This window comes from Fusicatenibacter saccharivorans, assembly GCF_027667425.1.
Classification (GTDB): Bacteria; Bacillota; Clostridia; order Lachnospirales; family Lachnospiraceae; genus Fusicatenibacter; species Fusicatenibacter saccharivorans.
In genome coordinates this window covers 230,687-285,952 of record NZ_JAQEGR010000002.1, presented here as the reverse complement: position 1 = coordinate 285,952, position 55,266 = coordinate 230,687, and the positions used below count along the sequence as shown (strand labels likewise).

Below are 55,266 nucleotides of genomic sequence, written 5' to 3'. Positions count from 1 at the left end.
TGATGATTTCTGTAACGTCTTCTTTTACTCCAGGGATGGAGCTGAATTCATGAAGAACGCCCTCGATTTTAACCTGGCTTACTGCTGCTCCAGGGAGGGAAGAAAGCATAATTCTGCGAAGAGAATTACCTAATGTGATACCGTAGCCTCTTTCCAGAGGTTCAACCACAAATCTGCCGTACTTCTTGTCATCAGAAATCTCAGTAATTTCAATTTTCGGTTTGTTAAAATCAAACACTCGAAAGCCCCTCCTTTTAAATTGGTTGGCTCATTACTCATGGGAATAAAGCCTTCCGCGTATGGCGATTCTTTATTTAGAATACAGCTCGACGATCTGCACTTCGTCAACCGGAACATCGATCATTTCGCGGGTAGGACGCTCTTTTACAACACCTTTGAGTGCCTCAAGATCAGCCTCGATCCATTCCGGAGTCAGACGGCCGCCTGTAACCTCTACGATGTCTTTATATCTCTGAGAGGATTTTTTACCCTCTTTGATTTCGATGGTATCACCAGCGCTTACAAGGTAAGACGGGATATTTACCTGTTTGCCGTTAACCAGAACGTGTTTGTGGTCAACGATCTGACGTGCTTCTTTTCTGGTTCTAGCCATTCCCATACGGAACAGAACGTTGTCCAGACGGAGCTCAAGAAGGATCATCAGGTTCTCACCAGTCTGTCCTTCCATTCTGTCAGCCTTTTTGTAATAGTTAACAAAAGGTTTCTCCAGAACGCCGTAGATGAATTTTGCTTTCTGTTTTTCTCTTAACTGAAGACCATACTCAGACATTTTTCTGTTTGCTCTTTTCAGCTGTCTTGTGGACTTCTTATCAATTCCAAGATATACAGGATCCATTCCGAGGGATCTGCATCTTTTCAGGACTGGTACTCTATTTACTGCCATGTTCTTAACCTCCTAATCAGACTCTTCTACGTTTTGGTGGGCGGCATCCGTTGTGCGGAACCGGTGTTACGTCGCGGATGCTTGTAACTTCAAGACCGCATGCCTGAAGGGCACGGATTGCAGCTTCACGACCTGATCCTGGTCCTTTTACCATAACGTCAACAGTCTTTAAGCCATGAACCAGCGCTGCTTTGGTAGCAGTTTCTGCAGCCATCTGAGCTGCGTATGGAGTAGATTTTCTTGAACCTCTAAATCCCAGACCGCCGGCACTTGCCCAAGAAAGAGCATTTCCTTCTGCATCAGTCAGTGTTACGATTGTATTATTGAAGGAAGACTGGATATGTGCCTGTCCGTGTTCAACGTTTTTTCTGACACGACGTTTTGTCGTTTTCTTTGTCACTTTTGCCATTTTAAAACTAACCTACACTTTCTTAATCTTATATTGGACTACTGGTTAAATTATTTCTTCTTATTTGCAACAGTTCTCTTAGGACCTTTGCGAGTTCTTGCGTTGGTCTTTGTTTTCTGACCACGAACCGGAAGGCCTTTACGATGACGGATACCTCTGTAGCATCCGATCTCCTGCAGACGTTTGATGTTCATAGCGATTTCTCTACGAAGATCTCCTTCTACAACCTGACTCTCATCGATAACTGCGCTGAGTCTCTTTACTTCATCGTCTGTCAAATCTCTGCAGCGTGTGTCCGGATTTACTCCAGCTTCTTTTAAGATACGATCTGCACTTGTTCTACCGATTCCGTAGATATAGGTCAGACCAATCTCAACACGTTTGTCTCTTGGTAAGTCTACACCAGCTATACGAGCCATGTACTTTGTCCTCCATTTTTCTAAAACATTAATATTTTCCTAATTGGGATACAGGTATGCGTGTATCCAGCCGTGTTCGCACGACCTTTCTCCTTCTGCCACCTGACAGATCGGAGTATTAAGCAATATTATAAGGGATGTCTGCGCTCCGCGCGTCCACCCGCCGGAGGTGTCCTGGCTGCAACTTGCCAGGTGTCTCACTTTATAATATTAACAGCAGAACAACGCATTCACGCGCGTCCTCGCTGCAGCCGCACTTAAAATCTGCACAATTACGATCAAGCCTAATGACGGATTAGCCCTGGCGCTGTTTGTGCTTTGGATTCTCACAAATGATTCTGATGCTACCTTTTCTTTTGATAACTTTGCATTTCTCGCAGATCGGTTTTACAGAAGATCTAACCTTCATGATGAATCCTCCTTTCTTTGCTCCTTAGCGCCCCGTGTAGGGGAATTTTCTGTTGTAAACTTTTGGAATGCGTTTTCTTTTTGTGGGTTAGAAAAAAGTCCACGCGCAAAAGTTCGTTTTATAGTATAGCATTTTGTTCCCGGAAATGCAAGAAATTTTTTACATATTTTTTCATTTTTTTTTGCTCTTTTTCTGTGCATTTTTTCATCTCTCCCACCGGTAAGAAAAAAACAGGCCGGACAGATTTCTCTTCTCTGTCCCGCCTGTTTTTTACAGGTAACATCTTTTTTGCATCATGATCCTGAGTTCAGCGGTTTGTATTTGCTTGCGCATACGGATTCTGATTTTACTACATTTCCGCTTGCATCTTTATAATCACGATACGTTACATTACTCATCTCATCGATCTGCTCTACCCTTGGCTCAATGGTATAGTCGTTTTCTTTTGTTCCGAGAATTTTTACGGTCAGTGTATCACTGCTGTCCATATTCATCACAATTTTCACCGGATACTTATGATTATTTTCAAATTTGAAATCCGGTGAATCCCAGAATACGGTTGCATCCATTCCTGACGGCACATAATGTACCGGCATCGAATGGTTGGCTCTTTCCAACACATCAAGGTCTGTATACAAAATAGCGGAAAACAGTGTGGAGGACACCTGGCATTCGCCTCCTCCAAGTACCTGGACGACTTTGCCATCCTGATAGCCTGCTGCCTCCTGGTATCCTTTTTCTGCCGTTGTATCACCTACGACACCATTAAAAGAGAAGGTTTCTCCCGGCAGAACGATCTGCCCGTTGCAGATAGATGCCGTAAGTCCGACGTTGTGAATTCTTCCGCTCGTTCCACCTGCTGCGCTGGAGCTGTAACTTCCAAGCGTGTCTTTAAACAGATTTGCGTTCATCTTCTCGGTTGTAATCTCCGGCTCGGTAAAGGTAAACGGAATCGTGATATCCGTATTTTCTTCTGCACTCTCATACTCGGCTTTCGCACTGTCCGCATCCATTGAGGTTCCGTTTTTCGATGCCACAACGGAATATCCGTTGTCCGGATCCAGCGTCGCATTGACCGGCTCGGTATAAATCTGGCTTGCAATTCCGGCAAAATCCGGCTCCGTCAGCTGATTTTCTGCCGTCGGGCAGGAAATTACATCCTGGAAATTCATTGCTGTCACATTCGTCTGGATCTGCTGTTTTAAAGCATCCACATCCGGTCTGGTTCCGGAAATGCCTTTATGCACGATCAGGCCGGTATCTGTTACTTCATATGTAGTATCCTGCATGGAGTTGTAATCCTGAATGCCGGATGCCTGTACAATTCCTTCCACCTCATCTGGATGGGCCACAGTCGGCTGCACATCATAGGAAAGTTTCTCTGCCTTTCCCCGTTTCATCTCGACCCACTCCAGACCGCGAACCAGAAGATTTCCATGGCCTTTTTCATATGCTTTTTCAATTTCTGCGGAAGCATCCATCCCCAGCATTGGAAATACGTTCATCGTATACTGCTGACCATCCAGCTCAACGGTAACAGCTGTATCTTTATAATCTTCTTCAAACTTCTGTTCCACTGTCTGTGCAGCTTCTTTTTTGCTCATTCCCTGAATGTTTACTCCGTTAATAGAAGCATCTGCCCAGATTTTGTCATCCTCGATGATCAGACAGAAGATTCCATATGCAGCGGCAAGTAAAACAATCACTGCAACTACGCTCAATGCTGCAACAAGGCCTTTTTTCTTTCCCCTTTTTGTCATTGCACATTTTCCTTTCCTGTTATCTGTAAGGAGCAGCGATGCCATTGCTGCAGATCCGAATTTTTTTCAGACTGCAGCCTGCTGTTTCATAAAATGTTTCCCTGATTTCTGCCGGTACATGGATTTTACCGCACCGCACAGGAGATCCTTCCCGGTAAAATTTCTCCGTAAAGTTTCTCTATTGCATTGTATCACATTATTTTGAGAATTCAACCAAATATTTCAACTTCACACAGAATTCACAAACATATATTCTTCTGTCGCTTTCGAACCCTCATCTGTCATTTTCACGGTTTTCCGGCCGCTCTTTTCTCCTGTCTTTTCACTTTTTCTTTTTTTTCTGACGGTTTAAAAATTTTGTTTCAAAAGTGCACAAATTCTCCTGGTTTTTACAAAAAGTTTTCATAAAATTTTATACTTTTTTCATTGCTTTTTCTATTAAAATATTGCATAATACATCTGGAAGGTTTCAAAAGGGACTGAAAAGAAATTCAGATGCCCGCCGCCGCGGATGCTGCAGGGTTTGCAGACTGGTGCTTGCTTTGTGGCTGTCAGAAATCTGAAGGCCGGTGATCGAAATCTTTGTTCTGTAGAACGGTTACTGTTATTGGGGATGAATACAGAGAAACACATACAGAGAAAAAGCCATCCGGCATGCCGGATGGCTTTTTTTATCGTATTTCTTATTTATCTCTCCAGATAATACGTCCCTTGTCCAGATCGTATGGGGACAGCTCGATGGTTACTTTGTCTCCCGGAAGAATACGGATAAAGTTCATACGCAGCTTTCCGCTGATATGAGCCAGTACAACGTGTTTATTTTCCAGTTCTACTTTAAACATTGCGTTTGGTAATTTCTCGAGGACAGTTCCCTCTACCTCAATTACATCTGCCTTAGACATTGATTAATCCTCCTTCAACTCTTTGCAACTTTTTTCTTTTAATGCCTTACGGATATCTTCATCACGAACCGCATCCGTCATTTCGTAATCCGGCTGTACGTGAATCAGCTTCTTCTTTTTCGGCCGGTTGGCGGTACGGATTTTTCCGTCCACCAGGAATACGTATGGCTCCTGTACATCCGAAATCACATACAGCCTTCCTTTATCGTGGCCGGCCAGGCTTCTGGCAAACATTCCTTTCACAATCGGTTTCATAAATCCTCCTCCGTATGCGAAAGTGTCAGAATTTCCGGTTCTCCCTCCGTAATCAGAATCGTGTTCTCATAATGTGCGGCAAGAGAGCCGTCTTCTGTCACAACAGTCCAGTCATCATCCAGCCATCTGACTGCATAGCCTCCGGCTGTGATCATCGGCTCGATGGCGAGCGTCATGCCAGGCTGCAGACGGACGCCGCGGCTTGGCTGTGCGAAGTTCGGCACTGCCGGATCTTCGTGCAGGTGCGTTCCGATGCCGTGGCCTACCAGGTCGCGGACAACGCCGTAGCCGAAGCTCTCTGCGTATGCACCGATCGCCGCCGAAATCTCATGAAGATGATGGCCTGCTTTTGCGTATTTGATTCCTTCAAAAAAGGCCTGGCGTGTTACTTCCACCAGTTTTCTTGCCTCCGGCGAGATCTCACCGACCGCGTGTGTGCGGGCTGCGTCGGAATGGTATCCTTCATAGATAAGTCCCGCATCCAGGCTGACAATGTCGCCCTCTTTCAGAATCCGTTTTTTACTTGGGATTCCGTGAACCACTTCTTCGTTCACAGAAACGCAGATCGAAGCCGGATACCCATTATAGTTTAAAAAGTTGGGAGTGCATCCGAAGCTGCGGATCATCTCTTCTCCGAGCTTGTTGATTTCCCAGGTTGACATTCCCGGATGGATGGCGCGGCCTAATTCATCGTGTACCTTCTCCAGCAGTTCACCGGCACGGCGCATTTTTTCAATTTCCCGGGCAGTTTTAATTGATATGGACATCCTTTACGCTCCTAAAATCTTTACTATATCCTGAAATACCACGTTGATATCCTGGGTTCCGTCAACTTCCACCAGAACATTGGCTTTCTTATAGTAGTCAATCAGAGGCTGTGTCTGAGCATGGTATACAGACAGTCTCTTCTGTACGGTCTCAGGTTTATCGTCATCACGGAGAACCAGCTCGCCGCCGCAGGTATCGCATACATCTTCTACCTTTGGTGCGTTAAATTCTACATGATAGGTTGCTCCGCATCCGATGCAGGCACGGCGTCCGCCCATACGGTGAACGATATTTTCATCCGGTACTTCTACATTGATTGCGTAGTCAATTTTCTCTCCGCGTGCTTCCAGGGCTTTGGTCAGTGCCTCTGCCTGCGGAATCGTTCTTGGGAAGCCATCCAGCACGTAGCCCTTTGCTGCGTCCGGTTTGGAAATACGGTCTACAACAAGATCGCAGGTCAGCTCGTCTGGAACGAGTTCTCCCTTGTCCATGAATGCTTTCGCTTTCTTTCCAAGCTCGGTTCCCTCTTTGATATTTGCGCGGAAGATATCGCCGGTTGAAATATGAGGAATCTCATATTTTGCAGCGATCTGTTTTGCCTGTGTACCTTTTCCGGCACCAGGTGCCCCCAACATAATAATTTTCATGCGCTTTTCCTCCCATGTTTGAATTTGCAGCAATCCACTGCGTGTAATTTACCCTATTATACCATAAAATAAACCACAATAGCAAAAATTTTCTCTGTTAAAGCCTCTTTAAAAGCGCTTTAAACAAAAGAAAGGGCCTGTCTTATCCAGACAGTCCCTCTTATGCCTTAATCGTTTAAGAATCCTTTGTAATTGCGTACCAGCATCATGGATTCAATCTGTTTTAAGGTTTCCAGAATTACGCTGGCAATAATGATCAGAGAAGTACCTCCAAAGGATACATTCGCTTTGAAAAATCCATTAAAGAAAAATGGAATCACTGCAACAATGGTAAGACCTGCTGCACCGATAAAAATAATATAGCTGAGCAGATTGTTCAGATAATCTACCGTGGATTTACCCGGGCGGATGCCTGGGATAAAGCCGCCCTGTTTTTTCATGTTATCTGCAACTTCCATCGGGTTGAAGGTGATGGAGGTATAGAAATAAGCGAAGAAAATAACAAGGACAATGTAGAGAATCAGGCCCAGCGAAGCAACTGGATTGGTTTTATCAAACCAGTTGTTGGAATTCAGCATCTTGATCAGCGTTCCGCCGATGCCTTTGATATCCGACTTTCCGACAAACGACAGGATAATCGATGGGAAAGACATGATGGATGATGCAAAGATGATCGGGATAACGCCCGCTGTATTTACCTTCAGCGGAATATTGGATGACTGTCCGCCAACCATTTTTCTTCCGGCCATTTTCTTGGAATACTGTACCGGAATTCTTCTCTCAGCGCCATTCAGGATCAGTACCAGCACAACAACAGCGATGATCACAACAGCGATGATAATCCACATCAGCAGACCACGCGCGATGGTTTTGCCTTTTACGAAGGTTTCGTAAAGGGTTACCATATCCTGCGGGATTCTGGAAAGGATGTTGATTAACAGGACCATAGAAATACCATTTCCAACGCCCTTGTCGTTGATCTGTTCTCCCACCCACATAAGGAAGGCAGAACCGGCTGTCAGAGCTGCCACTACAACAATCACATTAACTGCGTTAAAAGTGGTGAGGAGTCCCTGGCGTCCAAAGCCTACTGCCATGGCAACAGACTCAAACAATGCAAGACCTACTGTCACATAACGAGTAATCGCAGTCATTTTCTTTCTTCCCTCTTCGCCGTCACGCTGCATTTCCTCAAGTCGTGGAATTGCAATGGTGAGCAGCTGAATAATGATGGAAGAAGTAATGTACGGTGTAATACTCAGAGCAAAGATGGAGAAACGGTCGAAACCGCCGCCCGTGAATGCATTCAGGAAGCTGAATGCCTCATTCGTATTATTTGCAAAATAATTCGCAAAAAAGCTTGTATTGACACCCGGTACAGGCATCTGAGAGCCTAACCGGATGACAACAAGCATCATAAGCACATAAAATATTTTGCGACGAACATCTTTGACCTTAAATGCATTGATAAAGGTCTTAAACATTAGATCACCTCGACTGTTCCACCTGCCGCTTCAATTTTTGCCTTTGCGCTCTCGCTGAAAGCATTTGCTTTTACAGTGAGTTTTTTGGTGACTTCACCGTTTCCAAGGATTTTTACGCCATCTCTCGGATTGGAAACAAGACCAGTCTCAATCATAGTTTCTACGGTTACAACAGCTCCGTCCTCATAACGATTCAGAGCATCTACATTGATTCCAACGATTTCCTTGGAGTTTCTGTTTTTGAAACCTCTCTTCGGAAGACGTCTGTATAAAGGCATCTGGCCACCTTCAAATCCCGGTCTCGGTGCTCCGGAACGTGCTTTCTGTCCTTTGTGGCCTTTACCTGCTGTTTTACCATTTCCTGAACCATGTCCACGGCCTCTGCGGAAGTTATCGTTCTGTCTGGAACCTTCAGCCGGCTGTAAATTAGATAAGTCCATTACGGTACCTCCTTATGCTTCTTCTACTTTAACCAGGTAAGAAACCTGATTAACCATGCCGCGAACTGCTGCGTTATCCGGCAGTTCTACCGTCTTGTTAACTTTTTTCAGACCCAGTGCTTCCACGGTTCTTCTGTGTTTCGGAACACATCCGATCGGGGATTTCACCAGTGTTACTTTTAATTTATCTGCCATTTTTCACATCCTCCTTAAGCAAAGATCTCGTTTGTAGATTTGCCGCGAAGTCTTGCTACTTCTTCTGGAGTCTTCAGCTCAGACAGACCAGCGATGGTAGCCAGAACTACGTTCTGCTTATTTCTGGATCCAAGGGATTTTGTACGGATGTTCTTAATACCAGCTAACTCGATTACGGCACGGGCTGGGCCACCAGCGATGACACCAGTACCTTCAGGAGCTTTCTTTAACAGAACCTCTGCGCTTCCGAATTTACCTACGTAGTCATGAGTGATACTTCCGTTCTCATTGATTGCTACGCTTACCAGTTTCTTCATAGCGTCTTCTTTACCTTTGCGGATAGCTTCCGGAATCTCGGCTGCTTTTCCAAGGCCTGCGCCTACGTGTCCATTGCCGTCGCCGACAACTACTAAAGCTGTGAAACGGAAGTTACGACCACCTTTAACAACTTTTGTAACACGCTTAATTGATACGACTTTTTCTTCCAGTTCGAACTGGCTTGCATCAATAATTGTATGCTTCATGTGTTCTTTTCCTTCCTTTCTTAGAATACCAGCCCAGCTTCTCTAGCTGCGTCTGCGAATGCCTGGATTTTTCCCTGGTAGATGAATCCGCCACGGTCAAATACAACTTCAGTAATACCTGCTTCTACAGCTTTCTTTCCAAGAACGGTTCCAAGATATGCTGCTGCATCTACATTGTTGGTTTTCTCAAGCTCTGCTTTAACATCTTTCTGAAGAGTAGAAGCAGAAACTAAAGTATTTCCAATCGTATCGTCGATAATCTGAGCATACATATGGTTATTGCTGCGGAATACACACAGACGCGGACGCTGTGCAGTACCTACGATATGATTACGTAATCTTCTATGCTTTTTCTGGCGCATCTGCGCTCTTGATACTTTACTAATCATGTTCACACTCTCCTTAATTATTTCTTACCAGTCTTACCAACTTTACGTCTGATCACTTCATCAGCATACTTGATTCCCTTGCCCTTGTATGGCTCAGGTCTTCTCTTGTCTCTGATTTCAGCGGCATACTGGCCAACTTTCTCTTTGCTGATACCGGAAACAATGATCTTGTTGCCGTCTACAGCGGAGGAGAGTCCTTCCGGATCGATCATCTCTACCGGATGAGAATATCCAAGAGACAGAACTAATTTGTTGCCCTGTTTTGCAGCTCTGTAACCTACACCGTTTACTTCCAGTGTTTTGGTATAGCCTTCGCTAACACCAATTACCATGTTGTGGATCAGAGTTCTGGTCAGACCATGAAGAGCTTTCATTTTCTTCAGATCGTTCGGTCTTGTAACTACTACATGTCCGTCTTCCAGTTTGATGGTCATTTCAGACGGGAGAGTTCTCTCTAATGTTCCTTTTGGTCCTTTTACTACAACGTGGTTGTTTTCCTGGATGTCTACTGTTACACCTGCAGGAATTGCCACTGGCAGTCTTCCAATACGTGACATACCAATTTCCTCCTATTAACTTAGATTTTCGGAGAGAGCTTTAAGCTCTCTCTGTTTTCAGTTGCCTTGTTTCGTTTCTATTACCAAACGAATGCCAGAACCTCGCCGCCGACCTGCAGCTTACGAGCTTCTTTATCGGTGATAACACCCTGGTTTGTGGAAAGAATAGCGATTCCAAGTCCGCCAAGTACTCTCGGCAGCTCATCTTTGCCAACATAGATTCTCAGACCCGGTTTGGAGATTCTCTTCAGACCGGTGATGATCTTCTCGTTTTTGTCAGCGCCATATTTCAGGGTGATGTGCATATTCTGGAATGCACCCTCATCGCTGAGTTCATATTTTGCAATGTATCCCTCGTTTACCAGGATATCAGCGATTGCGATTTTCATTTTGGATGCCGGAACATCTACTGTATCATGTTTTGCAGTGTTAGCGTTACGGATTCTTGTAAGCATATCTGCAATCGGATCACTCATACTCATTTGAATTTGCCTCCTTCTAAAATTTTACCAACTAGCTTTCTTAACGCCAGGAATCTGGCCTTTGTATGCTAATTCACGGAAGCAGATTCTGCAGATTCCGTATTTTCTTAAATATGCGTGTGGACGGCCACAAATTCTGCAACGATTGTATTCTCTTGTAGAGAATTTAGCTTTGCGCTGCTGTTTGATTTTCATTGCTGTTTTAGCCATGAATCAATTCCTCCTATTACTTTGCGAATGGCATGTTGAATAATGTCAGTAATTCACGAGCTTCTTCATCTGTGTTAGCAGTGGTAACGAAGATAATGTCCATACCTCTGACTTTATCAACTTTATCATACTCGATCTCTGGGAAAATCAGCTGCTCTTTGATACCAAGAGCATAGTTTCCTCTGCCATCGAAAGCGTTCGGATTTACGCCGCGGAAGTCACGTACACGAGGCAGTGCCAGGTTGATCAGGCGGTCTGCGAACTCGTACATTTTCTCGCCACGAAGGGTAACTTTGCATCCGATCGGCATACCCTCACGGATTTTAAAGTTTGCTACGGAATTTTTCGCTTTGGTGGTAACTGCTTTCTGTCCGGTGATAGCTTCCATATCACTGATTGCAGCGTCCAGAAGTTTAGCGTTCTCCTTAGCTTCACCAACACCCATGTTGATTACGATTTTGGAGAGCTTCGGCACTTCCATCACGTTTTTGTATCCAAATTTTTTGGTCATTGCATCAACGATCTGCTCGTTGTAAAGATCTTTCAGTCTACTCACGGTTTTGCCTCCTCTCTTCCTTAATCAATTACTGCGCCGTTCAGCTCTTTTGCTTTTGCAACGCGGGTTCTAACAGCTTTTGTTTTGCCGTTTTTCTCAACCATCTCAACTTTGATTCCAACGCGGGTCGGAACTCCTTTTACAACCAGCATTACGTTGGATGCATCGATAGGAGCTTCTTTGTTAACGATTCCGCCCTGCTGATTGCTCATAGACGGTTTCTCATGCTTTGTAATCATGTTTACGCCTTCAACAACAACACGGTTGTTCTTTACGTCAACGCTGACTACTTTGCCGGTTTTGTCTTTATCTTTGCCGGCGATTACCTTTACGGTATCGCCTTTTTTAATCTTCATTGACATAGCTGTCCTCCTATAATACTTCCGGAGCTAAGGAAACAATCTTCATGAACTGTTTCTCACGAAGCTCTCTGGCTACTGGTCCAAAAATACGGGTTCCTTTTGGAGTTTTGTCATCTTTGATAATAACTGCTGCGTTCTCATCAAATTTGATGTAAGAACCGTCTTTACGACGAGCGCCTTTTACGCTTCTTACAACAACAGCTTTTACTACGTCACCTTTTTTAACAACGCCGCCTGGTGTTGCATCTTTGACCGAAGCAACGATTACATCACCAATGTTGGCATATCTTCTTGTAGAACCGCCCATAACACGAATGCATAAGATTTCTTTTGCACCGGTGTTGTCAGCGACTTTCAGTCTAGTTTCCTGCTGAATCATGCTGGTATTCCTCCTTTAGCATTCTGATCTCTTATTTATTTCGCTTTCTCAACGATCTCCACAAGTCTCCATCTCTTATCTTTGGATAAAGGTCTTGTTTCCATAACTCGTACGGTATCACCTACATGGCACTCGTTGTTTGCATCGTGTGCTTTCAGCTTATATGTGCTTTTTACAATTTTCTTGTACAGAGGATGTTTTACATGGTCTTCGATGGCAACCACGATAGTCTTATCCATCTTATCGCTGACAACTTTGCCCACGCGAGTTTTTCTAAGATTTCTTTCTTCCACGATATTTTCCTCCTAATTACTCAGCTGCGTTTGCCTTCTGGGCAATAACAGTCTGGATTCTTGCAATATTTTTGCGAACCTCTTTGATTCGGCTTGTATTGTCAAGCTGGTTGGTTGCATTCTGGAATCTTAAATTGAAGAGTTCCTTTTTAGCAGCTACTAATTCGTCATTCAGCTCAGCTGCGCTCTTTGTATTTAAATCTTTTACAAATTCGTTAGTTTTCACTGTTATCACCGCCTTCTAAGTCTGCACGAGAAACAACTTTGCATTTACATGGTAACTTATGCATGGCAAGACGTAATGCCTCGCGGGCTGTTTCTTCCGGAACACCTGCGATTTCGAACATTACACGGCCTGGTTTTACTACTGCTACCCAGTACTCCAGAGAACCTTTTCCGGAACCCATTCGGGTTTCAGCCGGCTGTGCGGTTACTGGTTTGTCCGGGAAAATTTTGATCCAAACTTTACCACCACGTTTGATGTAACGTGTCATGGCGATACGGGCTGCCTCGATCTGGTTGGATTTGATCCAGCATGGCTCAAGGGCTACGAGACCAAATTCACCGTAGTTAATTTTGTTTCCTCTGAGGGCTTTACCCTTCATGGAACCACGGAACTGTTTACGACGTTTTACTCTCTTCGGCATTAACATAATTAATTCTCGCTCCCTTCCTTTTTAGTTCTGGTTGGAAGTACTTCGCCATTGTAGATCCATGCTTTTACGCCAACTTTACCGTAAGTGGTATCTGCTTCAGCGAATCCATAATCGATATCGGCACGCAGGGTCTGCAGCGGAATAGTTCCCTCGCTGTAGAACTCGGTACGAGCCATATCAGCTCCACCAAGACGTCCGGATACAGATGTTTTGATTCCCTTAGCGCCAGCTCTCATCGTACGCTGCATGGTAGACTTCATAGCACGACGGAAGGAAATACGGTTTTCCAGCTGTAATGCAATGTTCTCAGCAACGAGCTGTGCATCGCGGTCCGGTCTTTTTACTTCTTTGATATCTACGATAAGCTTTTTGTCAGTCAGTTTCTGAACTTCAGCTTTTACTTTCTCGATCTCTGCTCCGCCTTTACCGATAACAACGCCCGGTTTTGCGGTGTAGATGATAACTTTTACTCTGTCAGATGCTCTTTCGATTTCGATCTTGGAAACACCTGCGCTGTACAGTTTCTTCTTCAGGTATGTGCGGATGTTGTAGTCCTCTACGAGGTTATCTGCGAAATCACCCTCGGCATACCATTTGGAATCCCAGTCTTTAATAACACCGACTCTCAGGCCGTGTGGATTAACTTTCTGTCCCATGACATGTCCTCCTTATTTCTCGTCTAACACAATCGTGATGTGGCTGTTTCTCTTCAGGATTCTGTAAGCTCTGCCCTGTGCTCTCGGATGAATTCTCTTCATGGTCGGAGCCTTGTTAGCGAAGCACTCAGCTACATACAGGTTTTCTCTGGAAAGACCGTTGTTGTTCTCAGCGTTTGCGATTGCGGACTCCAGCAGTTTTTTCACTACGCTGGAGGCATATCTCGGGTTATAAGTTACAATACCAAGTGCGGTTGTTACGTCTTTACCGCGGATTGCATCTAAAACAAATCCAGCTTTCTGCGCAGACATTCTAGCGTAGGATAACTTTGCAGACGGTCTGGTATCTTTGTTAGCATTTCTTGCTCTTTTAATCTGACTTCTATGTCCTTTAGCCATTGCTAAAAAACCTCCTCTCTCAAATCATTCTACTTAGCGGACGCCGGATTTCTTCTCGTCCTTGCCGTGACCTCTGTAGGTTCTGGTTGCTACGAACTCACCGAGTTTGTGTCCAACCATATCCTCTGTAACGTATACCGGCACATGTTTTCTTCCGTCATGAACAGCGATTGTGTGTCCAACGAATGACGGGAAGATTGTAGAACGACGTGACCAGGTTTTAATGACTGTTTTATCTCCTGAAGCGTTTGCAGCGTCAACTTTCTTTAACAGGCTTTCATCTGCAAATGGTCCTTTTTTTAATGAACGAGACATCGTTTACCTCCTTATTTCGATAAAGCTTTTCCATCGCGTCTTCTTACGATGTACTTGTTAGACTGCTTGTTCTTTGCTCTGGTCTTCAGGCCAAGAGCCGGTTTTCCCCAAGGAGTAGACGGGCCCGGACGTCCGATACCGGTCTTTCCTTCTCCACCACCATGTGGATGGTCATTCGGGTTCATGACAGAACCACGTACAGTCGGGCGGATACCCATGTTACGTTTCCGTCCTGCTTTACCAATGTTGATCAGGCTGTGCTCGCCATTTCCAACAACACCGATGGATGCACGGCAGTTGATCGGAACCATTCTCATCTCTCCAGACGGAAGACGAAGGGTTGCGTATTTACCTTCTTTAGCCATCAGCTGAGCGCCATTACCAGCTGCACGAACAAGCTGTCCGCCTTTGCCTGCATGAAGCTCTACGTTGTGAACCATGGTACCAACCGGAATCTCGGACAGCGGCAGGCAGTTTCCAGGTCTTACCTCGGCAGCAGCGCCGCTCATAACCTTCATGCCAACTTTCAGTCCTTCCGGAGCCAGGATGTATGCTTTCTCGCCGTCTGCATAGCAGATCAGAGCGATGTTTGCTGTTCTGTTCGGATCGTACTCGATCGATTTAACGATTGCCGGAACATCATCTTTTCTTCTCTTGAAGTCGATGATTCTGTATTTTCTTCTGCTTCCGCCTCCGCGGTGTCTTACAGTGATTTTACCCTGGTTGTTACGACCAGCGTTTTTCTTCAGGGACACTACCAGAGATTTCTCCGGTGTGCTCTTCGTGATTTCGTTGAAATCAGAGGAGGTCATGTGTCTTCTGGAAGGTGTATATGGGTTAAAGCTTTTGATTCCCATTACTTTGTTCTCCTTTCATTTCGTATCGCACTTATGTGTGCATATTTCGAACAGCTGCTAATTAAAGTCCTTCGAAGATTTCGATGTCTTTGCTGTCCTCGGTCAGAGCAACGATTGCTTTCTTGCTCTTTGCAGTTTTTCCAACTACCATTCCACGACGTTTGTTCTTTCCGTCCATGTTCATGGTGTTTACGCTTTTTACTTTTGTTCCTTCGAACATTTTCTCAACTGCTTCTTTAATCTGAGATTTGTTTGCTTCCGGGTGAACCATAAATGTGTATTTCTTCTCGCCCATAGCGTTCATGCTCTTCTCAGTTACGATTGGTTTCAGGATTACGTCGTAATATCTGATATCTGCCATTATGCGTACACCTCCTCGATAGATGCAACACTGCTCTTGGTTGCGATGATGGTGTTGTATTTCAGCATGTCGAATACATTGATGGTATTAACAGATGCAGTCTGAACGCCGGCAATATTTCTTGCGGAAAGTGCTACGTTTTCGCTGTCATCTCCGATGATTACCAGTGCGTTGTTTACTTTGAGGTTATCAAGCACTTTCTTCATCTCTTTTGTTTTAACCTCTGCAAGTTTCAGCTCATCAAGAACGATGAATTTGTTCTCCTGAACTTTGCTTGTCAGAACGGATTTTAATGCAGCTCTTTTCTCTTTCTTGTTCATTTTGAAAGAGTAATCTCTTGGTACTGGAGCGAATACAACTCCGCCGCCTGTCCACTGAGGAGCTCTTGTTGAACCCTGTCTTGCGTGACCTGTTCCTTTCTGTCTCCACGGTTTTCTTCCGCCACCGCTTACTTCGGAACGGGTTTTAGCTTTCTGAGTTCCCTGACGATTATTTGCAAGCTGAAGCACTACAGCCTGATGTACCAGATGCTCGTTGATTTCTACACCGAACACTGCATCATTAAGCTCCATGCTGCCAACTTCTTTGCCTTCCATATTTAATACAGATACGTTAGCCATTACGTGTGTTCCTCCTTTCAACGAACTTATTTACCGCATTTTACTGTCTCTTTGATGGTAACCATGGATTTCTTCGGTCCTGGTACAGCACCTTTGACTAACAGTAAATTGTTCTCTACGTCAACTTTTACGATTTCCAGGTTCTGTACGGTGATTTTCTTTCCACCCATCTGTCCTGGCATTCTTTTTCCTTTGAATACCTTACTCGGATCGGAGCAAGCACCATTGGAACCTGCGTGACGATGATATTTGGAACCATGAGCCATAGGTCCTCTGGACTGACCATGTCTCTTGATGGCACCCTGGAATCCTTTACCTTTGCTTGTTGCAGTAGCGTCGATTTTGTCGCCTGCGCCAAAGATATCGGCCTTGATTTCCTGTCCTAATGTATAGGTTTCGGCATCTTCAAATCTGAACTCTTTCAGATATCTCTTGCAGGAAACACCTGCTTTTGCGAACTGGCCTTTCATCGGTTTGTTCACACGGTTTTCTTTCTTCTCGCCGAAGCCTACCTGAATTGCACTGTACCCGTCGTTGTCTGCGGTTTTCACCTGTGTTACAACACACGGACCTGCCTGCAATACAGTTACCGGTACTAAAACACCGTTTTCGTCGAAGATCTGAGTCATTCCGACTTTTGTAGCTAAAATTGCTTTCTTCATTCCTTTTACCTCCTGTTTTATCTACAGCGGAACTTCCTATTATAAAGAAGTTCATTCTAGCGAACAGTTGATATAAGTGGAACACTATGACCCTTAGGGATGTTGATTCCTTCGAATGAGTGTTGCTTCTATATCATCTATTGCTTACTTAATTGATGGCCGGGGGCTGATCCCGGACTTTTTGCAGCTGATCTTATTTGTTTTTCATCTTGATGTCGATGTAAACACCAGCCGGCATTTCCAGTCTTGATAATGCATCCACTGTTTTCTGGGTAGGTGCGATGATATCAATCAGTCTCTTGTGGGTTCTCTGCTCGAACTGTTCACGGGAATCTTTGTACTTATGAACGGCACGAAGGATAGTTACTACCTCTTTCTTCGTTGGAAGCGGTACTGGTCCGCTCACCGTTGCTCCGTTCTTCTTTACAGTTTCGATAATTTTCTGTGCAGATGCATCTACTAACTGATGATCATACGCTTTCAGTGTAATTCTCATTACTTGACTTGCCATAAAAAAAGTCGCCTCCTTTTCGCACTTTTACGAGTACGACAAGCGGTGACTGTACACTTACCCGTGTGTGTCCTGATGTTTGCACACGGTCGTTTCCACTCTTACAGGTGGACTTAATTGTGGGTACAGTGACTTGTCGCCAGTTTCTTTAACTTGACATTCGCTCCACGGAAAACCCGCTGTTTCTCAGCGGCAACCTCGCGCTTCAACGCTATCAATGTCACAACAGTTGTTAGTATACAAGAAAGCACGCGAAAAATCAAGGTTTTTTTTTATTTTTTTCGATTTATCCGTTTTTATGCAAAAAGAGAAATACAGGGGTGCCGTGTTGTGCACTTTTCCTATATCTCTCTCTTTTTTGACGTTTTCCAACTATTCAGAGCCCCATCTCGATTCCGCTGCGATGCATCTCGATGTGGCTTCTTGCCATATGAACAAAAAGAAAAGAACGTCCATTCATGCAAGCATGATTCGCGTTCTTTTCGTTCGCATGGCTCTGAATAGTTACAGAATGTCGGAATAATCTAAGATTGTGATGCCGGTTGCAGGATCTTCAATGACTTTCGGGTCATCTCCGGCTGCGTGGGCCTTCTGGAGGAGTTCTTCCGCCGTGTAAACCGGCATGGCAAGTTCGATCGGTTCGGACGATTCCGGTTCCGGCTCTTCTTCCGGCTCTTCGATGGTTTCTTCAAACTCTTCGATTTCTTCCACAGTTTCCGGCTCTGCTGATTCCGTTTCTTCGGTTTCTTCTGTCACTTCTTCCGCTGTTTCTTCTGCGGCAGCTTCTTCGACGATTTCCGTTTCTTCCACGGCTTCCGGAATTTCTTCGGTTTCTTCTCCTCTTACAAGGTTCTGCAGATCGACGGTATTAAAGGACACCTGCTCCGTTTCTTCTTCTTCCAGATCCGGAATTTCAAATTCGTCCTGTTTCTCTTCTTCTGCCGTTTTCTGGTCGGCTGCTCTCAACTGTTCGATCATTTCCTGTTCTTCCCGTTTCTTTTTTTCTTCCAGAGCAGCTTTCTTTCTGCTGCGAAGCTCTTCGGACGCTTTCTCATCGTCCTCGTCTTCGTCTTCTTCCTCTTCTTCCTCATCCTCTTCTTCATCACGTTTCCATACCTCGGAAAGGATGAACAGAATGACCAGAAACAGAATGGCAAGTCCGATGATCATGATTCCCTCTCTGCTCTGCGCCGCCATCGACAGAAAGCCGATCACCGGAATCGTGATGATCACTTTGCTCACGGTTGCTCTCACGGTAATTTCCGTTGTGTCTCCACTGATCACATTTTTTACGGATGCGGTTCCGGCAGCGATGTCGAGGGACTGTATCGTATAGATATACTTTCCGGAATTGTCATCAACCAGGATTTTGTCTCCCGTCGCAACCGATGACGTATCTGTCTTCTTTGCGTACGTAACAGCGCCGCGGGAAATGTTGGTATTTCCCATCCCGTCTGAGACAAGTGTCGTGATGCCGGCAAACGGCGGAATCACCAGTGCGCCTGCTGACAGGATTGCAAGCAGAAGCAGCGTATTCACAATTACCTTCAGTAATTTTGACATATTCAATTCTCCTTGTATTCTCAGTCTTTGCCCCCTATTATAACCCCTTTTCTTCGATTATGCAAGAAAACGTTACGCATCGTGTCCCGGCCGCCCGGTTCCGCGTGTCGAATTTTTCGATTTTTTCTTGAAGATCTGTCCTGTTTCTTCTATACTATATGCATAACCAAAGGGGGAATACTTTCATATGAATACACTGATCAAAACCATCGAAGATCTTTCCCTGAACGCATGGCCGTCTCACCAGATCGAGCTGTACGACGGATGGATTCTTCGTTTTTCTTATTTTTATACACACCGGACCAACAGCGTCGAGCAGATCGGGCCGTCCACGATTCCGGTGGAGGAAAAAGTGCAGTACTGTGAGGAGATCTACCGTCGCTGGGGTACACCGGCAATTTTCAAGATCAGTCCGCTTGTCAATCCCGGCTTTGATGCAATGCTCGCCGACCGCGGCTATGTAGTCCAGCACACGACGCACGTCATGACAATGGATCTGGCGAACTTTGCCAAAAAGGATCCTGCCGTTGCCGTGACCGTCAGCAGCTTTATCCCGCCGAAATGGATTGACAGCCTCTTTGCTTTAAAGAGCACGACGAACGTGATGCACCGCATGGTCGTTCCTTCGATGTACCGCGCTATTCCAAAAGAAACCATCTGTACCTCCATCCAGGATGAAACCGGAACGATCGTTGCCACCGGCCTTGGCATCCGCGACCGCGATTACGTCGGTGTCTATGCCATCCATGTGCATCCTGCGTACCGCCACCGCCACTACGCTTCCTCGATCTGCCGCACAATCCTCTCCGAGGGAATCCGGCTCGGTGCAACGAAAGCATATCTTCAGGTTGTCGAGGGAAACACGCCTGCGATCACACTGTATGAATCGCTCGGTTTTTCCTATTTCTATACCTACTGGTTCCGCGCGAAGAACGTGGTCTGATTTTCGTCTGATTTCACATAAAAAAGCATAGCAAAACGGCATGTCAAAATTTTCTGACATGCCGTTTTGCTCTATGTTCATGCTATAAGTGCAGTAAGATTATTCAGCAAAAGGACTGCTTAAATATTTTTCAACGCCGTCCATGGCTTCGCTCTCGTCTTTTCCGTTTGCGGTCACGGTAACTTCCTCGCCATTGTCCAGACCAAGTGTCATCATACCCATAATGCTCTTCGCATTTACTTTTTTTCTGCCGCTCTCGACGTAGATTTCACTTTCGTACTGGCTCGCTACCTGTACCAGCATGGCAACTGGTCTCGCCTCCAGGCCGCTTGAAAGACGAATTGTGATTGGTTTCTTAATCATAATACTTCTCCTCCTTGTTTCCTTCGCAAATCTTCTGCAATCTCTTTTAGTTTCCTTAATCTATGATTAACTCCGGATTTACCAACAACCGGCGTTAACATCTTGCCCAGTTCCAGAAGCGATGCTTCCGGGTATTGTAAGCGGAGCCTTGCCATCTGCTCCAGCGGTTCCGGCAGAGAAGAAAAGCCTGTGGTTTCTTCGATATACCGGATATCTTCGATCTGGCGGATCGCCGCGCTGACCGTTTTGTTGATGTTGGCAGTTTCACAGTTCACCTTTCGGTTGACACTGCCGCGCATTTCTTTTAAGATCCGCACGTTTTCCAGATTCATAAGTGCGATGTTGGCTTCCATGATGCCAAGCATCTCCACAATCTGTGCGCCTTCTTTCATATAAACCACATGGTGGTTTTTCCGGAGAACGATCCGTGCATCAATTCCAAAGCTTTTCAGAAGTTCCTGCACCTGTTCTGCTCTCGGCGCATCGGGGCAGACAATTTCGAGATGGTAAAACCGGTTGGGATCGCTGATAGAACCGGACGCTAAAAATGCGCCCCGCAGAAATGCCCGTTTGCAGCACTGACGCTGTACCACAACAGCCGGAATCGGCATTGTTAACTGCCGGTCTGTCTCGTGTAACTTCACTGCCTGCAGAATCTGACAGGTTTCTTCCCTGTCATTTGCGCGGATCAGATACGTATTTTCCTTCTGATTCAGCTTAACTGCAAGCTCTGCCTCTATATTAAATGTTTTTTTCAATAAAGTAAAGTACTTTCTTGCCACATACGCATTCTCTGTCTGAATCCGTATCGTCCCGTCCTTCTCGGAAATCTGTCCGCAGAGTGACAGGATCGCCGCTGTTTCCGCAATCTGGCAGTGGCGTGCCGTCGGAAGATGTCTCGATAATTCCTCTTTTACCTCGCTTGAGAATGACATCCTTCCACCTCTAAATTCCTTTTCGGATGGCGTCTTTTTCCAGATCCCGGTGCTCAATCCGGATTCCATAGTCCTTCGCGTTGGAAAGACGCCGGTACAGCTCGTTGGCAAGGGTTACGGAACGGTGTTTTCCACCGGTACAGCCGATGCTGATAATGAGCTGATGCTTGCCCTCGGAAATATAATTCGGAATCAGAAAACGGATCATATCCTCTAATTTTTCCGCAAACACCTGCGCTGTCTCAAATCCCATCACATAATCCCGCACCGGAGCATCGTTGCCGGAGAGCGGGCGCATGCCTTCTACGTAGTAGGGATTCGGCAGGAACCGCACATCGAAAACAAGGTCCGAATCCGCCGGGATTCCGTATTTGAATCCAAATGAGAGCACGGTAATCATCAGATTTTTGAATTTCTGATCCTGCACGAAAATCTTATCGAGCTCCGCTTTCAGCTCTCTTGTGAGAAGCTGGCTCGTATCGAGAATGTAGTCCGCATCTTTTTTCAGGAACTCAAGTGCTTTGCGCTCTTTTCTAATTCCCTCATCCACCCGTCCAAGGCCTGCCAGCGGGTGCGTTCTTCTCGTCTCTTTGTATCGTTTGACCAGCACGTCATCGGACGCGTCCAGAAACAGGATCTCATAGCAGATTCCGTTGATGCTCATCCACTCCAGAACATTCTGCAGGTCCGGGAGCGCCTGGCCGCTTCGGATATCGATTCCGACTGCCACTTTCTGGATTTCTCCGGAAGTACCGTCGGCGGTAAGCTGTGCAAATTTTTCAACCAGCGGGATCGGAAGGTTATCGACGCAGAAATATTCCGCGTCCTCCAGCATTTTCAACGCTGTACTTTTTCCCGCACCGGACATGCCGGTCACAATTACAAAACGCATGTTTTTTCTCCTTTGGTGGATAACGAAAATCAGAATTCCCCGAGGAACTGGATTTCCGGCTCAAGCTGTACGCCAAACTGTTCTTTTACTTTTGCCTGGATCTGACGGATCAGTTCCATCACATCCGATGCGGTTGCACCACCTGCATTGATCAGAAAGCCGCAGTGTTTTTCCGATACTTTTGCACCGCCGACTGCATAGCCGGAAAGTCCGGCATCCATCACAAGCTTGCCTGCGAAATAGCCTTCCGGCCGCTTGAATGCGCTGCCGGCGCTCGGATACTCGAGCGGCTGTTTCTCTACCCGCTTGTTTTTCAATTCCTGCATACGGGCAAGAATTTCTTCTTTATCTCCCGGAACAAGCATAAGTTCTGCTCCAAGTACGACGTAGCCTCTGTCTTTGATGACGCTGGCACGGTAGCCGAAGCCGAGCTCTTCTTTTTCCAGTTTCCGGATCTCACCTTCTCTTGTGAGTACAGTGACATTCTGTACAATATCCTTCATCTCTCCGCCGTAGGCTCCCGCGTTCATACGGACGCCGCCGCCTAAAGTTCCAGGGATTCCGGAGGCAAACTCCATACCGGAAAGACCGGCTTCTCTTGCCGCCCGGCTGATGGATACGAGCATGCTTCCGGCTTTCGCCCGGATTCTGTTTCCTTCCACTTCGATTCCCTGAAAGTTTTTGTAAACCGAAAGAATCACACCGTGGTAGCCCTCGTCACTTACAACGAGATTGCTGCCGTTTCCGGTGACGAACCACGGGATCTCTTTTTCTTCGCAGAGAGCCACGATTTTTCTAATTTCTTCTTCTGTATGAGGAGCGACGAAATAATCTGCCGGACCGCCCACGCGGAAGGTCGTATGATTTTTCATCGGTTCTGCGGTCTGTACCGCATCTTCCCCTGCAATTGCATAAAGTTCTCTGACAATCTCTTCTTTGATCACGATTTTTACCCTTTGCCGCATCTGCGGCCGAACATTTCATTATGAATTACTACGAATTACAGATTATACTTTTTTTAGACGCGAAAGCAGCCGACATCCCTCACTTCTTCGTTCGTTCTGCCAGCCGCTGTTTTTCTTCTTCGTCTGTCCGCCTTTTTTGCAGGCTCACGGGCTATTCTACCACGAACCCTCAAAAAGTGCAACGAACTTTTTCGTTCCGGCTCTTTTTTCTATCAGATCTTCCGGATTGGTATCATTTCCTACATCAGACAGTCTTTTCCATGGATTCTCGACGGGGTGACAAGCACCATCTGATTCATGAGATTTTCTTCCGAAAGAACGACAACGCGCAGATATTCTCTCGTATGTCCCGTCCAGTAACGGACGCCGTCGATCTCGACTTCTTCTTCCATGAGCACTTCCAGCTCTTTTCCGAAGAAGCCTTCCATATATTCCTGTCTCCGTCTCTCGTCCAGTTCCAGCAGAACATGGCTGCGCTTCGTCTTCTCCTGCTCCGGAATCTGGCCTGTCATCGCTGCGGCGCGGGTGCCTTCTCTTCTCGAATACTTGAAGATGTGAGTCTCGAAGAAATGAATGTCCTCGACAAAGGCGCGCGACTCTTCAAACTCCTCCTCACTCTCCTGCGGGAAACCGACAATCACATCGGTCGTCAGCGCCGGATTTCCATATACCTTACGCAGAAGATCGCATTTGTGTTTGTATTCTTCTGCGGTATATTTCCGGTTCATCCGCTTCAGTGTTCCATTGCTTCCGCTCTGCAGCGAAAGATGGAAATGCGGGCACACCTTCGGCATTGCGGCGATCGCCTCTGCAAACTCTTCGGTGATGATGCCCGGCTCCAGGGATCCGAGACGGATTCTTCTGATGCCGTCCACTGCATCAACAGCACGGATGAGGTCGAGCAGCGTCTCTTTTTCGCCCTCCGGGAAATCGAGTCCGTAGGAGGAAAGGTGGATACCCGTCAGCACTACTTCCTGATAACCGGCCTCTGCCAGACGTTTTACTTCTTCTACCACATCACTCTGGCGGCGGCTTCTGACTCTGCCGCGCGCGTACGGGATAATACAATAAGTACAGAACTGATTGCATCCATCCTGTACTTTCAGGAATGCGCGGGTGTGCTCCGCCGTTTTGCTGATCGAGAGTGTCTCGTACTCACGGTTGTGTGTCATATCCACGAGGAAGCTCTTACCCTCCGCGTTGGATGGTTTTCCACCGTCCTCACGTTCTGCCAGAAAGTTTTCCAGAATATCCACAAGATCTTTCTTCTTATTATTTCCGATGATCAGATCAATCGCCGTATCCTCTTCGAGTTTTTCCCCAGCCGCCTGCACATAACAGCCGCAGGCCACGACAACCGCATCGGGATTCATCTTTTTCGCTTTGTGCAGCATCTGCCGCGATTTCCGGTCCGCAATGTTCGTCACGGTACACGTATTGATAATGTAAACATCCGCTCCCGGTGCAAAAGGCACGATCTCGTACCCTCTGTTTTCGAGGAGCTGCTGGATGGCTTCCAGCTCATATGCGTTCACTTTACACCCAAGATTATGCAAAGCTACCGTTTTTTTCATGCCATACTCCTTTCTTCTTCATCTTTATTATTAAAAATCACGAAGATTCCACTTTATCTTTGTATGTTTTCGCATTGACTTTTTCCCCTCCAGACGGTAAGATAAAGCTGTTAAATGAGGGTAATAAATAATGTTAACCAAATAACAGGGAGGATTACAAACATGAAAACAGTACAGATTTCTCTTAATTCTATCGACAAAGTAAAATCTTTCGTCAACGACATTTCCAAATTCGATTTTGATTTCGATCTGGTATCCGGAAGATACGTAATCGACGCAAAATCCATCATGGGAATCTTCAGCCTCGACCTTTCCAAACCGATCGACCTGAACGTCCATGCTGATGGAGATGCTCTTCAGACCGTACTTGATGTTCTTGCTCCGTACATTGTATAATTACGATAGAACATAAGGGCCGCGCACTCGCCGCGGCTCTTTTTTTGTCTTTGTTTATCATCAGGACCGGATCTTGTTTTTCAGAACCCCCAAAACAAGATCCGGCCTTTTTGTTCTTTAAAGCAAGTTTTCCTTAGCAGACCTCGATCGTCTCTGCGGTAGAAACTGCGCGTTCCATCATCTCGTCGATCACGTCGTCCAGATGGCGCTCGGAGCATTTGATGACATTCAGGTTCGGTTTTGTCACCGGATGCTTTGCAACGAAGATCGTGCAGCAGTCCTCATACGGCAGAACAGATGTCTCGTACGTACCGATTTTTTCGGAAATATCGACGATCTCCTGTTTGTCGAAACCGATCAGCGGACGGAAGACCGGCATGGTGCAGACTTCGTTGGTAACGGCGAGGGAATGCATCGTCTGGCTTGCCACCTGTCCGATACTCTCTCCGGTGATCAGGCCAAGGCATTTGTCCTGACGTGCAAACGCTTCTGCGATCTTCATCATATAACGGCGCATGATGATGGTCAGCTCGTCGTGCGGGCATTTTTCGTAGATTGCAAGCTGGATCTCGGTGAAGTTGACCACATGCAGACGGATCGGGCCGCTGTAGCGTGCAACAAGTTTTGCAAGATCCACAACCTTCTGTTTGGCTCTCTCGCTGGTGTACGGCGGAGCGTGGAAGTAAACGGCATCAATCTTAACACCGCGTTTTGCGATCATGTATCCGGCAACCGGGCTGTCGATACCGCCGGAAAGCAGCAGCATGGCCTGTCCGTTTGTGCCGACCGGCATACCGCCAGGGCCTGCGATGCTCTCGCAGTACAGATAAATCTTCTGACGCAGCTCGACGTTCAGATAGATATCCGGCTCGTGAACGTCTACTTTGAGGTTCGGGCAGACATCGAGGATGCGGCCGCCCAGCTCGCAGTTGACTTCCATTGTGTGCATCGGATAGTTTTTGTTCGCACGGCGTGCGCATACCTTAAAGGTTTTCTCCTCGCTCGGGTACAGCTCTTTCACGTAGGAAACCACTGCCTCTGCCAGATCTTCAAAGCCGGTGTCCTCTAAAATGACAACCGGGCAGATCTCGGCGATACCGAAAACTCTTGTCAGCGCATCGACAGCGCCCTCGTAATCAAAGTCTCCTTCGGTGTTGACATAGATTCGTCCCATCTCACGGGTGACCTGGAAATTTCCGTCTACCGGGGCAAGCGCGTGCTCCATCTGTACGCAGAGCGCTTTCTCGAACAGATGACGGTTCTTTCCTTTAATGCCGATCTCGGCATATTTTACCAGAAATGCTTTGTACATCATCGTTTTTTATTCTCCTTTTTTCTCAGCCAGATCGCGGAAGAACAGAGGATATTCCTCAGAAAATTTCTTCAGGATCAGGTCAGATACCTGACGCATCTGCGGATGTGCGGCGTTGGCGCTTCGAAGCCGGATAAAGTGGCGCCACTCTCTTAAGTTCATGGTCATGACGATCTCGGTTTTCAGGGAGTTCGGAAGAATGCTTCTTGCCTCCTCCGGCTTTGCTCCGAGTTCGAGCATCTGGAAGTAATACTGCTCTGCAGCTTCCATTGCTTTCTGCCATACCTCGTATTTTTTACGGTCGTTCTCGTCGTCCAGATCATAGGAAAATCCGGTTGCCAGATCGATACAGGTGATCTGGTTTCCAAATTTATCTTTCGAATAGTTGCAGTAGCGGGTGCTCTCCTGGCTGTAGCTTGCGATACGGTGGCGGACGATCTCATGGGTCACGCCGCGGTCGCACGTTACTTTTACGGTGATGGAGCCGTGCTCAATGACGGATTCATGGCCGCGTTTGATGATGCCTGCGATGAATTTCTCTGCAGTGCCTTCTCCAATGCGCTCCTCGCTCTTGTAGCAGACTCTTCCGATTTTCTCGATCCGGCGCAGCATATCCTCGTAGGATTCGGTGCTCAGGATTTCAATTTCCGGCTGTATTGTAATCATAATTTTCCTCTTTCTATTATTTCCTGGTAAATCTGCGCAGCATCGGCAGTACCTCGCGCAGCGTATCCAGGGTGTAATCAATCTGTTCCAGTGTCGTAAATTCGCTGAAGCTGAACCGCACGGCAGACTCCATCTCGGCTTTCGATGCGCCGATGGCAGTCAGCGTCGGGCTTCCGGCTCTCTTGTGTGATGAGCAGGCGCTTCCGGCGGAAACGTAGATCTGGCGGTCCTCCAGCGTGTGCAGCAGCACTTCACTACGCACATTTAAGAACGATGCATTGACAATCTGCGGCGCACCCTCTTCTTCCGGCATGCCATGGATGACCACATCGTCCAGCTCCCGCAAGCCTTCGATCAGACGGTGTTTACAGGCACGCATCTGCGCAGTCTGCTCGTCAAAATGCCTGTAAACGATCTCAGCGGATTTCGCAAGGCCTGCGATGCCCGGCACATTGTCGGTTCCGGAACGCATGCCGTTCTGCTGGCCGCCGCCTAAGATCAGCGGACGGATTTTTACTTTCTCATCAATATATAAAAAGCCGCTTCCCTTCGGTCCGTGGATCTTGTGGCCGCTCACGGAGAGCATGTCGATGCCCATCCGTTTCGGATAAATCCGGTATTTGCCGAACGCCTGGATCGCATCGACATGAAAATACGTTTTCGGATTTTTCGCCTTGATTCTGCGTCCGATCTCCCCGATTGGCTCAACAGCACCGATCTCATTGTTGACATACATAATCGAAACGAGAATCGTCTCCGGCGTGATCGCTTCTTCGAGTTCGTTCACATCCACAAGGCCTTCTTTATTTACCGGCAGGCGCGTAATACGGAATCCCTGCTCCTCCAGAAATGCCAGCGGTGCCGACACGGCCGGGTGCTCGATCGCGCTTGTGATGATGTGGTTTCCCGTTCTCTTATTTGCCATTGCTGTTCCGACGAGCGCCCAGTTGTCGGACTCTGTGCCACCGGAGGTAAAGAAAATTTCTTTTTCTTTGACTTTCAGAATCTTTGCCAGCGTTTCCTGGGCGGTTCTGATATATTGTTCTGCTTCTACCCCTTTTTGATGCATCGCAGACGGATTTCCATAATGATTTACCATCAGATCACAGACGAGATCTGCGGTTTCCTGATAAACACAGGTGGTTGCGGAATTGTCCAGATATGCTTCCATTATCTTGTTCGTTCCCTTCCTTCTAAAAGATACACCAGAATGGAAAGCACGGTCATTCCGGCCGTTTCCGTGCGCAGAATGCGCTTTCCGAGCGTAATCGGCTCTACCTTTTCCTTCATGGCCATTTCCACTTCCGCTTCGTCGATGCCGCCCTCCGGTCCGATCAGGATCGCAATAGATTCACCCGGTTCAATGGATTCCAGAATTCTTCTCGTTCCTTCCATCCCCTCTGCGTTCTCATACGGCATCAGGCGAACGTCTGATTCTGCCATCATTGCAAGCGCCTGCTGAAATGTAACAGGCATGTGTACCGTCGGAATCTGCATCCGTTTGGACTGCTTTGCCGCACCAAGCGCGATCGTCTGCCAACGCTCTGCTTTCTTTTCCGCCTTTTTCCGGTCCAGCTTCACAACGCAGCGTTTCATCTCCACCGGAACAATTTCCGTCGCACCAAGTTCCACTGCTTTTTGGATGATCAGTTCCATTTTGTCACCTTTTGGCAGACCCTGAAACAGTACAATTCCGGACGGGAGTTCTCTGTCTGCTGCTGTGACTTCTTCTACTGCGGCAAGAACCTCCCCTTCCGGGAAATCCGAAACGGCACAATGATATTCCTTTTCGCCTCCGGTACTGACCAGTATTTTTTCGCCCGGCCGCATGCGGAGCACATTTTTGATGTGATTAACGTCACTGCCCGTGATGTGGACAGTGCCGTCATAAATCTGACTTTCTTCTACAAAAAAACGGTACATGAATCTGTTCTCTTTCTCTTCTGGTGTTTCGCTTTTCTTAATTTACATCGGTTTTCTTGCTGTAACAGAAACCCATTCGCCCTGATGTGTAACTTCAACCACTTCAAGTCCCGCTGCAACGACTGCCTCTTTGACAACTTCCTCTTTCACATCGAGAATGCCGGATGTGATATAAACAGCGCCCGGCTTCATCTGGTGTACGATTACCGGCGTCAGCGGAACGAGAACATCTGCAAGAATATTGGCGGTAACGATATCGTATTTCTCGTATCCGACTCTGTCCTGTACTTCTTTGTCATCAATGATATTTCCGATCATCATATCAAAAGCTTCTACCGGAATTCCATTGACTTCTTTGTTTTCCTCAACCGCAGGAACCGCACACGGATCGAGGTCTGTTCCGACCGCATGACGCGCACCAAGCTTCAGTGCAATAATCGAAAGAATACCGCTTCCGGTTCCGACATCAAGCAGCTCGGTATCCTTTGTCACATATTTCTTTAACTGACGGATGCAAAGCTGTGTTGTCTCATGCATACCCGTTCCAAAGGCTGTGCCCGGATCGATATGGATGATCATTTTATCCCGGTCTTCCGGCTTTACTTCCTCCCAGGACGGGATGATCAGAATGTCGTCCACATAGAACTGTTTGAAATACTGTTTCCAGTTGTTGATCCAGTCCTTGTCCTCTGTCTCAGACTCTGTGATGGTGCACTCTCCAAGGTCCAGGAACTCCTGCATTTCTGCAAGTGCCGCGCGGACATCTGCAAGAACCTTCTCCTTGTCCTCATCCACATCGAGGTAAAAATTCAGGTAGGCAATGCCGTCGTCATCCGGAATATCCGGCATGATATCTACGAACATCTGCTGTTTGTCGCTCTCGGTCAAAGGCTGTTTGTCCTGAATTTCCACGCCTTCGATTCCCACATCGGCCAGAGTAGAGATCACAATGTCTTCCACTTCCGATCTTGTTTTTAATGTAAATTTATTCCATTTCATTGTTTAAACTCCTTTTTGCGCTTCTCTTTTCCATACGTGCAAAGAAAACCACATTTATCATACACGATATCGTTCCTGTTGTAAATGTTATTTTCGGCTTTTACGGCCCGTCTCAATCCGAAATCTTGGTCAGAAAGCCATCTTTTTTCGCCTTCTGATAACGCCATACCAGCCCGAGTGTGGATAAAATGCGAACCCCAAGATCTATCAGATTGAACCGGTACAGTGCCGTAAGATCTGCCCCAAGTGCCGTATACAGACGGACACCAAGCAGCGGCAGAACACTGTTGGTCAGCGTTGTAATCATCGTAAAGAGGCTGATCAAAAGCGAACGGTTCTTTTCCGGCGCGGCATTTAAGAGAATCTGTATCGTACAAAGTGCAACGGCACACTGCGGAGCATTCAGAACCGTCATCAGAACAATAAAAGCAACCCCGCGGTACGCCAGGGGCAGATGAGGAGCCAGAATCATGATAACCGGGCAGAAGCAAAGACCGATCCCGGCGAAAATCAGTGCAAAATCCGGCGATTTTTTCCGGACAACCTTCGCGATCATTCCAACTGCCGCAAGCTGACCGATATTGAAAACACCGTTGCAGATGGAAAGTGTCATCTCCGACATTTTGCAATATTTGACCTGTCCTAAATACCACATGCTCCAGTCAAGCTGCCAGGTGATATAGAAAAAGACCACCGGCACGAAGAACCAGCGCAATGCTTTATTTTTTCCCACACTTGTGATCGCCTCCAGCAGGTCAGAAACAGAAAAACGTGAGGATGCATTTCCCGCTTCTGCCGGAGCTTTGCCCTCCTCCTGCTGTTTCACCGGAATTTTTTTGATTGCAGCGGCCTGCAGCAGAACACAGACAGCACACAGATAAAAGAAGCTTCGGAGTACCAGAAGTTTTCCATCGGCCGTGTGGCATCTTCCCATCAGAATCCCGCAGATCACCGGTGCAAGAATGCCAATCACAAACATGAACTGATTCCGAAAGGCATAGACATCGTTTCGCTGCCGCAGTGAAACCGCAGCACCGAACATTGCCTGCCACTGCGCATTGTAAATAGCAAGTGCCCCCGCAGTAAATGCCAGTGATACAAAAAACAGCTCCATACATCTCTCGCCGAGTGCCGGTACACTTCCAAGAAATGCATAGCCGGCACACATCACAAGAAGCGTAAGCATCGGTATCGTCTTTGTCGACTTCAGACGATCCGCCAGAATTCCAAGCGGCAGCAGTGCTGCACACGCTACAATGTTCGGCACCATCTGGATAATGCCGATCTGACTGTCGGTTGCACCCATGTTTGTCGCATACAGATTCAGGCCGAAACCGTTGATCGATGTGATATATTGCAGAAATACACCCTCGACGGCAAACAGCAGCATGGTCTGCGCAGATGGCGGCATCTTTTTTACCCGATAAAACAGACTCTTTTTCATTGTTTGATCCCCCATACCTTCTTCTGTTGTCTTCACGTTCCTGCCCCCGCCGGATACGTAAAGATTCTGCTCTCATAATGGCAATTTCATGTTCAAATGTCAACAGAAATACTCGGATCCGATGTGAGAAATTTAACGGCATTTTCTGTCAATATTCACAAAAGAAAAAAGGGCATTCTCCCTGTTAAATGCATGGGTTTGGCATAAGAAAAAGGAGCCCCCGTTTTACCTGGGGCTCCGCCTATTGGAAATGTTTATAGCAATCTCAGAAACTTGCGTTATTTTCGGGGTTTGCTATCAGAATTCGATCTCGCGCAGATATCTGTGCAGCGCATCCTGCCAGGTCGGCAGTTTTTCGAATCCGTTCTCGGTCAGTTTCTCTTTGCTCATGCGGCTGTTGGACGGACGTTTTGCTTTTGCCGGGTACTGGTCAGAGCTTACCGGTGATACACTTACTTTTCCGTAAGCCGGATCGATCTCAGCGGCCTGTTTGAAAATCTCGCAGGCGAACTCATACCAGGAGCAGAGTCCCTCGTTTGTTGCATGGTAGCGGCCGTAGTTCTCTTTCTCTGCCATGTCGACAAGCAGGCGGGACAGGTCGTAGGTGTAGGTCGGGCTTCCTACCTGATCATCTACAACAGTCAGATGATCGTGTGTCTTTCCAAGGTTCAGCATGGTCTTGATGAAGTTCTTTCCGTTCACGCCGAATACCCATGCGATGCGGACGATGTAGAATTTTTTCACCCATTTCTCTACCGCGAGCTCTCCCTCGTATTTCGTCTGGCCGTATACGTTCAGCGGATGACGCTCATCATCCGGCTCCCACGGGCGGGTACCCTGGCCGTCGAATACGTAGTCGGTGGAGATGTAGATCATTTTGCAGTCAAGGTCATGGCAGACTTTTGCGATATTCTCGGTTCCGACTGCATTGACCTGATGTACTTTTTCTTTTTTGTCATCATCCTCAGCAAGGTCTACAGCGGTCCATGCTGCACAGTGGATTACGACATCCGGGTTTGCTTCGGTAATGACTTTTCTTACGCTTTCTGCATCGGTGATATCCATTTCTTCAATATCAACGCCGATTCCTTCATGACCGCGTTTTGCAAGTTCATTCATGACGTCATGGCCGAGCTGGCCTTTTACACCTGTTACAAATACTCTCATAATGGTTCTCCTTTTTTCTGATTTTGTTATCGTTATGTTTTGTCTGTCTCTTGTTTTTCAGTCTGATTTTCTGTTTGTACCATGAGTATAAAGGATGACGTTATGTCATGGTCAAGCATTTTTTTCAAAAACTGCCCCGGATTTTTCTTCCGGGGCAGTTTTCTTCAACGCTGTTCGCTTTTATTTGTCGATATATTTTCCGTTCATCACATCCATCAGATACTGGCCGTACTGATTTTTCTTCAGTGGTTCGATGTCGGTCAGAAGCTGGTCTTTGCCGATCCAGCCGTTCAGGTAACCGATCTCCTCCAGGCACGCAATCTTGCGGTGCTGATGCGTCTCGATGGTTTTTACGAAGTTGGTTGCCTCTACCAGACTCTCATGTGTACCGGTATCCAGCCAGGTGAAGCCCTGTCCGAGAAGCTCAACGTTCAGACTGCCGTCTTCCAGATAGATCCGGTTCAGGTCGGTGATCTCAAGCTCTCCGCGCGGTGACGGTTTCAGGTTCTTTGCATACTCTACGACTTTGTTGTCATAGAAATACAGACCTGTAACACAATAGTTTGATTTCGGTTTCTCCGGTTTCTCTTCGATGGAGATGGCTTTTCCCTCGGAGTCAAATTCTACGATTCCGAAACGCTCCGGATCATCTACATAATAGCCGAATACGGTTGCGCCTTTTCCGGTCTCAGCGTTTTCTACTGCTGCTTTCAGGCGTTTGTTCAGACCGTGTCCGAAGAAGATGTTGTCGCCGAGCACCATGGCAACGGAATCATCCCCGATGAACTCCTCGCCGATGATGAAGGCCTGTGCCAGTCCGTCCGGGCTTGGCTGTACCTTGTAGGAAAGCTGTACACCGAACTGATGGCCGTCACCGAGCAGTGCCTCGAAACGCGGGGTGTCCTGCGGGGTGGAGATAATCAGGATGTCGCGGATGCCTGCATTCATAAGAACAGACAGCGGATAATAGATCATCGGCTTGTCATAGATCGGGAGAAGCTGTTTCGATGTTACCATAGTTAACGGATAAAGACGTGTGCCGGAACCTCCGGCAAGTACGATACCTTTCATAATTCGTTACTCCTTTTTCGTATATGATACCTCTAGTATAACCTCATTCCCGGAAACGCGTCAACCCGTATCGTAACGTAACCGTTACTGTTCACTCAGCAGTGAAACACTTGCTGTTTCGCTGCGTAAGAACATGTTTCAGGTGTGAGCAACCCTCCTTTTGCGAAGCAAAACTTTAAATGAGGGTTGCGAATGTTACAGTTCGCTGGGCACCAGTGAACTGTAACACGTAACGGTGTGTGATAACTTTGTGACGTTTCTGTTATCAGCAGCTGTATTTCGTCAGTTTCTGGCGGGAATAGATCGAGCTGTTGCGGTTGAATACGTAGGCCGCGGTACAGACAATAAAGAAATATGGCAGATAATCGTAGCCAAAAATCTCGCCGCCGATGAAAATAGGCGCCAGTAAGGTATTGGTTCCGCCACCGAAAACCGCCGCATAGCCAAGCGCCGCGGAAAGCTCCACCGGAATACCGAACAGATTGCCAAGGACTGCTCCCAGGGTTGCTCCGATGGTAAACAGCGGTGTTACCTCGCCGCCCTGAAACCCGGCGGACAGCGTCAGAATTGTCAGGATAAATTTCAGCGCCCAGTCATATGCATATACCTTTTCCCCATGAAATACCGCTTCCACCAGATTCGTTCCAAAGCCGCAATACCGTCCGCGGTACAGAAGCAGGAACAGAATGCTAAGGATAACACCGATGGAGAAAACACGTACCAGCGGATTTTTGATTTTTTCGCCGAGATATTTTTTCGTGTGCTTTAAGCACCAGGCGAAGAGGCCGCCTGTGATTCCAAAAATAATACCAAGTGTAATCAGACGTACCAGCAGGAACGGTGTCAGGCTTTCACTGATGTGGACAGCCAGATTTTCTTTGCGGATTCCAAGCAGGGAAGCTACAGCGCTCGCAGAGAAAGATGCGGTAAACGCCGGAAGCAGTGCCTCGTACCGCATTTCACCCGCAGCGAGCACCTCTACCGCAAAGATCACAGCTGCAATCGGCGTTCCGAACATGCCCGCAAAGCCGGCGGCCATACCGGTTATCAGAAAGATACCGGGCGCGTTTTTAAACGGTAATTTTTTGCCGGCAAAATAGGAAAACACAGCACCGATCTGAACGGCAACGCCCTCGCGGCCGGCGCTTCCACCGAACAGATGCGTCAACGCCGTTGAGAGCATTGCCAGCGGAATCATGCGAAGCGGAAGCTCTGTCTCCTCCTCATACGCTACATCAAAAATCAGACTCATGCCTCCTTTTCCCCTGCCACCGAATTTCTGATTGACTGCCACGATCACAAGACCTGCCATAGCGAGAAACGGCAGACACCAGAAAAGATGTGCCACGCGAACAGCCGTGACTTTCAAAAGCAGACGGCAGAACAGCGCCTCAATCAGACCGACTGCCGCACCGAGCGGAACGCCGGTCACACCGAGCAGCAGCAGGGCGCCGTAGGTGCGAAGGGATTTCTTCAGTTCTTCTTTCATTCTCTTTCTCTCCTTTTCGAATTCTGCTGTTATCATATCACGAAGCGGACAGATTGTGAACTATGGATACCTTTTCCTCCATACTCTTTGCCAGTGCGTCGGCAAATTTTTCCTGCATCCGGATTACTTCTTTCATCTCCTGCTCCGTAAACTGCGCCGCAGCTTCCTCCTCGGACTGAAACAGCGGAAGAACCAGCTCTCTCGCATGCTGTTTTCCCGTTTCAGTCAGACTGATGATTTTTTCCCGCCGGTTTGCCGGATTGACTTCCATTTCGATATATCCTGTTTTCGTTTTTAGTCCGTTTTCGTACTTTTTGTTTTAGTGTTTTTTTCTTCCTTTGTCAAGATTTCCAAAAGCCTCTTTTTTCCGTATATTTTCCGGCATTTTTCAAATACTAGCAACTGTCCAGACACTGTTAGGGAAAGGAGATTTTGAAGATGAGAAAAATCAGAAGAGTGTGTATGACGCTGGCATTGGCGGTATTACTGGCCGGGATGACGGCCTGTGGAAACAACACCACGAATGACACCGGAAATGGCAATACCAACACGGAGAGCGACATGGGACAGACGGATAACAGAAACGATGTCAATACGACAGAGATGCCGTCAAACGACAATGTAAATGATGTGACGGAGGGCACCGATGGGAATGCCAACGGTACGAACGGTACAAATACCGGGGATGGAAATACCCTTGGGGATGATGTCGGCGACGCCGCTGAAGATGTGACCCGTGGTGTCGGTGAGGGCGTTGAGGATGTCGGCCGCGCGGTGGACGATGTGGTAAGCGGCGGCGACAATGAGACGCAGAATCCGCAGGAAAACGGAGCAACTACACAGAATGGAGCGGGGATGGCACAGTAAATATGCACTTCTGCTGCTCCCGTATCTAAAAAACTTCCCTTGGCGAACGATATATGCAGGTTCGCCGGGAAGTTTTTTTACTGCCAGGCACATCAGCACCTGGTTTAATCCGTCAATTTTGATTTTTTCTTTTACAGACCGCATCTGAATTTTCTGCCCTTCGCGCCAAGAATGCTGGCCATCCGATCGCCCCACGCTGCACGCTCTGCATAAATATCAACCCGTTCCAGATCTCCGCTCCGGTCCACAAAGGCAGGGAACAGGAATCCACAGATAGGATTTCCCGGCTCGTATTCTCCAACCAGCGGGCAGACAGCGCAGATCAGATAGGGGAACATCTCCTCGGATTCCCCCAGGCGCTCTTTATCGGAAGCCTTTGCAGGAATATCATACCGGTCATAAAACATGTAAATGGCATAAGCCCCGTGAATCTGCAATCCTTCGATCAGGATATCATAGAACGTTTCCAACAGCGCATCGTTCTTCAGTCCGCATTCCCGCAGCGCCATCAGCATCTGCCAGATACTGCCCGGCCCCTGGGATGTTTCCGGAAAACGGTATTCCCGCAGCTTCTCATTCGATTCCGCAAACGGAATTTTCTTGGCAATCGCCAGATTCCTGGCCTTTTCCGAACCGGACAGTTTCAGAAAATGAATGTTGAAACTGCCGTCATACTCCCCATCCGAATCCGTATAGCAACCCGCCATCCGCACAAACGAAGTCCGCGCCGGCGTCATCCTCCTCGTCAGCTCCAGCATGTCTTCCCGATTAATCATACATTCCCTCCGACAGTAAATATATTCGAAACTCTCTGCCTTTGATCTTATCATAACATGCTTTTTCTGTCAGCAGGTTTTTCGGAATCAGATGGGATACTTATTGACCAGCTTCTTAAATTCCGCCACAGACACTGCCATACAGTCGGCGGCATCCTGAATGCTGATCGTTCCTTTTTTTAATAAATTTGATAACACCTCAAGTTTGCCTTTTTCAATGCCTTCCGTTTTGCTGTCTTCCATCATTTCATCAATTGCCTGGCTTATATTTTTATAAATTGCGTTCCTTCTCACCATTTGATAAAATCAAGACAGTATCTCGCATTTTATGATTTTGACATAGAAAGGAAAACACATGAAATTAGCAGTAATCAGTGATCTTCATGGGAATTATTATGCACTCTCGAAGGTGATGGAGTTTCTTCGCAGGCAGCAAATTGACGGTATCATCGGGCTGGGGGATTTTGTGACGGATGGGCCGTTTCCGCAGAGGATGATGGGGGTGCTCCGCGAAATGCAGGAGGAGTTTCCGTGCTATCTGGTGCGCGGCAACCGGGAGGAATATCTGCTTGAGAATCTCTGGCAGCCGCAGAACTGGAAGGCGGGTTCTTCGACGAGCGGGCTTCTGGATTACACGTTTCGGAATCTTACCGATCAGGATCTAAAATTTTTTGAGCAGCTGCCGACAGACGGTGTTCTGATTGGAAAGCTGGATGAAGCCGGGAAACTGGTTCCCGTTTTTGTGCCGCAGGAAGAAGTTACACCGGACACCTGCCGTGAATCCCTTTTCCCGGCACTTCGGCTCTGCCACGGCGCACCTGGTGAAATCCGAGGGAATTTCGGGCTGCATCCGGAGCTCCTGCTTTCTCATCTGGAAAATCTCGATGCCTCCATCCTGCTTGGCGGCCACAGCCACAAGCAGGAACAGAAAGAATACGCAGGAAAAACGTATCTGAATCCAGGATCTCTTGGGCTTGCGCTTGATGATGTCGGCGGCCATGCGCACTTCGCAATTCTGACGTTGGAAAACAGCACATGGCAGATCGAATGTTTTCAGATCCCCTATGATCTCGAGGGCTATCTCGCCGAGTTCGACCGTGCCGAACTGGAAACCCACGGCAGTGTACTTGCCCGCTCCTTAAAGCGGACGCTGACCTGCGGTATCAATTACTTTTATCTCACGGTAAAACGGGTGCGGGAACTTGCGGATGCACTGGCGCTGACTGATCTTGACGAAGAGCTCTGGGAAAAAGCGGAACGGGAGCTGAAATAGATTTTTTGACAGAGGAACGTATTCCTATTACGCTGCATAAGTGAAAAAACTCATTGGCTAAAACAGAAAAGCAGCTCGAAAGAAGGCAGGCTGTGCAACTGCACACAGCCTGCCTTCTTTTTTATCTTTTCTATTTCCTGCTTCTGCCTTACTTCGCGGCAATCACATCCTGCATATCATACATACCGGCTGGCTTTCCAGCCAGGAATTTTGCGGCCTCTACAGCACCTTTTCCAAAAACTCCCTTGGAATATGCCCTGTGGGACAGGGTAACAACCTCGTCCGGGCCTGCGAAGATGACGTCGTGATCTCCGACGATGGTGCCGCCGCGTACAGCAGAGATTCCGATTTCTTTCGAGTCACGCTGCTCGTGGCGCTGGCTTCTGTCGTATACGTAGTGGTACTGGTTGTCCATTGCCGCGTTCAGGCTGTCTGCCAGGGCGATGGCGGTTCCGCTTGGAGCGTCGCATTTCAGTTTGTGGTGTTTCTCCACGATCTCCATATCAAAGCCTGCTTCGGCAAGCACTTTTGCAGCTGCCTGTACCAGTTTCATCAGCGTATTCACACCAAGGGACATATTTGCAGAGCGGAGAACCGGGATTTCTTTGCTGGTCTCCTGCACTTTTTTGAGCTGATCCTCGGTGAGGCCTGTGGTGCAGAGGACGAGTGGAAGTTTTTTCTCCTTGCAGGCATCGAGCAGTGCGTCGGCTGCCTTGTAGGAAGAAAAGTCAACGACTACGTCTGCCGGAACATCGCATTCTGCCAGGCTTTTGAATACCGGATAATCGTTCTGGCCGTTGTCGTTCATATCGATTCCGGCTATGATTTCTGCATTTGCATCTTCTTTTACCAGGCCGGTGATGACCTGTCCCATATGGCCGTTGCAGCCATGCATAATAATTTTAACCATTGTCTTTTTCCTTCTTTACTTCGTGTATTCTTAACTTAAGCCAGTTTGATTCCAAAATCTTTCATAGCCTTTGCCAGGCGCTCCTGGTTCTGCGGCTCCATCTCGGTCAGCGGCAGACGAAGCGGTCCAACCTCTTTGCCCATCAGGTTCAGCGCTGCTTTTACCGGAATCGGGTTTACTTCGCAGAACAGCGCATCGATGAGCGGCAGTGCTCTCAGCTGGATTTCTCTGGATCCGGCCACATCGCCGTCGAGGAATTTCTGTACCATGTCGTGGGTCTCACGCGGTGCTACGTTGGAAAGAACGGAGATTACACCGCTTCCGCCAAGGGAAAGGATCGGCACAACCTGATCGTCGTTTCCGGAGTACAGATCGATCTTTCCATCGGTCAGCTGCATAATTTTTGCGACCTGGGAAATGTTTCCGGAAGCCTCTTTGACTGCAACGATATTCTCAACGTTGTTGAACAGATAGACGATCGTTTCCGGTGCAATGTTTACGCCGGTTCTGCCCTGAATGTTGTAAAGGATGACCGGCACTTTGACGCTGTCTGCGATTGCGGTAAAGTGTGCAATCAGGCCCTTCTGTGTTGCTTTATTGTAATACGGAGAAACGAGAAGAAGTCCGTCCACGCCGTATTTTTCTGCTTCCTGAGACAGATAAATTGCTGTCTCCGTGCTGTTGGAGCCGGTTCCTGCAATTACCGGGATTCTGTGATTTACTTTTTCCACGGTATATTTGATGGCATCCAGATGCTCCTCATGGGACAGGGTCGAAGCCTCACCGGTGGTTCCGCAGATAACGATGGCGTCAGTTCCGCCGGCGATCTGCTCCTCAATCAGTTCTCCGAGTTTTTCGTAATTCACTTCCTGTGTTTCGGTCATCGGTGTGATAATTGCAACAGCTGCACCTTTAAAAATAGACATTCTCTTTTCCTCCTGTATGTTGTGTCAGATAAAACCATAAGAAATCAGTCGCCGGAGCTTATCTCCCACGGAAAATTTCACTTTCCGTTTAAAAAAAGAGGCGCCTCATCCCAGATAAGATCGCCTCCAAATTCACACATACGCAGTATCTATGATCAGATAGCTCTCCATCTCTCGATGACAGTCGCAGATTTTTTCAACCTGCGCCCAGGAGCATACCGGTTCAGCGCCGGATGTCCTTCGGCATTCTTCCCTTTTCCTCTTCTTCTTTTGCTGCTGAGGCATCCGAAAAGGTACTCTTGAAGTAATGCGACCTCTATCCACTTCAGTTCTGCTTTTACTATAGCATCATTAAATTTTCTTGTCAACAGCGGATCGCGCTTTAACTCTCACTATATTCCAGCTTGCTCACCGAAACCTCATATGCGGTCCGCTTTTCCATTTCCGTCTCGCTCAGCCGCTTCATATATTCCCGGCTCTGGATCCGTCCCCAGATGAGAACGTGGCCGCCCACGGCAAACGCAGAGGCATACCGCGCATTCCGTCCCCAGCAGATGCACGGGATATAATCTGATTTTCCATACGGACGGTTGACCGCGATCAGAAGGTCGGCGATCTCTCTTCCCAGAGGTGTTTTCCGGTAGACCGGCGGTTTACATATGTATCCATCGAGGTAAATCTGGTTGGATTTGACGGAATCGTCCTCTTCCTCCACGAAACTTAATTCCCGCGCAAATACGGAGAGTACCAGACGGTTCTTCTTCTCCTCGTGGCGGTTGTAGGACCGGAACTGACCGCTGATGCAGATCCACTCACCCTGGTAATCCTGTGATACGTCCACCAGCCGCTCGGAGACCATCACCGGAATGATGTCCTGCGATTCACTCAACCGCTTGACCATCACATCGACGAGGTAAAAGCCCTCTCCGAATACCTGATGGCTGAATGTAAACGGGGAGACAATCTCTCCCATGATAACCACCTGATTGTTTTCAATCATCTTGTCTGCCATAATGAAAATCCCCTTCCTTTGTCTTTTCTTTCTGAATATTGATTTCTGATCGGTACTTTGCTGATCTATAATCCTAATGTATGAACCACATTTCTTTTTCAGAACCACTTTTTTCCAGATTTTTTTATTTCTATTCAAATCAGCATTCTGCCCAATTTTTTGTATATGTTTCTGTAAAAACCGCACCACATGCTTCGTATTTTCTACCATTGCAATACAAAAAATGTCACATCTTCCCTGTTTTTTTTCTCTGTTCTGTGCTATAATAGTTCAGATAGGCAGGCATCCAGCAGAGACAAAACGGCAAGGCACCTGCCTTTGTGCTGTGATAAACATTCCCGGCCGGCTTGAAATTTTGAAAAATTGAACCCGGCAGGGTCAACCCATAGGAAGAGGAATGAAGAAATGAAAACAACGAGAGAAGATGTAAGAAACGTTGCCATCATCGCCCATGTCGATCATGGTAAAACTACACTGGTAGACGAGCTTCTGAAACAGAGCGGCGTTTTCCGTGCCAATCAGGAGGTTCAGGAACGTGTCATGGACTCGAACGATATCGAGCGTGAGCGTGGAATCACCATTCTTTCCAAAAATACAGCAGTTTACTACAAGGGAACGAAAATCAACATCATCGACACCCCAGGCCATGCGGACTTCGGCGGCGAGGTTGAGCGAGTTCTGAAAATGGTAGACGGCGTTATTCTGGTTGTAGACGCATTCGAGGGCGCTATGCCGCAGACCAAATTCGTGCTGAAAAAAGCACTTGAGCTGAATCTTTCCGTTATCGTCTGCATCAACAAAATCGACCGCCCGGAGGCACGCCCGGACGAAGTTATCGACGAAGTGCTCGAGCTTCTGATGGACCTCGATGCATCTGACGAACAGCTTGACTGTCCGTTTCTGTACGCATCCGCAAAGATGGGTCATGCAGTACTCGATCTGAACGACACCCCGAAGGATATGACACCTCTGTTCGAGACCATTCTGAAATACATCCCGGCTCCGACCGGCGATCCGGAAGCTGGCACACAGCTTCTGATCAGTACCATCGACTACAACGAATACGTTGGACGTATCGGTGTCGGCAAAGTTGAAAACGGAACGATCCGCGTGAACCAGGACGTTATGCTGGTCAACCACCACGATCTGACCAAGAAGAAAAAAGTAAAGGTCAGCAAACTGTATGAATTTGACGGACTGAAAAAAGTAGAGGTTACTGAGGCAGGCATCGGTTCTATCGTTGCTGTTTCCGGTATCCCGGATATCCACATCGGAGATACTCTCTGCGGCGATCTGGACAACCCGGTTTCCATCCCGTTCCAGAAAATCTCCGAGCCGACTATTTCCATGAACTTCATCGTAAACGACAGCCCGCTGGCCGGTAAAGAAGGTAAATACGTAACTTCCCGCCACCTGCGTGACCGTCTGATGCGTGAGCTGAACACTGACGTTTCTCTCCGCGTCGAGGAGACTGATTCCGCAGACTGCTTCAAGGTTTCCGGCCGTGGTGAGCTGCATCTGTCCGTCCTGATCGAAAACATGCGCCGTGAGGGATATGAGTTCGCAGTAAGTAAGGCAGAGGTTATCTACAAAGAGGACGAGCGCGGACGCAAACTCGAGCCAATGGAAATCGCATACGTTGACGTTCCGGACGAGTTCTCCGGTACTGTCATCCAGCTCCTCAGCGAGCGTAAAGGCGAGCTTCACGGCATGAGCCGCGCAAGCGATGGTTCCACCCGTCTGGAGTTCGAAATCCCGGCACGAGGCCTGATTGGTTTCCGTGGAATCTTCATGACCTCCACCAAAGGAACTGGTATCCTGAACACCGAGTTTGAAGATTACGCACCGTACAAGGGCGACATTGAATACCGCAAACAGGGTTCCCTGATTGCTTTCGAGGCAGGCGAGTCCGTTACCTACGGTCTGTACTCCGCACAGGAGCGCGGTACTCTGTTCATCGGACCTGGCGAGAAGGTTTACGCCGGTATGGTTATCGGACAGAACGGTAAGGCTGAGGATATCGAGCTGAACGTCTGCAAGACGAAGCACCTGACCAACACCCGTACTTCTTCTTCCGACGAGGCACTGCGTCTGACTCCGCCGAGAATCCTTTCCCTGGAGCAGGCTCTGGACTTCATCGACAAGGACGAGCTTCTTGAGGTTACTCCGGTTTCCTTACGTATCCGTAAGAAAGAGCTGGATTCCAGACTTCGTAAGAGAGCGGCAATGAAATAAATTTTCATAAAATGACATAAGAACCGCCGGTTCACTCTTGATTTGAGAGTAAACCGGCGGTTCTTTGTCGTTTTTCTATTCTGTTTTCTATTCGTTTGTCGTTCCGCCATGGAAGCCGTAATACGTCTCTCCCGCTGCAAGATCCACGCCGTTTGCCGCTGCAAGAGTATGAATCGTGACAAGCTCATACCCGCGGTTGATCAGCTCCGGCACGATCGTTGCACACGATTCTACGGTCGTCTCGTGGATATCATGCATCAGGATAATGTCTCCCGGGCTTACACTGTCGAGAACGGCGCTGATGTTTGCCTGTACATTTTTTGTCTGCCAGTCCAGGGTATCGACATCCCACATGATGCTCGGGCGGCCGATAGATGCGAGCAGTTCATCGGTGCTGTTTCCATACGGGAAACGGATGACAGTTGCACCCTGTCCGTTGTTGTACTGGGCGATCAGATCATCCGTCATCTGGAACTGGGCAAGGCCGTCGTCGGTGCTCAGTTCTTTCATATTCGGATGCGCATAGGAGTGGTTTCCAAGCTCACAGCCGATCGCCGCCATGCGCGGGATCACATCTGCACCGTATTTTTCCACATTGCTGCCGAGCATAAAGAACGTCGCCTGTGCCCCGTACTGCTCCAGCGTATCGAGAAGCGTGCTGGTATAGACGCCTGGGCCGTCATCAAAGGTCAGGGCTACCATCATCGAGCCGTTGCGGTCTGGCTGGTAAACACCCTGGTCATCAAAGTAACAGCCTTTTCCGCCGATCGCTTTCCAGCCGGTCGCCATGTAACCATTGGAATCAAAATGGTACTGGTTTCCGTCGATATCTGCCCAGCCGTTGACGTAGTACGTTGTGGCATCCGTTGCGTACCACCAGCCCGACGAGCTGTACTGCCATCCCGGCGTCTCATTCGGCGGCGTGGTCTCCGCAAGCTTCTTAATTCCCGCATTTCCCGATCCGTCCTCCGCCTCCGGCGCCGTCTCGCTCACCGTCTTTGCGGCTGTGTCATTACTCAGTACAATTCCTTTTTTCGCAAGCTGCGCTCCCGCAAATTTCCAGATAAGCGCAAGAAAAAGAAGGCCGATTACCACACACAGGGAAATCCGTGATACTTTCTGCATCATCTGTCTGCGGCGCATCTGCTTTCTTCTCTGTTTCAATGATTTTCTTTCCATATGATCTGTTTATACTCCATCGTCCCGCCCCTTTGCGGAACTTTCTTCCATCGTAACACAAACGTTTTTCGACATTTTTCTACTTACTATCATAACGTGATCTGACCTAAGATGCAAGGCACAAATTCTTACATTTTTCCACTTCTGGTAAATTAATGTTTATCGTTTCTTAACATCTTGTCACAAAAAAAGAGTGACTCTGCACCCATGGTAAAAGCGGATACAAAATCACTCTTTGTCACTCTCTTTTAAAAAACCTGGTTTCTTTCTGGTGCTTTGCCACCAAATCACAGGTCTTTCACCTGTCCAGCCTGATTATCCTCTCTGCTTAAGAGTAACTGCAAAGTTTTAACGTTGCCAGAACAACGGAAGCAAACACCTTATGCCTCATGTCCTATTTTAGTCAGGAAATCGCTGCCCATCACCCATTTTTCGTTTTCCAGCGTCACAACGGACTCGAGTTTCCAGGTGACGGTCTCTATTTTGGTTTTGCGGAAGAAATGGAGGAAACGGGTTCGTCGCTCGATCGCAGCGGTCACGTTGGTTTCGATCTTCATCTGGTTGGATTCGTTGGTTACGGTTGTGGAGACGCTGCTCACGGTGATGCTGGTGATTCCGGTGTTGGTGTCGCTGTTCAGGTAGGCATCGCAGAGCTGCTGGTACTGTTCTTTGGCGGTTTTCTGTACGGCGGTGTCGGCGGAAAATTCATTTTTGATGGTGCTGAAGGATTTTCCGGCGGCTGCGGCTGTGAATACCTTGTCCAGGGACTCTTCTGCGCGGTCGGCGATGGTTTTGCCGGTGGAATCGTTGAGTTTTAAATCCGGCAGGAATTCCATGCTGCTGTTGTCCTGCACGAGGACGATCTCGCGGTATGGGTCTTTCTGTTTTTCGGTCAGTTCAATGGTGTGGCCGCCGAGGAAGAGATACGGGATTTTGTAGATGCTGACGTTATCTGCTGTCTCTTTTAAATACTTTTTCCCGACCTGCACGCCGTCCAGATAGAACGAGGCATCCGCCGGGACGGTGATTTCGACATCCGTCACGCAGCTGTCTTTCGGCACAACGTACCACTCTTTGAAGTTCCATTTTACGGTATCCCCGACGGCGATCTCCAATGTTTCTTCCTGCGAGTCGCTCATGCCTTTTAACGTGTACCGCACAGTATAAATCCTGTTTTCCCCGGTCTCAAGATTCTGTTTTCTGCGCATGAAAAAGCTCTTGATCTCCGGTGTTTCCTGCCCGTCAGTGCCGTCCTGTTTTGCTTTCCAGGTCATTGCATTGACGTAGTTCTTCCGCGACAGAAACGTGCTGTCCGGGAACTGGCATACATCGTATGCACTGTTCCAGTCTCCTGCCAGGCATGCTTCCACATAATTCCGTCCTGCCGCCTGCGGCGCATACAGATACGCGCCTGCCATAAAAAATACGGCGCACAGAATCAGAAACAGACTGAGATTCACGATCAGAATCCGCAGACTCATCGGCAGATCACGAAATTTTGCCGCCCGTATTTTCACAGAAAGCTCCGTCGTCTCTTCTCCGTCTTTTTCCACATGGCGGAATCTTTTTCCTTTTCTTTTCCACTTCTGGAGCATAGTTTACCTCATCTTTTCCTCTTATTTAGACTGTTCTTTCACCGCATACGTATGCACCCGGTCGCTCTTCTGGCTGTATGCCTCTCCCTCGGAATAATACTCCTCCGATGTCGTGGAAAAACGCGTAATCGTCTCTTTCACACGCTCTCCCGCCGTTTGCTGGTGGAGAAACAGCGCTGCAATCATCAGAATCACAAATATATCCAGAATCAGTACCGCCGCATTTGCCACGATGCCAGGTAATTTTTTTATCCACATAGGCTTCCCTCTTTTCTGTCTCCATTGTAACAAAATGCTCCCGAAAACACAAGGAAAGCAGAGACCCCGGCGAACCGAAAATTCTCTGCTTTTCACAAATGACATATTTATTTTTTAACCTTGTTTCAATCCACAGTCGGTAATTTCACAGAGTCTGACATGTCAGCAGAATGCTGACTGTGGTTTGCCTCATGTCAGTGGGGGATACCGATTTCTCTCCGCCCGCCACTGCCGTTAACTTTCTTATTTGCAATTCATCTCACCACCTATAGAGGTGGGAGAATCCTTGCTATTATTTGTTGAAGGGTTTACTCCTCGGTATCATCCTTTGACGGAATCATTTCCTCAAAGTCGAAGTCGAGCATCGGCTCTTCCTCTTCAGCTGACGGCTCTTCAACCGGAGCTTCTGCCATCGGAGCTGCCGGAGCATCGTCCTCAAGATCTTCGGTCAGAATCAGATCCTCGTCCTCTTCTTCCTCGATCATGCTGTCGGTATTCAGATGAATGTTGCTGTAGCACTTCATACCGGTACCGGCCGGGATCGGTTTACCGATGATAACGTTCTCTTTCAGGCCTACCAGATGGTCAACCTTACCCTTGATAGCAGCGTCGGTCAGAACCTTGGTGGTCTCCTGGAAGGATGCTGCGGACAGGAAGGAATCGGATGCCAGGGATGCTTTTGTGATACCAAGCAGTACCTGTTTTCCTTCTGCCGGCTCTTTGCCTTCTGCGATCAGAGCTTTGTTGGTCTCGTCGTAATCCAGGAAGTCTACCATGTCGCCCGGAAGGAATTCGGTATCTCCGTTCTCCTCGATGCGGATCTTCTTCAGCATCTGGCGAACGATAACCTCGATATGCTTATCGTTGATTTCTACACCCTGCAGACGGTAAACTCTCTGTACCTCGCGGATCATGTAATCCTGAACGGCACGTACACCTTTGATCTTCAGGATATCGTGCGGGTTGACAGAACCTTCGGTCAGCTCGTCTCCGGCTTCCAGAACAGTTCCGTCTGCGATCTTAATACGGGATCCGTAAGGGATCAGGTATGTCTTGGATACGCCGTCTTCCGGATTGGTAACAACGATTTCGCGTTTCTTCTTGGTGTCTTTGATCTGTGCAACACCGGCGATTTCGGTGATGATGGCAAGTCCTTTCGGCTTTCTTGCCTCGAAAAGCTCCTCGACACGAGGAAGACCCTGTGTGATATCTCCACCGGCAACACCACCGGTATGGAAGGTACGCATGGTCAGCTGTGTACCAGGCTCACCGATCGACTGTGCTGCGATAATTCCGACAGACTCACCAACCTGTACTGCCTCGCCGGTTGCCATGTTGGCACCATAGCATTTTGCGCAGATTCCGTTACCGGAACGGCAGGTAAGAATGGTACGGATTTTTACTTTTGTATAATGCTCACCGTTCTCGTTGATGCCGTCTTTGATGACACGGGCAGCACGTTTCGGGGTGATCATATGGTTTGCTTTTACAATGACGTTGCCGTCCTTGTCTTTGATCGTCTCGCAGGAGAAACGGCCTGTGATACGATCCTGCAGACTCTCGATCTGCTCTTTTCCGTCTGTGAACTCGCTGACCCACATACCCGGAATTTCGTCCTTGCCCTCGGCACAGTCGATTTCACGGATGATCAGGTCCTGAGAAACGTCTACCAGACGACGGGTCAGGTAACCGGAGTCGGCGGTACGAAGCGCGGTATCGGACATACCTTTTCGTGCTCCATGTGCGGACATGAAGTATTCCAGTACCTGAAGACCTTCACGGAAGTTTGACTTGATCGGCAGCTCGATGGTATGTCCGGTTGTATCGGCCATCAGTCCTCGCATACCGGCCAGCTGTTTGATCTGCTTATCGGAACCACGGGCTCCGGAGTCAGCCATCATGAAGATGTTGTTGTATTTATCCAGTCCGTCGAGCAGTGCTTTTGTCAGCGCATCGTCGGTCTTCTTCCAAGTATCTACAACCTCTTTGTAACGCTCTTCGTCTGTAATCAGACCACGTTTGAAGTTTCTTGTAATCTTGTCTACCGTTGCCTGTGCTTCGGCGAGCATCTCCGGCTTCTGCGGCGGCACGGTCATATCGGAAATGGATACGGTCATGGCTGCACGGGTGGAGTATTTATATCCGGTTGCCTTGATATAGTCCAGAACCTCTGCGGTTTTGGTAGCTCCGTGTGTATTGATGACTTTTTCCAGAATCTGTTTCAGCTGTTTCTTTGCAACGAGGAAATCAACCTCAAGCGCAAGCTCGTTACCCGGAACCGTACGGTCTACGTATCCCAGATCCTGCGGCAGAATCTCATTGAAGAGGAATCTTCCGAGTGTGGAGCTTACGTTCTGCTGCATTACAGTACCATCTTCCATCTCTTTTTCGCAGCGGATGGTAATCTTGGTCTGCAGGGTAATGTATCCGTTCTCGTATGCCAGGATGGCTTCGTTCATATCGCGGAAGAAGCTTCCTTCGCCCTTCTCGCCCGGACGCTCCTGTGTCAGATAGTAGATACCAAGAACCATATCCTGGGAAGGAACGGCTACCGGACCACCATCGGACGGTTTCAGCAGGTTGTTCGGAGAAAGAAGCATGAAACGGCACTCTGCCTGCGCTTCTACAGACAGCGGCAGATGGACAGCCATCTGGTCACCGTCGAAGTCGGCGTTGAATGCGGTACAAACCAGCGGGTGCAGCTTAATCGCTTTACCTTCTACCAGAATCGGCTCGAACGCCTGGATACCCAGACGATGCAGGGTAGGGGCACGGTTCAGCATAACCGGATGCTCTTTGATGACGTCCTCGAGAACGTCCCATACCTGCGGCTCGAGTTTCTCGACCATTTTCTTTGCATTTTTGATGTTATGTGCAGTGCCGTTGGAAACCAGCTCTTTCATAACGAACGGTTTAAACAGCTCGATTGCCATTTCTTTCGGCAGACCGCACTGGTAAATCTTCAGTTCCGGTCCTACGACGATAACAGAACGGCCGGAGTAGTCAACACGTTTACCAAGAAGGTTCTGACGGAAACGGCCGGATTTACCTTTCAGCATGTCGGACAGAGATTTCAGAGGACGGTTTCCAGGACCGGTTACCGGACGGCCGCGGCGGCCGTTGTCGATCAGGGCATCAACTGCCTCCTGGAGCATACGTTTCTCGTTGCGCACGATGATATCCGGTGCACCGAGCTCCAGCAGTCTCTTCAGACGGTTGTTACGGTTGATGATACGGCGATACAGATCATTCAGGTCGGATGTTGCAAAACGTCCTCCGTCAAGCTGTACCATAGGACGCAGATCCGGCGGAATAACCGGAACCGCATCAAGAATCATCCACTCCGGACGGTTTCCGGACTCACGGAATGCCTCAACAACCTCAAGTCTCTTGATGATGCGGGCTCTCTTCTGTCCGGTAGAATCTTTAAGACCTGCCTTTAATTCAGCAGACTCTTTTTCCAGATCGATTGCCATCAGAAGCTCTTTGATGGATTCCGCACCCATACCTGCACGGAAGCTGTTTCCGAACTCCTCTCTGGCATCCTGGTATTCTTTCTCGGTCAGAACCTGTTTGTACTGTAATTTGGTATCGCCTGCATCAAGAACGATGTAGTTTGCGAAATACAGAACCTTTTCCAGAGTTCTCGGAGACAGATCCAGGATCAGTCCCATACGGGACGGAATTCCTTTGAAATACCAGATGTGGGATACCGGAGCTGCCAGCTCAATGTGTCCCATACGCTCACGGCGCACACTGGATTTTGTTACTTCTACGCCGCATCGGTCGCAGATTACGCCTTTGTAGCGAATTTTCTTATATTTACCGCAATGGCACTCCCAGTCTTTGCTTGGTCCGAAGATTCTTTCACAGAACAGACCGTCTTTTTCCGGTTTCAGCGTTCTGTAGTTGATGGTCTCCGGTTTTTTTACCTCGCCATGGGACCACTCCCGGATTTTCTCCGGGGAGGCAAGTCCTATTTTGATGGCATCAAAGCTCATCTGGTAATTTTCTTTTTTTGCTGTTTCTGGCATTTGATTACCCCTTTCCTCGCAAAGCGAAGATCTACAAGTTACATGTCATCATCTGAACTTTCATCCAGATCAAGATAAGAGTCTTCTTCTTCATCCTCTTCCACATCTACCATTTCTTCTCCGTCAAATTCTTTCTTGGAGAATCCATAGTCACCAAATCTCTCGTCCTCTCTGTCAGAGTAACGGTCTCCCTCGATGATGTGGTTCAGGTTGGTATCACCGTAATCAACTGATTCCATAATTTTAACTTCGGTATTGTCATCACGCAGTACGCGGACATCGAGTGCCAGGGACTGCAGCTCTTTCAACAATACTTTGAAGGATTCCGGAATACCAGGCTCCGGAATATTGTCGCCCTTGATGATGGCTTCGTATGTCTTCACACGGCCAACCACATCGTCAGACTTCACAGTCAGGATCTCCTGCAGCGTGTAGGATGCACCGTACGCCTCAAGAGCCCAAACCTCCATCTCTCCGAAACGCTGTCCACCGAACTGAGCTTTACCACCCAGAGGCTGCTGTGTAACGAGGGAGTATGGGCCGGTAGAACGGGCATGAATCTTATCGTCTACCAGGTGATGCAGTTTCAGGTAATGCATGTGTCCGATTGTCGTTCTTCCATCGAACGGCTCACCGGTACGTCCGTCGCGGAGCTGTACCTTACCGTCTCTTGCGATATCAACACCCTTCCACAGTTCTCTGTGATCCAGATGCTCTTCCAGATACTGATATACTTCCGGAAGCAGAATATCTTTATATTTCTCGGAGAATGCATCCCATTCCATGTTTACATAATCGTTTGCCAGTTCCAGGGTATCCTGAATATCTTTCTCGTTTGCGCCGTCGAAAATCGGGGTGGATACGTTAAATCCAAGCGCTGCTGCTGCAAGGCTCAGGTGGATCTCCAGCACCTGTCCGATGTTCATACGGGACGGCACACCCAGAGGATTCAGCACGATGTCCAGCGGACGTCCGTTCGGCAGGAACGGCATATCCTCTACCGGAAGTACACGGGAAACGACACCCTTGTTTCCGTGACGACCAGCCATCTTATCGCCGACAGAGATTTTTCTCTTCTGTGCGATGTAGATGCGGACTGCCTGGTTTACTCCAGGAGAAAGTTCGTCGCCGTTTTCACGGGTAAATACTTTGGCGTCCACGATGATACCATACTCACCGTGCGGTACTTTCAGGGAAGTATCACGTACTTCTCTTGCTTTCTCGCCAAAGATGGCACGGAGCAGACGCTCCTCTGCGGTCAGCTCGGTTTCTCCCTTCGGAGTTACTTTTCCGACCAGAATATCACCGGCACGTACCTCTGCACCGATGCGGATGATTCCACGCTCGTCCAGGTCTTTTAAGGCTTCATCGCCGACGCCCGGAACGTCTTTTGTGATCTCTTCCGGTCCAAGCTTGGTGTCACGGGCCTCTGCCTCGTACTCCTCGATGTGGATGGAAGTGTAAACATCATCCTGTACCAGACGCTCGCTAAGAAGAACGGCGTCCTCGTAGTTATATCCTTCCCAGGTCATAAATCCGATCAGCGGGTTTTTACCAAGAGCAAGCTCGCCCTGGTAGGTAGACGGACCGTCTGCGATTACTTCGCCGGCCTCTACATGGTCACCTTTAAATACGATCGGTTTCTGGTTGTAGCAGTTGCTCTGGTTGCTTCGCATGAATTTGGTCAGATGGTAGACATCTTTTGTTCCGTCATCGTTGTTCATGCGGATCTCGTTGGAGCAGGAATAGGAAATGGTTCCTGCTTTTTTCGCAACAACGCAGACACCGGAGTCTACGGCTGCTTTTGCTTCGATACCGGTTCCTACAACAGGAGCATCGGTGATCATCAGCGGTACGGCCTGACGCTGCATGTTGGATCCCATCAGCGCACGGTTCGCATCGTCGTTCTGAAGGAACGGGATCAGCGCCGTAGCAACGGAGAATACCATCTTCGGAGACACGTCCATGTAATCAAACATGTGCGGCTCGTAGGACTGGGTCTCATCCAGATAACGTCCGGAAACGTTCTTGTTGAGGAAGTGTCCTTCTGCATCCAGCGGCTCATTTGCCTGTGCTACATGGTAATTATCCTCTTCATCTGCGGTCATGTAGACTACTTCGTCGGTAACACGCGGATTTTTCGGATCTGATTTGTCAATTCTTCTGTATGGAGCCTCAACGAAGCCATACTCGTTGATGCGCGCATACGATGCCAGAGAGTTGATCAGACCGATGTTCGGTCCCTCAGGAGTCTCGATCGGGCACATTCTTCCGTAATGGGAGTAGTGTACGTCTCGAACCTCGAATCCGGCACGGTCACGGGACAGACCGCCAGGTCCAAGGGCGGAAAGACGTCTCTTGTGCGTCAGCTCTCCAAGCGGGTTATTCTGATCCATGAACTGGGACAGCTGGGAAGATCCGAAGAACTCTTTGATTGCAGCTGTAACCGGTTTGATATTGATCAGGGACTGCGGAGAAATTCCGTCGATGTCCTGTGTTGTCATGCGCTCACGTACCACACGCTCCATACGGGACAGACCGATGCGGTACTGGTTCTGAAGCAGCTCACCTACGGCACGGATTCTACGGTTGCCCAGGTGGTCGATATCATCGGCATTTCCTGCGCCGTATTCCAGATGCATGTTGTAGTTGATGGAAGCGAAAATATCTTCCTTTGTGATATGTTTCGGAATCAGGTCGTGAATGTCACGTTTGATCGCCTGTTTGATCTCTTCGATATCGGTATTTTCCTCCAGGATCTTTTCCAGAACCGGATAGTATACTTTCTCGTTGATGCCAAGTTCTTCCTCGTCAACATCTACCCATGCTTTCAGATCTACCATTAAGTTGGAAAGAACTTTTACGTTTCTCTCCTCTGTCTGAATCCATACATACGGTACTGCTGCGTTCTGAATCTTGTCTGCGAGTTCCAGAGTAACGGTGGTGCCTTTTTCTGCAAGGATTTCACCGGTGGACGGATCTACAACATCCTCAGCGAGGATCTGGTTGCGGATACGGCTGCGCAGTGCAAGTTTCTTGTTGAATTTATAACGGCCTACCTTTGCCAGGTCATAGCGACGCGGGTCAAAGAACATGCTCATGATGAGGCTCTCTGCATTTTCTACTGCGAGAGGCTCGCCCGGACGAATTTTCTTGTACAGCTCGAGAAGACCTTCCTGATAGTTGGTGGAAGTATCTTTGGTGAAGCTTGCAAGAATCTTCGGCTCTTCACCGAACAGCTCTACGATCTCTGCATTGGAGCTTACTCCAAGTGCACGGATGAGGACTGTAATCGGAACTTTTCTGGTACGGTCTACGCGGACATAGAAGACGTCGTTGGAATCGGTCTCGTACTCCAGCCATGCTCCACGGTTCGGGATTACGGTACAGGAGAACAGTCTCTTTCCGAGCTTATCATGTGCGATGCCGTAATAAATACCAGGGGAACGTACCAGCTGGCTGACGATTACTCGCTCTGCACCATTGATAACGAATGTTCCTGTTGCTGTCATCAACGGCAGATCACCCATGAAAATTTCGTGCTCTGTGATCTCGTCTTTTTCCTTATTATATAATCTTACTTTTACCTTTAACGGTGCCGCATAAGTAGCGTCACGCTGTTTACACTCTTCGATTGAGTATTTTACGTCATCTTCACACAGTGTAAAGTCTACGAATTCAAGGCTCAGCCGTCCGCCGTAGTCGGAGATTGGTGAAATGTCATCAAAGACTTCCTTGAGTCCGCTTCTCAGGAACCAGTCATAGGAATCCTTCTGGACTTCAATCAAGTTGGGCATTTCCAATACTTCTTTTTGTCTCTGGTAACTCATTCGCATACTTTTTCCGGTAGGTATCGGACGTATTCTGTTTTTCTCCATTGACGTTGTCACCCCTTGTGTTATAATATATTTATTACCGCTCATGCCTGAACAAAAGGTTTTAGGCATATCTTGCCATAATAGTGCATTTTCTAGATTATCATGTTTTTTCAAGTGTGTCAACAAAACAGATTGTATTTTTTTCAGTACAATCCGTTTTTTACTGGTTTTTCTTCCGTGACCCTGTTAGAATAATACTTTAGATGTGATTGAAAGCACCGAATTTTCAGAAAAAACCGCCTGTTTGATTTTTTTATTTTTCAAATCAAACAGGCGGTTTTTTTTATTCTAATTTTTTAATATTTCAGAGCTCCATCCCGATTTCGCTTATGCCGCGTCGAATCGTTCTTTTTAATGCTGAATATTGTCAGCCATCATGTCCATAAAGCTCCATGGTTTCAGAACTTTGTTGATCTCTGCAAACACTTTATCATCGTAGTTGTGTTTTACTTCCGTTTTGCGGTCAAACACCATGGTATCCGCATCCTCTGCTTCTACTTCCGGCCAGTGCGGGAGTCCGGCATGATCCGGGGTGCCGTTCTTTGCGAAGGCGAGAAGTGCTCCGAAGATTTCGCTTTCCAGTTTATCGCTGACATCCGGGATGCCACAAATTTCTACGAGATCTGCGTTTCCGAAGAAATATGGGATATCGGAGCAGTGCCATGCCGGCTTGCCGTGCTGGAACGGGAATTCCAGAGCGAAGTTGTAGAGATATGCTTTGCCGCCGCCTTTTGCGAACAGTTTGGCAAGTTTTACGGTCGGCTCACGCATTGCACGGTCGATGGCAAGAACATCTACGCCGTTCTTCTCCGGATATGCTTCTTTGAAAGCGTCCAGAACCTTTTCGGCATTGTCTCCATAAACCTTTTTGAGGATTTCCAGAATCTCTTCCGCTGTCAGTTTGTTCTTATCATAAGCTGCCGGTGCAAACGTTGCGAACTCGCCGTATACGGTTCCGATCATCATCGGAATCTGATGTGCATGCTCACGGAAGCCTGCGTCGAATGGATTTCCATAGAAGTAATCGCCCTTTTTCGGGCCGCCGCCGATGTAGCCGCCACTCTGTGCAATCGCCGGAGCCACTTTTGCATATGCAGCAGCAAGCTGCGGATACGGTACAGTTTCCAGCTGAGCCACATCGTCAAAGCCGAGCGCTTTCATCATTGCCGTAATAATCTCCGTGCCGTCTTTCTCTCCTGCGCCGAGCGGATCGTCCTCCATAACACCGCTCATGACAAGG

Annotated in this window: 65 protein-coding genes and 1 riboswitch (2 of these 66 only partly in view); of the genes, 5 read left to right on the top strand and 60 right to left on the bottom strand. The window is 48.0% G+C overall.

What is annotated here, in order from left to right; translation table 11 throughout:
* From PGS38_RS03435 to PGS38_RS03270, 34 genes are all read right to left on the bottom strand, one after another.
* Positions 1–238, bottom strand: partial view of a DNA-directed RNA polymerase subunit alpha gene (locus PGS38_RS03435; protein WP_117510475.1) — the 5' portion only. It extends 725 nt beyond the left edge of the window; 238 of the gene's 963 nt are visible here — the first part of the coding sequence; the start codon lies at positions 236–238; its stop codon lies beyond the left edge, outside the window.
* 72 nt (positions 239–310) lie between these two features.
* Positions 311–904, bottom strand: coding sequence for a 30S ribosomal protein S4 (gene rpsD / locus PGS38_RS03430; protein ID WP_022461575.1), 594 nt, complete (start codon positions 902–904; stop codon positions 311–313).
* Between the two features lie 16 nt (positions 905–920).
* Positions 921–1,313 (bottom strand): 30S ribosomal protein S11, encoded by a 393-nt coding sequence (gene rpsK / locus PGS38_RS03425; protein WP_022461574.1) that lies wholly within the window; start codon positions 1,311–1,313, stop codon positions 921–923.
* A 50-nt stretch (positions 1,314–1,363) separates the two neighbouring features.
* Positions 1,364–1,732, bottom strand: coding sequence for a 30S ribosomal protein S13 (rpsM, locus tag PGS38_RS03420; RefSeq protein WP_022461573.1), 369 nt, complete (start codon positions 1,730–1,732; stop codon positions 1,364–1,366).
* 295 nt (positions 1,733–2,027) lie between these two features.
* Positions 2,028–2,141 (bottom strand): 50S ribosomal protein L36, encoded by a 114-nt coding sequence (gene rpmJ, locus PGS38_RS03415; RefSeq protein WP_003022746.1) that lies wholly within the window; start codon positions 2,139–2,141, stop codon positions 2,028–2,030.
* Complete coding sequence (locus PGS38_RS03410) at positions 2,138–2,341, bottom strand: hypothetical protein (RefSeq protein ID WP_055220743.1); 204 nt, start codon at positions 2,339–2,341, stop codon at positions 2,138–2,140. Before PGS38_RS03410 ends, rpmJ begins: the two co-directional genes overlap by 4 nt.
* 93 nt (positions 2,342–2,434) lie before the next feature.
* On the bottom strand, positions 2,435–3,901 hold the full coding sequence (locus tag PGS38_RS03405; protein ID WP_158581216.1) for a VanW family protein: 1,467 nt from the start codon (positions 3,899–3,901) through the stop codon (positions 2,435–2,437).
* Positions 3,902–4,584: 683 nt separating this feature from the next.
* Positions 4,585–4,803: a translation initiation factor IF-1 gene (gene infA, locus PGS38_RS03400; protein WP_022461642.1), complete on the bottom strand. Its 219-nt coding sequence runs from the start codon at positions 4,801–4,803 to the stop codon at positions 4,585–4,587.
* Positions 4,804–4,806: 3 nt separating this feature from the next.
* Positions 4,807–5,058, bottom strand: coding sequence for a KOW domain-containing RNA-binding protein (locus tag PGS38_RS03395; RefSeq protein ID WP_055220745.1), 252 nt, complete (start codon positions 5,056–5,058; stop codon positions 4,807–4,809).
* Positions 5,055–5,825: a type I methionyl aminopeptidase gene (gene map, locus PGS38_RS03390; protein ID WP_022461644.1), complete on the bottom strand. Its 771-nt coding sequence runs from the start codon at positions 5,823–5,825 to the stop codon at positions 5,055–5,057. The genes PGS38_RS03395 and map overlap by 4 nt, the downstream gene beginning before the upstream one ends.
* A 3-nt stretch (positions 5,826–5,828) precedes the next feature.
* On the bottom strand, positions 5,829–6,473 hold the full coding sequence (locus tag PGS38_RS03385; RefSeq protein WP_022461645.1) for an adenylate kinase: 645 nt from the start codon (positions 6,471–6,473) through the stop codon (positions 5,829–5,831).
* A 167-nt stretch (positions 6,474–6,640) separates the two neighbouring features.
* Positions 6,641–7,957, bottom strand: coding sequence for a preprotein translocase subunit SecY (gene secY / locus PGS38_RS03380; protein WP_022461646.1), 1,317 nt, complete (start codon positions 7,955–7,957; stop codon positions 6,641–6,643).
* Positions 7,957–8,397, bottom strand: coding sequence for a 50S ribosomal protein L15 (gene rplO, locus PGS38_RS03375; protein ID WP_022461647.1), 441 nt, complete (start codon positions 8,395–8,397; stop codon positions 7,957–7,959). The genes secY and rplO overlap by 1 nt, the downstream gene beginning before the upstream one ends.
* Before the next feature lie 12 nt (positions 8,398–8,409).
* Positions 8,410–8,592: a 50S ribosomal protein L30 gene (rpmD, locus tag PGS38_RS03370; protein ID WP_022461648.1), complete on the bottom strand. Its 183-nt coding sequence runs from the start codon at positions 8,590–8,592 to the stop codon at positions 8,410–8,412.
* A gap of 14 nt (positions 8,593–8,606) precedes the next feature.
* On the bottom strand, positions 8,607–9,116 hold the full coding sequence (gene rpsE, locus PGS38_RS03365) for a 30S ribosomal protein S5 (RefSeq protein WP_022461649.1): 510 nt from the start codon (positions 9,114–9,116) through the stop codon (positions 8,607–8,609).
* Between the two features lie 20 nt (positions 9,117–9,136).
* Positions 9,137–9,505, bottom strand: a complete 369-nt coding sequence (gene rplR / locus PGS38_RS03360; RefSeq protein WP_022461650.1) for a 50S ribosomal protein L18 — start codon at positions 9,503–9,505, stop codon at positions 9,137–9,139.
* A 17-nt stretch (positions 9,506–9,522) separates the two neighbouring features.
* On the bottom strand, positions 9,523–10,062 hold the full coding sequence (rplF, locus tag PGS38_RS03355; protein WP_022461651.1) for a 50S ribosomal protein L6: 540 nt from the start codon (positions 10,060–10,062) through the stop codon (positions 9,523–9,525).
* Between the two features lie 80 nt (positions 10,063–10,142).
* On the bottom strand, positions 10,143–10,544 hold the full coding sequence (gene rpsH / locus PGS38_RS03350; RefSeq protein WP_022461652.1) for a 30S ribosomal protein S8: 402 nt from the start codon (positions 10,542–10,544) through the stop codon (positions 10,143–10,145).
* Between the two features lie 24 nt (positions 10,545–10,568).
* Positions 10,569–10,754, bottom strand: a complete 186-nt coding sequence (locus PGS38_RS03345) for a type Z 30S ribosomal protein S14 (RefSeq protein WP_022461653.1) — start codon at positions 10,752–10,754, stop codon at positions 10,569–10,571.
* A 16-nt stretch (positions 10,755–10,770) separates the two neighbouring features.
* Positions 10,771–11,310, bottom strand: coding sequence for a 50S ribosomal protein L5 (gene rplE, locus PGS38_RS03340; protein WP_022461654.1), 540 nt, complete (start codon positions 11,308–11,310; stop codon positions 10,771–10,773).
* Between the two features lie 20 nt (positions 11,311–11,330).
* On the bottom strand, positions 11,331–11,672 hold the full coding sequence (gene rplX, locus PGS38_RS03335; RefSeq protein ID WP_022461655.1) for a 50S ribosomal protein L24: 342 nt from the start codon (positions 11,670–11,672) through the stop codon (positions 11,331–11,333).
* A 10-nt stretch (positions 11,673–11,682) separates the two neighbouring features.
* Positions 11,683–12,051 (bottom strand): 50S ribosomal protein L14, encoded by a 369-nt coding sequence (gene rplN / locus PGS38_RS03330; protein WP_022461656.1) that lies wholly within the window; start codon positions 12,049–12,051, stop codon positions 11,683–11,685.
* 35 nt (positions 12,052–12,086) lie between these two features.
* Positions 12,087–12,344 carry a 30S ribosomal protein S17 gene (gene rpsQ / locus PGS38_RS03325; RefSeq protein ID WP_022461657.1) on the bottom strand — a complete coding sequence of 86 codons (258 nt, stop codon included), beginning with the start codon at positions 12,342–12,344 and terminating at the stop codon, positions 12,087–12,089.
* A 16-nt stretch (positions 12,345–12,360) separates the two neighbouring features.
* Positions 12,361–12,570: a 50S ribosomal protein L29 gene (gene rpmC / locus PGS38_RS03320; protein WP_022461658.1), complete on the bottom strand. Its 210-nt coding sequence runs from the start codon at positions 12,568–12,570 to the stop codon at positions 12,361–12,363.
* Positions 12,560–12,997 carry a 50S ribosomal protein L16 gene (gene rplP, locus PGS38_RS03315; protein WP_022461659.1) on the bottom strand — a complete coding sequence of 146 codons (438 nt, stop codon included), beginning with the start codon at positions 12,995–12,997 and terminating at the stop codon, positions 12,560–12,562. The genes rpmC and rplP overlap by 11 nt, the downstream gene beginning before the upstream one ends.
* Before the next feature lie 2 nt (positions 12,998–12,999).
* Positions 13,000–13,656 (bottom strand): 30S ribosomal protein S3, encoded by a 657-nt coding sequence (gene rpsC / locus PGS38_RS03310; RefSeq protein WP_022461660.1) that lies wholly within the window; start codon positions 13,654–13,656, stop codon positions 13,000–13,002.
* 12 nt (positions 13,657–13,668) lie between these two features.
* Positions 13,669–14,055 carry a 50S ribosomal protein L22 gene (rplV, locus tag PGS38_RS03305; RefSeq protein ID WP_022461661.1) on the bottom strand — a complete coding sequence of 129 codons (387 nt, stop codon included), beginning with the start codon at positions 14,053–14,055 and terminating at the stop codon, positions 13,669–13,671.
* A 33-nt stretch (positions 14,056–14,088) separates the two neighbouring features.
* Entirely contained in the window at positions 14,089–14,370 is a 282-nt protein-coding gene (rpsS, locus tag PGS38_RS03300) for a 30S ribosomal protein S19 (protein ID WP_022461662.1), read from the bottom strand.
* Between the two features lie 11 nt (positions 14,371–14,381).
* The gene (gene rplB, locus PGS38_RS03295) at positions 14,382–15,227 is read right to left on the bottom strand and encodes a 50S ribosomal protein L2 (RefSeq protein ID WP_055266980.1); all 846 of its coding nucleotides are present in this window, start codon (positions 15,225–15,227) and stop codon (positions 14,382–14,384) included.
* A gap of 61 nt (positions 15,228–15,288) precedes the next feature.
* Positions 15,289–15,588, bottom strand: coding sequence for a 50S ribosomal protein L23 (gene rplW / locus PGS38_RS03290; protein ID WP_022461664.1), 300 nt, complete (start codon positions 15,586–15,588; stop codon positions 15,289–15,291).
* Complete coding sequence (gene rplD, locus PGS38_RS03285; protein ID WP_022461665.1) at positions 15,588–16,208, bottom strand: 50S ribosomal protein L4; 621 nt, start codon at positions 16,206–16,208, stop codon at positions 15,588–15,590. Before rplD ends, rplW begins: the two co-directional genes overlap by 1 nt.
* A 26-nt stretch (positions 16,209–16,234) precedes the next feature.
* Positions 16,235–16,870 (bottom strand): 50S ribosomal protein L3, encoded by a 636-nt coding sequence (rplC, locus tag PGS38_RS03280; RefSeq protein WP_022461666.1) that lies wholly within the window; start codon positions 16,868–16,870, stop codon positions 16,235–16,237.
* A 193-nt stretch (positions 16,871–17,063) separates the two neighbouring features.
* Entirely contained in the window at positions 17,064–17,381 is a 318-nt protein-coding gene (rpsJ, locus tag PGS38_RS03275; protein WP_117510469.1) for a 30S ribosomal protein S10, read from the bottom strand.
* Positions 17,382–17,885: 504 nt separating this feature from the next.
* Entirely contained in the window at positions 17,886–18,944 is a 1,059-nt protein-coding gene (locus PGS38_RS03270) for a hypothetical protein (RefSeq protein WP_117801364.1), read from the bottom strand.
* 187 nt (positions 18,945–19,131) lie between these two features.
* Between PGS38_RS03270 and PGS38_RS03265 the strand changes: the two genes are divergently transcribed.
* Complete coding sequence (locus tag PGS38_RS03265; protein WP_117510467.1) at positions 19,132–19,887, top strand: GNAT family N-acetyltransferase; 756 nt, start codon at positions 19,132–19,134, stop codon at positions 19,885–19,887.
* A gap of 99 nt (positions 19,888–19,986) precedes the next feature.
* Here the strand turns inward: PGS38_RS03265 and PGS38_RS03260 are convergent, their stop codons facing one another.
* From PGS38_RS03260 to mtaB, 5 genes are all read right to left on the bottom strand, one after another.
* On the bottom strand, positions 19,987–20,250 hold the full coding sequence (locus PGS38_RS03260) for an HPr family phosphocarrier protein (RefSeq protein ID WP_022461839.1): 264 nt from the start codon (positions 20,248–20,250) through the stop codon (positions 19,987–19,989).
* Complete coding sequence (gene whiA, locus PGS38_RS03255; protein ID WP_117801362.1) at positions 20,247–21,185, bottom strand: DNA-binding protein WhiA; 939 nt, start codon at positions 21,183–21,185, stop codon at positions 20,247–20,249. Before whiA ends, PGS38_RS03260 begins: the two co-directional genes overlap by 4 nt.
* 10 nt (positions 21,186–21,195) lie before the next feature.
* Positions 21,196–22,077, bottom strand: coding sequence for an RNase adapter RapZ (gene rapZ, locus PGS38_RS03250; protein ID WP_022461841.1), 882 nt, complete (start codon positions 22,075–22,077; stop codon positions 21,196–21,198).
* A gap of 29 nt (positions 22,078–22,106) precedes the next feature.
* The gene (gene murB, locus PGS38_RS03245) at positions 22,107–23,018 is read right to left on the bottom strand and encodes a UDP-N-acetylmuramate dehydrogenase (protein WP_416388107.1); all 912 of its coding nucleotides are present in this window, start codon (positions 23,016–23,018) and stop codon (positions 22,107–22,109) included.
* A 263-nt stretch (positions 23,019–23,281) separates the two neighbouring features.
* Complete coding sequence (mtaB, locus tag PGS38_RS03240; RefSeq protein WP_270475917.1) at positions 23,282–24,616, bottom strand: tRNA (N(6)-L-threonylcarbamoyladenosine(37)-C(2))-methylthiotransferase MtaB; 1,335 nt, start codon at positions 24,614–24,616, stop codon at positions 23,282–23,284.
* A 162-nt stretch (positions 24,617–24,778) separates the two neighbouring features.
* Here mtaB and PGS38_RS03235 point away from each other — a divergent pair, with 162 nt between their 5' ends.
* The gene (locus PGS38_RS03235) at positions 24,779–25,012 is read left to right on the top strand and encodes an HPr family phosphocarrier protein (protein ID WP_022461844.1); all 234 of its coding nucleotides are present in this window, start codon (positions 24,779–24,781) and stop codon (positions 25,010–25,012) included.
* 133 nt (positions 25,013–25,145) lie between these two features.
* On the opposite strand, the gene thiI is transcribed toward PGS38_RS03235, so the two are convergent.
* The 10 genes from thiI to PGS38_RS03185 form a co-directional block, all read right to left on the bottom strand.
* A complete protein-coding gene (thiI, locus tag PGS38_RS03230) occupies positions 25,146–26,324 on the bottom strand; it encodes a tRNA uracil 4-sulfurtransferase ThiI (RefSeq protein ID WP_119188705.1) in 1,179 nt (392 codons plus the stop codon).
* Between the two features lie 9 nt (positions 26,325–26,333).
* Positions 26,334–26,990, bottom strand: coding sequence for an FAD-dependent thymidylate synthase (gene thyX, locus PGS38_RS03225; RefSeq protein WP_022461846.1), 657 nt, complete (start codon positions 26,988–26,990; stop codon positions 26,334–26,336).
* Between the two features lie 16 nt (positions 26,991–27,006).
* Positions 27,007–28,161, bottom strand: a complete 1,155-nt coding sequence (locus PGS38_RS03220; RefSeq protein WP_270475915.1) for a cysteine desulfurase family protein — start codon at positions 28,159–28,161, stop codon at positions 27,007–27,009.
* Entirely contained in the window at positions 28,161–28,913 is a 753-nt protein-coding gene (locus tag PGS38_RS03215) for a 16S rRNA (uracil(1498)-N(3))-methyltransferase (RefSeq protein WP_022461848.1), read from the bottom strand. Before PGS38_RS03215 ends, PGS38_RS03220 begins: the two co-directional genes overlap by 1 nt.
* 42 nt (positions 28,914–28,955) lie before the next feature.
* Positions 28,956–29,912, bottom strand: a complete 957-nt coding sequence (prmA, locus tag PGS38_RS03210; protein WP_022461849.1) for a 50S ribosomal protein L11 methyltransferase — start codon at positions 29,910–29,912, stop codon at positions 28,956–28,958.
* A gap of 112 nt (positions 29,913–30,024) precedes the next feature.
* The gene (locus PGS38_RS03205) at positions 30,025–31,392 is read right to left on the bottom strand and encodes an MFS transporter (RefSeq protein WP_270475914.1); all 1,368 of its coding nucleotides are present in this window, start codon (positions 31,390–31,392) and stop codon (positions 30,025–30,027) included.
* A 261-nt stretch (positions 31,393–31,653) separates the two neighbouring features.
* Entirely contained in the window at positions 31,654–32,523 is an 870-nt protein-coding gene (gene rfbD / locus PGS38_RS03200; RefSeq protein WP_022461851.1) for a dTDP-4-dehydrorhamnose reductase, read from the bottom strand.
* Positions 32,524–32,703: 180 nt separating this feature from the next.
* Positions 32,704–33,594, bottom strand: a complete 891-nt coding sequence (gene rfbA / locus PGS38_RS03195) for a glucose-1-phosphate thymidylyltransferase RfbA (RefSeq protein WP_022461852.1) — start codon at positions 33,592–33,594, stop codon at positions 32,704–32,706.
* A gap of 265 nt (positions 33,595–33,859) precedes the next feature.
* The gene (locus PGS38_RS03190; RefSeq protein WP_270475913.1) at positions 33,860–35,083 is read right to left on the bottom strand and encodes a chloride channel protein; all 1,224 of its coding nucleotides are present in this window, start codon (positions 35,081–35,083) and stop codon (positions 33,860–33,862) included.
* Between the two features lie 37 nt (positions 35,084–35,120).
* On the bottom strand, positions 35,121–35,354 hold the full coding sequence (locus PGS38_RS03185; protein ID WP_270475912.1) for a helix-turn-helix domain-containing protein: 234 nt from the start codon (positions 35,352–35,354) through the stop codon (positions 35,121–35,123).
* A gap of 167 nt (positions 35,355–35,521) precedes the next feature.
* Between PGS38_RS03185 and PGS38_RS03180 the strand changes: the two genes are divergently transcribed.
* Entirely contained in the window at positions 35,522–35,950 is a 429-nt protein-coding gene (locus tag PGS38_RS03180; protein ID WP_117804629.1) for a hypothetical protein, read from the top strand.
* Between the two features lie 131 nt (positions 35,951–36,081).
* Here PGS38_RS03180 and PGS38_RS03175 read toward each other — a convergent pair whose 3' ends face one another.
* Both PGS38_RS03175 and PGS38_RS03170 read right to left on the bottom strand, forming a co-directional pair.
* Positions 36,082–36,726: a DUF4317 family protein gene (locus PGS38_RS03175; RefSeq protein ID WP_117761428.1), complete on the bottom strand. Its 645-nt coding sequence runs from the start codon at positions 36,724–36,726 to the stop codon at positions 36,082–36,084.
* Positions 36,727–36,813: 87 nt separating this feature from the next.
* Positions 36,814–36,972 carry a hypothetical protein gene (locus PGS38_RS03170; RefSeq protein ID WP_158565022.1) on the bottom strand — a complete coding sequence of 53 codons (159 nt, stop codon included), beginning with the start codon at positions 36,970–36,972 and terminating at the stop codon, positions 36,814–36,816.
* A gap of 109 nt (positions 36,973–37,081) precedes the next feature.
* Here PGS38_RS03170 and PGS38_RS03165 point away from each other — a divergent pair, with 109 nt between their 5' ends.
* On the top strand, positions 37,082–37,999 hold the full coding sequence (locus tag PGS38_RS03165; protein ID WP_270475909.1) for a metallophosphoesterase family protein: 918 nt from the start codon (positions 37,082–37,084) through the stop codon (positions 37,997–37,999).
* Positions 38,000–38,147: 148 nt separating this feature from the next.
* Here PGS38_RS03165 and dapB read toward each other — a convergent pair whose 3' ends face one another.
* From dapB to PGS38_RS03150, 3 genes are all read right to left on the bottom strand, one after another.
* Positions 38,148–38,909 carry a 4-hydroxy-tetrahydrodipicolinate reductase gene (dapB, locus tag PGS38_RS03160; RefSeq protein WP_270475908.1) on the bottom strand — a complete coding sequence of 254 codons (762 nt, stop codon included), beginning with the start codon at positions 38,907–38,909 and terminating at the stop codon, positions 38,148–38,150.
* A gap of 35 nt (positions 38,910–38,944) precedes the next feature.
* Positions 38,945–39,835: a 4-hydroxy-tetrahydrodipicolinate synthase gene (dapA, locus tag PGS38_RS03155; RefSeq protein ID WP_022461866.1), complete on the bottom strand. Its 891-nt coding sequence runs from the start codon at positions 39,833–39,835 to the stop codon at positions 38,945–38,947.
* A 152-nt stretch (positions 39,836–39,987) separates the two neighbouring features.
* A riboswitch (Lysine riboswitch) is annotated at positions 39,988–40,162 on the bottom strand.
* Between the two features lie 55 nt (positions 40,163–40,217).
* Entirely contained in the window at positions 40,218–40,847 is a 630-nt protein-coding gene (locus PGS38_RS03150; protein WP_055220802.1) for a single-stranded DNA-binding protein, read from the bottom strand.
* A 405-nt stretch (positions 40,848–41,252) separates the two neighbouring features.
* On the opposite strand from PGS38_RS03150, the gene typA reads away from it, so the two are divergent.
* On the top strand, positions 41,253–43,082 hold the full coding sequence (gene typA, locus PGS38_RS03145; RefSeq protein WP_177269638.1) for a translational GTPase TypA: 1,830 nt from the start codon (positions 41,253–41,255) through the stop codon (positions 43,080–43,082).
* 87 nt (positions 43,083–43,169) lie between these two features.
* Here the strand turns inward: typA and PGS38_RS03140 are convergent, their stop codons facing one another.
* From PGS38_RS03140 to PGS38_RS03115, 6 genes are all read right to left on the bottom strand, one after another.
* Positions 43,170–44,261, bottom strand: a complete 1,092-nt coding sequence (locus PGS38_RS03140; RefSeq protein ID WP_117761431.1) for a polysaccharide deacetylase family protein — start codon at positions 44,259–44,261, stop codon at positions 43,170–43,172.
* 380 nt (positions 44,262–44,641) lie between these two features.
* Positions 44,642–45,856, bottom strand: a complete 1,215-nt coding sequence (locus tag PGS38_RS03135) for a hypothetical protein (RefSeq protein WP_118660028.1) — start codon at positions 45,854–45,856, stop codon at positions 44,642–44,644.
* Between the two features lie 21 nt (positions 45,857–45,877).
* Complete coding sequence (locus PGS38_RS03130) at positions 45,878–46,114, bottom strand: hypothetical protein (protein WP_055266947.1); 237 nt, start codon at positions 46,112–46,114, stop codon at positions 45,878–45,880.
* Positions 46,115–46,422: 308 nt separating this feature from the next.
* Positions 46,423–50,148, bottom strand: coding sequence for a DNA-directed RNA polymerase subunit beta' (gene rpoC, locus PGS38_RS03125; protein WP_117510453.1), 3,726 nt, complete (start codon positions 50,146–50,148; stop codon positions 46,423–46,425).
* Positions 50,149–50,186: 38 nt separating this feature from the next.
* Complete coding sequence (rpoB, locus tag PGS38_RS03120) at positions 50,187–54,026, bottom strand: DNA-directed RNA polymerase subunit beta (RefSeq protein WP_117510452.1); 3,840 nt, start codon at positions 54,024–54,026, stop codon at positions 50,187–50,189.
* A gap of 351 nt (positions 54,027–54,377) precedes the next feature.
* On the bottom strand, positions 54,378–55,266 hold the 3' portion of the coding sequence (locus PGS38_RS03115; RefSeq protein WP_117761434.1) for a carboxylesterase/lipase family protein. Its footprint extends 662 nt past the window's final position; only the last 889 of its 1,551 coding nucleotides appear in the window; its start codon lies beyond the right edge, outside the window; it ends in the stop codon at positions 54,378–54,380.

Excerpts from the sequence above, each read along its gene's own strand:
- rpsD (WP_022461575.1), bottom strand. The coding sequence starts at position 904 with ATGGCAGTAAATAGAGTACCAGTCCTGAAAAGATGCAGATCCCTCGGA.
- rpsK (WP_022461574.1), bottom strand. The coding sequence starts at position 1,313 with ATGGCAAAAGTGACAAAGAAAACGACAAAACGTCGTGTCAGAAAAAAC.
- rpsM (WP_022461573.1), bottom strand. The coding sequence starts at position 1,732 with ATGGCTCGTATAGCTGGTGTAGACTTACCAAGAGACAAACGTGTTGAG.
- rpmJ (WP_003022746.1), bottom strand. The coding sequence starts at position 2,141 with ATGAAGGTTAGATCTTCTGTAAAACCGATCTGCGAGAAATGCAAAGTT.
- PGS38_RS03410 (WP_055220743.1), bottom strand. The coding sequence starts at position 2,341 with ATGCACAGAAAAAGAGCAAAAAAAAATGAAAAAATATGTAAAAAATTT.
- PGS38_RS03405 (WP_158581216.1), bottom strand. The coding sequence starts at position 3,901 with ATGACAAAAAGGGGAAAGAAAAAAGGCCTTGTTGCAGCATTGAGCGTA.
- infA (WP_022461642.1), bottom strand. The coding sequence starts at position 4,803 with ATGTCTAAGGCAGATGTAATTGAGGTAGAGGGAACTGTCCTCGAGAAA.
- PGS38_RS03395 (WP_055220745.1), bottom strand. The coding sequence starts at position 5,058 with ATGAAACCGATTGTGAAAGGAATGTTTGCCAGAAGCCTGGCCGGCCAC.
- map (WP_022461644.1), bottom strand. The coding sequence starts at position 5,825 with ATGTCCATATCAATTAAAACTGCCCGGGAAATTGAAAAAATGCGCCGT.
- PGS38_RS03385 (WP_022461645.1), bottom strand. The coding sequence starts at position 6,473 with ATGAAAATTATTATGTTGGGGGCACCTGGTGCCGGAAAAGGTACACAG.
- secY (WP_022461646.1), bottom strand. The coding sequence starts at position 7,957 with ATGTTTAAGACCTTTATCAATGCATTTAAGGTCAAAGATGTTCGTCGC.
- rplO (WP_022461647.1), bottom strand. The coding sequence starts at position 8,397 with ATGGACTTATCTAATTTACAGCCGGCTGAAGGTTCCAGACAGAACGAT.
- rpmD (WP_022461648.1), bottom strand. The coding sequence starts at position 8,592 with ATGGCAGATAAATTAAAAGTAACACTGGTGAAATCCCCGATCGGATGT.
- rpsE (WP_022461649.1), bottom strand. The coding sequence starts at position 9,116 with ATGAAGCATACAATTATTGATGCAAGCCAGTTCGAACTGGAAGAAAAA.
- rplR (WP_022461650.1), bottom strand. The coding sequence starts at position 9,505 with ATGATTAGTAAAGTATCAAGAGCGCAGATGCGCCAGAAAAAGCATAGA.
- rplF (WP_022461651.1), bottom strand. The coding sequence starts at position 10,062 with ATGTCACGTATTGGAAGACTGCCAGTGGCAATTCCTGCAGGTGTAACA.
- rpsH (WP_022461652.1), bottom strand. The coding sequence starts at position 10,544 with ATGAGTATGAGTGATCCGATTGCAGATATGCTTACAAGAATCCGTAAC.
- PGS38_RS03345 (WP_022461653.1), bottom strand. The coding sequence starts at position 10,754 with ATGGCTAAAACAGCAATGAAAATCAAACAGCAGCGCAAAGCTAAATTC.
- rplX (WP_022461655.1), bottom strand. The coding sequence starts at position 11,672 with ATGTCAATGAAGATTAAAAAAGGCGATACCGTAAAGGTAATCGCCGGC.
- rplN (WP_022461656.1), bottom strand. The coding sequence starts at position 12,051 with ATGATTCAGCAGGAAACTAGACTGAAAGTCGCTGACAACACCGGTGCA.
- rplP (WP_022461659.1), bottom strand. The coding sequence starts at position 12,997 with ATGTTAATGCCGAAGAGAGTAAAACGTCGTAAACAGTTCCGTGGTTCC.
- rpsC (WP_022461660.1), bottom strand. The coding sequence starts at position 13,656 with ATGGGACAGAAAGTTAATCCACACGGCCTGAGAGTCGGTGTTATTAAA.
- rplV (WP_022461661.1), bottom strand. The coding sequence starts at position 14,055 with ATGGCTAAAGGACATAGAAGTCAGATTAAAAGAGCAAGAAATGCTAAC.
- rpsS (WP_022461662.1), bottom strand. The coding sequence starts at position 14,370 with ATGTCTCGTTCATTAAAAAAAGGACCATTTGCAGATGAAAGCCTGTTA.
- rplB (WP_055266980.1), bottom strand. The coding sequence starts at position 15,227 with ATGGGAATCAAAAGCTTTAACCCATATACACCTTCCAGAAGACACATG.
- rplW (WP_022461664.1), bottom strand. The coding sequence starts at position 15,588 with ATGGCAGATATCAGATATTACGACGTAATCCTGAAACCAATCGTAACT.
- rplD (WP_022461665.1), bottom strand. The coding sequence starts at position 16,208 with ATGGCTAACGTATCTGTATTAAATATGGAAGGCAAAGAAGTTGGCAGC.
- rplC (WP_022461666.1), bottom strand. The coding sequence starts at position 16,870 with ATGAAGAAAGCAATTTTAGCTACAAAAGTCGGAATGACTCAGATCTTC.
- rpsJ (WP_117510469.1), bottom strand. The coding sequence starts at position 17,381 with ATGGCAAGTCAAGTAATGAGAATTACACTGAAAGCGTATGATCATCAG.
- PGS38_RS03270 (WP_117801364.1), bottom strand. The coding sequence starts at position 18,944 with ATGTCAAAATTACTGAAGGTAATTGTGAATACGCTGCTTCTGCTTGCA.
- PGS38_RS03265 (WP_117510467.1), top strand. The coding sequence starts at position 19,132 with ATGAATACACTGATCAAAACCATCGAAGATCTTTCCCTGAACGCATGG.
- PGS38_RS03260 (WP_022461839.1), bottom strand. The coding sequence starts at position 20,250 with ATGATTAAGAAACCAATCACAATTCGTCTTTCAAGCGGCCTGGAGGCG.
- whiA (WP_117801362.1), bottom strand. The coding sequence starts at position 21,185 with ATGTCATTCTCAAGCGAGGTAAAAGAGGAATTATCGAGACATCTTCCG.
- rapZ (WP_022461841.1), bottom strand. The coding sequence starts at position 22,077 with ATGCGTTTTGTAATTGTGACCGGCATGTCCGGTGCGGGAAAAAGTACA.
- mtaB (WP_270475917.1), bottom strand. The coding sequence starts at position 24,616 with ATGAAAAAAACGGTAGCTTTGCATAATCTTGGGTGTAAAGTGAACGCA.
- PGS38_RS03235 (WP_022461844.1), top strand. The coding sequence starts at position 24,779 with ATGAAAACAGTACAGATTTCTCTTAATTCTATCGACAAAGTAAAATCT.
- thiI (WP_119188705.1), bottom strand. The coding sequence starts at position 26,324 with ATGTACAAAGCATTTCTGGTAAAATATGCCGAGATCGGCATTAAAGGA.
- thyX (WP_022461846.1), bottom strand. The coding sequence starts at position 26,990 with ATGATTACAATACAGCCGGAAATTGAAATCCTGAGCACCGAATCCTAC.
- PGS38_RS03220 (WP_270475915.1), bottom strand. The coding sequence starts at position 28,161 with ATGGAAGCATATCTGGACAATTCCGCAACCACCTGTGTTTATCAGGAA.
- PGS38_RS03215 (WP_022461848.1), bottom strand. The coding sequence starts at position 28,913 with ATGTACCGTTTTTTTGTAGAAGAAAGTCAGATTTATGACGGCACTGTC.
- prmA (WP_022461849.1), bottom strand. The coding sequence starts at position 29,912 with ATGAAATGGAATAAATTTACATTAAAAACAAGATCGGAAGTGGAAGAC.
- rfbD (WP_022461851.1), bottom strand. The coding sequence starts at position 32,523 with ATGAGAGTATTTGTAACAGGTGTAAAAGGCCAGCTCGGCCATGACGTC.
- rfbA (WP_022461852.1), bottom strand. The coding sequence starts at position 33,594 with ATGAAAGGTATCGTACTTGCCGGAGGTTCCGGCACACGTCTTTATCCG.
- PGS38_RS03190 (WP_270475913.1), bottom strand. The coding sequence starts at position 35,083 with ATGAAAGAAGAACTGAAGAAATCCCTTCGCACCTACGGCGCCCTGCTG.
- PGS38_RS03185 (WP_270475912.1), bottom strand. The coding sequence starts at position 35,354 with ATGGAAGTCAATCCGGCAAACCGGCGGGAAAAAATCATCAGTCTGACT.
- PGS38_RS03180 (WP_117804629.1), top strand. The coding sequence starts at position 35,522 with ATGAGAAAAATCAGAAGAGTGTGTATGACGCTGGCATTGGCGGTATTA.
- PGS38_RS03175 (WP_117761428.1), bottom strand. The coding sequence starts at position 36,726 with ATGATTAATCGGGAAGACATGCTGGAGCTGACGAGGAGGATGACGCCG.
- PGS38_RS03170 (WP_158565022.1), bottom strand. The coding sequence starts at position 36,972 with ATGATGGAAGACAGCAAAACGGAAGGCATTGAAAAAGGCAAACTTGAG.
- PGS38_RS03165 (WP_270475909.1), top strand. The coding sequence starts at position 37,082 with ATGAAATTAGCAGTAATCAGTGATCTTCATGGGAATTATTATGCACTC.
- dapB (WP_270475908.1), bottom strand. The coding sequence starts at position 38,909 with ATGGTTAAAATTATTATGCATGGCTGCAACGGCCATATGGGACAGGTC.
- dapA (WP_022461866.1), bottom strand. The coding sequence starts at position 39,835 with ATGTCTATTTTTAAAGGTGCAGCTGTTGCAATTATCACACCGATGACC.
- PGS38_RS03150 (WP_055220802.1), bottom strand. The coding sequence starts at position 40,847 with ATGGCAGACAAGATGATTGAAAACAATCAGGTGGTTATCATGGGAGAG.
- typA (WP_177269638.1), top strand. The coding sequence starts at position 41,253 with ATGAAAACAACGAGAGAAGATGTAAGAAACGTTGCCATCATCGCCCAT.
- PGS38_RS03140 (WP_117761431.1), bottom strand. The coding sequence starts at position 44,261 with ATGGAAAGAAAATCATTGAAACAGAGAAGAAAGCAGATGCGCCGCAGA.
- PGS38_RS03135 (WP_118660028.1), bottom strand. The coding sequence starts at position 45,856 with ATGCTCCAGAAGTGGAAAAGAAAAGGAAAAAGATTCCGCCATGTGGAA.
- PGS38_RS03130 (WP_055266947.1), bottom strand. The coding sequence starts at position 46,114 with ATGTGGATAAAAAAATTACCTGGCATCGTGGCAAATGCGGCGGTACTG.
- rpoC (WP_117510453.1), bottom strand. The coding sequence starts at position 50,148 with ATGCCAGAAACAGCAAAAAAAGAAAATTACCAGATGAGCTTTGATGCC.
- rpoB (WP_117510452.1), bottom strand. The coding sequence starts at position 54,026 with ATGGAGAAAAACAGAATACGTCCGATACCTACCGGAAAAAGTATGCGA.